A 57671-nucleotide genomic window follows, 5' to 3' on the forward strand; every position below is an offset into this window, starting at 1 on the left:
TTTAAAGCCTTCTTTTTAATATAAGAAGTAGCCAGATTATGTGCGTTTTTAACTGTTCCCTGAGCTTCCAGGTCAAAACTGACACTGATAAATTCTCTGATGGACTTCACCAGACGCATCGTTACCGACATCTCCTGGCGGTTGGCCAGCTGATTGATGCTTGGTTTACCCGGATCGCCTATCGTACGACAAACATGTTGTCCGTTTAGCACATAAAATACCAGGTTGTGTAATTTTCCGTTTAAGGTCCCTAATGGACCATTTGCTGCTTTCGCCATATTTAAAGAGTTAATTGTTTAATCACAAAAGTTAACAACCTTATACTCAACAACACTAATATAAGTAATAAATTTTATTAAAGTCAATACAACAGCCGTACACGGCCTTCATTTACTTCTAATTTAGAATTAATTTTCATCAGACAACAATAGGGCTTGACAGGGCTCCAGGCCCTACAGGGCCCTACCAACCTCCTCGCAAGAAAGCAGCAAACCAGCAGCAACTGAAGACCTGGTACGAAGGCTTATGCTGCAATAATGCCTGTTACCCCATCGAAAGCACAATCCAGCTATAAAGCTCAATTGATTCTCTTAACTTTACATCATCAAAAAAATATAGACATGATGAGGAAATACGGATTTTTAAGCATACTGACGCTCTTTTCTCTCTTCTGCAATGCTCAGTTCAATTTGCAGCCAGGAAAATGGAAAGGAACTTTACAACGAGAAGACGGGCATCACATCCCTTTTGAATTGGCCATTGAAAAACAAGGTAAAAAGCCTGTTTTTTACATTGTCAATGATACGGAACGAATGAAAACAGAAGACATCGTAATGTCTAAAGATTCCATTTTGATTAAAATGCCGGTATTTGAATCTTATTTCAGGGTTAAAATCATCACCAAAGACAGCTTAAATGGGGTCTGGATCAAAGGTGGATCTGCAAAAGACCTTGTGATGCCTTTTTATGCAGTAAGCGGGGTTAGCCGTTTTCCTAAAAAAGCTCCGGGCAACCTTCAACAGGTAGCCGGGAAATGGAAAATGGAATTTACACGGGTCGATCAGACGAAAAGACCTGCTATTGGCGAGTTTAGTCAGCAGGGACAACAGATCAGAGGATCTGTATTGACCCCTGCAGGAGACTATCGTTATCTTGTCGGAACCCTTGCCGCTGACTCTATGTTTCTTTCTACATTTGATGGCGTGCATGCCCTCTTCTTTGCCGCAAAAATCACGAATGGAGCGCTACGGGGAAATTATTACAGCAGCGCATCTAAACCTGAACCATGGGTAGCAGTGAAAGATGCAAACGTGACCTTAGACCCTCCTGTTACCGCAGTCAAGGAAGGTTCAGATGGCCTTCTGGATTTCAGTTTTAAAGATCTCGATGGGAATGCAGTATCACTAAAAGACAAAAGATTCAAAGACAAGGTGGTTGTTCTGCAACTGATGGGATCATGGTGCCCCAACTGTATGGACGAGATGGCTTTTCTAAGCGATTACTACCGTAAAAATAAAAACAGAGGGATTGAGATCATTGCACTGGCTTATGAGTTGAGTACAGATAAGGCTCGCTCCAGGAAGAGCCTGAAGAAGTTCCAGCAACAATTCAAGGTGGAGTATCCGATGCTCAATACCGGGGTAACAGTAGGAGATCCACAGCGTACTGAAAAGACATTACCTCAGTTGACACAGATTAAAGTCTTCCCAACCACGATTTTCTTAGATAAGAAGGGAAAGGTAAACAAAATCAATACTTCATTTTATGGTCCGGGAACGGGGAAATACCATACGGAATATAAACTGGAGTTTGAAAAGACCATCACTAAACTTTTAGAGTAGATTCCAGGATCCTATCACAAAAAAAAGCGACGGGGATCACCCCGCCGCTTTTTACTTCACTGCAATTCTTCCTTCCTATTTCACCAATACCGTTTTCGTGTTTGCAGCAATTCCTGTATCCGAGTTGGTCATTTCTGTTCTCAAAGCAGCGAACTTCTCTGTATCCAACATGGAATTTCTATTTTTAACAATGATGTGCTCGTTGGCAGTACCTGCTAATTTCAGGTCTGAAATATCTTTGGTCACTGTATACAAGCTATTGATGGTCGCTTTTACATTTGCAGTAGCGTTATCCTCAAGGAACACCTGTAATACTTCCAGGTTAAACTTCCCTGAAGTAGTTACCTGTGCACCTTTAGAAGCATCTATTCTTTGTAAGTCTGTTACCGCTATCGTCACTTCCAATGGTTCTGAATCTGTAGAATTCACAAACAAAGTATACCCTTTTTGCTTGAATGAAATTTTAGTTCTATCAAATTCACCATTTACTGAGATGTCTTGTCTTGATCGCTGAACAAGTGTCAGTTTTACATTTCCGCTGACCACGATCTTGTTAAAAGTTGACAAGGGAGCAAAAACTCCTGATGGGTTTTTATCTGCTGCTACAGCATTGCTGGTAAATACAGATGTAGATAAAACAAGGGCTGTTAATGTTAGTGCGAGTAATGATTTGAATGAGGTTTTCATAATATTTTGTTTTTAAATGATTTCTTAAGGTTTTGTAGATAAGACGCGTCCCTTTCAGAAACGTTTCACTCATTTTCAGCGTTTTAGACCACAATGTTTGAATACCCGACCAAACGGTATTTTTTTTCGACGAACGGGCAGAAAAAAAATTGGTTAATTCTGCGATTTTATTTGAAAGAAGCTCAATTTGCTGTATGTTTAAAGATTTTTAAATGCTTACCCTCCCTTTGTTTTAACTTTTTAGCTAATGTTACGAGTAGATAGTTCTAAACCCTGCAAAATTGTATACTCTTTATGTAAGCATGAGTTTTTCGGCTATTTGATCGAACCCCATATTGTTCAGTTGAACCCACAAGGTGATTTTTCATTGACCTATCAGCGGATATTCTCGCATACGGCAAATGAATTCGCCAGACATTTAACCGAGAAAGACCTAAAGCTTATCAAAATCCTTGACGAGACCGAACAAGATTTCATCATCAAGAAATACCATAAGAAGCCAATCCGCCCTGTTGAGTTCTTCAGTAAGTTTTTCAATGAGAAATTTTATGAAAGTGTGCGCCCGAAAATTGAGAAGAAACTTTCCGAGGTGTTAGAACTGATCAGAATAGATGGCGAGCTTTACCTGATGGACAGCGACGGCTGGCCTGCAGAGCGCAAAATCGAGCTTGCTGCCGAAGCCGCAACGGTCCTGTTTCATTTCAGACGCAATGCCATGGAAACCCGGTATTTTCCGACCATAAAATATCAGGGAATGCGAATAGATTTCATGTTTAAGGAAGCACAGGTGGTGAGCAACCAACCGGCCTGGCTCCTGCTAAATGACATGCTCTATTTCTTTGAGCAGGACATTGAAGGCAAAAAACTGATGCCTTTCCTGAATAAGCGATACATCACCATTCCCAAAGCAACCGAAGGCGCTTATTTCGAGAAGTTTGTAGCCCCATTGATCGAAAAATACCATGTTTATGCAGAAGGTTTCGAGATTAAAACGGAGAAACATGACCCTACACCGGTGATCAAAGTGATATATGTAGATTCAGGGATTTCACAACTGCAATTGTACTTCAAATATGACACTCATGCCTTTGCCATGGGAAATGAGAAGAAAATAACGGTTCATTTAGAAAAAGAAGAAGACAATTACATTTTCACCAGGATCAAAAGAGATGCGGCATGGGAAAAACAAAAATTTGCGGTATTGACCAATCTGGGCTTAAAGAAAACCAGTCCGCTTTACCATAACCTCGAAGTACCACCAAATAAGGACGAAGATCAGTCTTATGCCATCATCAATTGGGTAAATGAGCACATTGAACAATTAGAAGCAGAAGGCTTCGAGATTGAACAGCATCAGGGTACTAAAAAATTCCTCTTTGCCACCAATAAAATAGATTTTGAGATCAAGGAAGATAACGATTGGTTTGACATCAATGCCATTGTTTATTTTGGCTCACATCCCATTCCTTTCATCTCCTTAAAACAACATATCCTTCATAAAAAGAGGGAATTTACCTTGCCTGATGGTTCCATTGCCATCATTCCGGAAAAGTGGTTTACCCAATACGGCAGTTTATTCAGTCTCTCTGACGGAGGAAAAGCGCTAAAGTTAAAGAAACACCATATCGGCCTGATCAATGAGCTGGCAGAAGACGGAATTGCCAATGTTACCCTCAGCCGGAAACTGGAAAGGCTCAACGATTTTGAAAACATTGCCGACACTCAAATGCCGGTACACTTTAAAGGAGACCTGCGCAGTTACCAGAAAGCAGGTTACAACTGGTTCAGCTTCCTCAGGGAGTACAACTTTGGCGGATGTCTGGCTGATGACATGGGTTTGGGTAAAACCATTCAAACCCTGGCTATGCTTCAGAAAATCAAGGAAGAAGATGAGCAGAATTCCACAAAAAGCACTTCGCTGATTGTGATGCCCACCTCTTTGATTTACAACTGGCTAAATGAGGCCAAAAAGTTTACCCCAAAACTGAAGATTCATGCCCATACCGGAAGCTCCAGGAATAAAGATGTGAGTCAGTTTGCAAAATACGACATCGTCATTACCACCTATGGCATTACGCGGGTAGACATCGACCTGCTTAAAGAATACTATTTCAATTATATCATTCTGGATGAGAGTCAGAACATCAAGAACCCTTCTTCCAAATCATTTAAAGCAGTAAGGGCACTTAAATCCAGACATAAACTGGTACTCAGCGGTACGCCGGTAGAGAACTCGGTGAGCGATCTATGGACGCAACTGACCTTCTTAAACCCGGGTTTATTAGGCACACAGGCCTTTTTCAACGAAGAGTATGTGCAAGCCATAGAGAAAAGGAAAGACGAAGAGAAAGCACGTAAACTACAGGCCATCATCAAACCTTTTGTATTGCGCAGAACCAAGGAACAGGTGGCCTCAGAACTTCCGGCAAAAACAGAACAGATCTTTTATTGCGATATGAGTGAAGATCAGGCTGCGTACTACGAAAAGACAAAATCTGCTTACAGGAATGACCTGCTGAGCAGTATGGACGATGGAACGTATGCTAAAAAGCAAGTGCAACTTTTACAGGGGCTAACGGCATTGAGACAACTGGCGAATCATCCGGTGATGATCGACGAGCAGTATACTTCTGATTCCGGAAAGTTTGAAAACGTGATCCATACGCTCGACAATGTGCTGAAAGGCGGTCACAAGGTTTTGATCTTTTCTCAGTTTGTAAAACACCTGAACATCTTTAAACAGTATTTTGAGCAGGAATCCATCCCTTTTTCCTACCTCGATGGCGCCACAAAAAACCGTGGAGAGATCGTGGCAGAGTTTCAGGAAAATACGGATCTTAAAGTTTTCCTGATTTCAATTAAAGCGGGCGGTGTTGGTTTGAACCTGACACAGGCGGATTATGTATTCATTCTTGATCCATGGTGGAATCCGGCAGTAGAACAACAAGCCATTGACCGGACCCATAGAATCGGGCAGGAAAAGAAAGTTTTCATCTATAAATTTATCGCAAAAGATACGGTGGAAGAAAAAATCCTTGCTTTGCAGAACAGAAAGAAAAGACTGGCAAGCTCCTTAATTACTACGGAGGAAAGCTTCTTTAAGTCGCTCAGCAAAGAAGACATCAGGGAAATCCTGAACTAAGTAGTGAGCATGGTATAATATTCTTCCCGGCTGATCATTAAAGCCCCCAGGCTCATCAAATGATCATTGGGCAGCTGACAGTCGATCAGTTTAAAGGCATTGGTCTGGCAAAGCCAGATCAATGCTGTTTTAGAAGCATTGCTCAGCAGGCTAAACATACTTTCCCCGCAAAAGACATCTCCGATCTGAACCCCGTAAAGTCCGCCACAAAGTTCTCCATCCTTCCAGACCTCTACACTTTTCGCATAACCGTATTCGTGTAAGGCAATATAGGCTTCCTGCATTTCTGTAGTAATCCAGGTTCCGGGATTATCTTTTCTGCCCACCATTGCACAATTTCTGATGATTTCAGGAAAAGCCTGGTTATAGGTCACTTTAAAAACCTCATCCTTCAATACCTTTGCCATACTCTTGCTGATCTTTACCTGATCGGGATAGATTACACAGCGCTCATGAGGGGAATACCAGCAAATAGGATCCTCTTCACTAAACCAGGGAAAAATGCCATGATGATAAGCTAAAAGCAACCTGTTGATGCTCAGATCACCACCTATTGCCAATAATCCATCCTCCTCAGCCAGTGCCGGATCGGGAAAACTGATCTCCTTTTCATCTAGTCTAAAAACCATATGCAATAATAAAACAATACCTTTAATGTAACTAATCCTTCTTTATTTCATCTCAATTAAAAGCACATCATGAATTTTATAGGCAATATTATCTGGATCATTTTTGGGGGTATATTTATCTTTTTCGAATATATTATCGGAGGTCTGATCCTTTGCCTGACCATCATCGGCATCCCTTTTGGACTACAGTGCTTTAAATTTGCAATTGTCGGATTGGCTCCATTTGGCGTAAAAATCACGGATACCTCTTCCAATACCGGATGTCTTTCTACCATTATGAACATCATCTGGATTGTTTTTGGTGGTTTCTGGATTGCCTTAACCCATTTGTTTTTTGGCCTTCTTTTCTGCATTACCATTATCGGGATTCCTTTTGGCAGGCAACATTTCAAGCTGATGAACCTGGCCTTTACTCCTTTTGGAAAATCCATCAGTTAAAAACCGATCAATCCGATCTTTTTGGAATGTGCGATGGCTTCTTTGCTGTGGCTAAACAGGCAGGTTTTAATCCCTTTAGCTTCAATTTTAGCCAGGAGTTCCAGGGTCATTCCTGCCCTTGATTTACGGATATTTCTGATATAAACGGCTTCAATATTCTGAGGATACTTTTCTGCAATGGTCGCATAAATAAAAGGGTCTTTTTGAGAATTGTCTCCGAAAAAGACGAACTTCTGATTTGGAAAAGCATCCAGGATCCGCCTCACCCGCAGCAGTTTCCCCTCATGACCTGTTTTGCCGGTCTTGAGTAAGTCAGTCCATCGCTTGATCTGGTTCAGCAGAAATGCGCCTTCCGGTAATCCGTTAAACCTGAAGGTTTCTACCAGATAGTCGTACAGGTTCCATTCGCTGCTGGATACATAAAAAAAAGGATTGGGTTGTTCTGCATCCGTATGTGATAAGGCCAGTAAGCCATAATGCTTCTTTGCATCGACAAAAGTTTTCCTCGTTCTTGGGTTCTTAATGAAAAGCTCTCTGAGCCTCCTTCCGATCTTTGCGGAATAGGAAATCATTACGGTATCGTCGATGTCTGAAATGAAAGCATATTGGGTAATATGAGGCACATAGACCTTTCCTTCTGTCCTTGCCAGTACAGTATCTCCTTCTCCCAGGGCTTCGACTTTTACCTCATGCCATCCGGCAGCCACATTTTCCAGTGCTTTCCACTCAAATTTAAAAAAGCCATCATAGGCCGTTTTCTGATGGACGATCTGCCCTTTAAAATCCAGACGAACCTTCACATAAGGTGCTGGTTTAACACTGAATAACCTGAGTAGGTGGACAATGTTCACAAATAAATTGTCGCTGTATACTTGTGTGGTCTTTGCCTTGAAATCAAACACATGCCCATAGAGCACCAGATTGTGCGTATGTCCATAGCCATGATATACCTTAACACTGGTAGAATTATTCATTGCTATTTAAAACAGAGTTAGGCTAAAGTTGTTTGTGATATTAAAGATTATCAATGGGAAAAAGCAATTCAAGCCCGAAATTACTGTTTATTGTAAACCCGGGTTCTGGAAATAACGAGATAGATTTTGCAGAAGCAATACGTACCTACTTTGAATCCGGAAACACGGACTTTGAGATTTATGAACTGTTTAAAGGCTGTAGCTTAGATAAATTACGATCAGTCATTACACAATCAAAGGCTGACCGGGTAGTGGCTGTTGGAGGAGATGGAACCTTAAAACTGGTGGCCGAATGTCTGGAAGGCATGGATATCCCTATCGGCATTATTCCTGCGGGATCAGCCAATGGCATGGCCAAAGAACTGGGGATTCCTCAGGAACTGGATGCTGCACTGGATCTGGTGGTAAATGGTCAGCCAAAAAAGATTCATGCAGTGAAAGTAAACGGAGAGCTGTGTATCCATCTTGCCGACATAGGTTTTAACGCCTATATTGTGAAGAAGTTCGATGACTTGCCTCAACGCGGAATGTGGGGTTATACCAAAGCGGCCTGGAAAGTACTCTGGAACCATAGTAAAATGGAGGTAGAAGTTAAGATCAAGGATAAAACCATCCGCAGTCAGGCGGCAATGGTGGTGATTGCCAATGCCACTATGTATGGCACAGGGGTGAAGATCAATCCCGAAGGAGACCTTACTGACGATCTTTTTGAAGTGATTCTGGTGAAAGAATATTCGGTGATGGAAATCTTAAAAATCAGGTTTACCGACCTCCCTTTTAATCCTGAAAAGATCGAACTTTTTCAAACAAGAGACCTGAAGATCAAAACAAAGCGCAAAGTACATTTCCAGGTAGACGGGGAATATATGGGAAAAGTAAACCGTGTGGAAGCTTATATTCTTCCTGCAGCGATCACGATCATTGTTTAATGGCAGTATTGAGCAATCAGCTCATCTGCCAGCTTTGAGCCCATATTTCTCACAAACATAAAGTCTTCGCAGGCGCCCTGAAGGTCTTTCTGTTTCAGTTTGCGCTTGCCATCGCTGATGCGTTCCTTTAAATAGGCTTCATCATAACCGAGATCAGCTTTCAGGCGCAGGATTCTGGCTTCTTCTTCCGGCTTATATTTAACCGAATCTTTGTTTTTATAGAAATTGAGAACGGCATTTGTCATGCCTTCATTGGATTTATAATTGGTGATGGCCAGCTGAATCTCTTGTTTGCTTTTCACATCACAACCATATCCGGATAAGTTAAAAATCATCGGTGCAATCATGACAAGGGTGGAATCGTGTCCAGAAGGGACCTCCCATTTGCCACTACTCAGCCGGATCAGTCTTAAAGCCTCATCGTCCAGGTCAGTTCCGATTCCTTTACGAACCACAGAATGGTATACCTCCCCTTTTTTATTGAGCTTAAATCCGACCGTTACCACACCCTGAATGCAATTTTGCAATGAATATGGGGGATAGACCTTATTGGTCATGACAAATGCCTCCAGGCCTCCTTTTAATTGAGGTTGTGCCTGAACGATAAGTCCCGCGAGAAGAAATAGTGCTAAAATAATTCTGCCCATGTACTAATTTACGCATTTTTAAATCAATGCGGATTTAAATGTATGTTTTAATAACGGAGCAGGGTCAGGAGAATTGCCCAGAAAAGCTTCTTTTTTGGAATATTGACATACTCCAGGGTAATCTCCTTTAAAAGCATACATATTGAATATCAGCTGAAAATGCAGATGTGGCGGCCAGAACCCATTTTCTTCAGCAATGCCAAAACGGGCAAAAGCCTTCCCCATAGGGATCTGTTGCCCTTCTTCCAGTCCGGCCAGGGAATCCAGGCTCAGGTGTCCGTATAAAGCATGAAAAGTTTGTCCCTTGAGGGTATATTTCAGGATGATGGTTGCTCCATAATCTCCATACTGATCATTGAATTTGAAACTATGGACTACAGCATCCTGGAAGTTATAAACCGGGGTCCCTGCAGGTCCCCAGATATCGATGCCCAGGTGTAAGCGACGAGGTTCTTCGGCAGTGTCAAAATGATGACTCCGGGCATAGATCGTCCGGTGTTCATCATACCCACCGATACCGTAACGGGCATGATGAGCATGGAGCTCATCTGCTACCCAGGCACTAAAAGTAGTGGTATCTTCCAGGATTTCCGTTGTGATGGCCTTGTTATTTGCAGTCAGGTCAAAGGTATAAAGCCGATCTGTTTCCGGATCAAAATCTACCACTTTTCCTATGGTTATGCCTTCCAGATTTAACGTTGTTTCTGTTTGTCCTGCTAACTGCATCGTATAAAAGGTTATTCCGCTTCTTCGTCTGTTTCTTTACGTTCCTTAGAAATTTTGTCGAACAATTTATCCATGTGTTCTACATATTCATTGGTATCATCAAGGAAGAAGGTTAAGGTAGGTACAACCCTTGCCTGATGGCGGATTCTTGCCCCTAATTTATACCTGATCTCACTGGAATGAGAGTTGACTTCCGCCACAGATAAAGTGGTATTGTTGGTATTTAAAAAGCTTAAATAAACCTTTGCTACTGCCAGATCCGGAGAAACACGGACTTTGGTAATGGTAACCAGGGTATTTGGTAAATATGCTGCTCCTTCACGTTGAAATATAGCTGCTAATTCCTCTTGCAGGACTCCGGCAAATTTCTGCTGACGTTTACTTTCCATAATTATTCCAATCTTAAATATTAATATAACAGCTTATCATAAGGATAGCGCTCGGTATGTAAAGCGACAACTTTATCGTACAATAATTGCTTAAATTCTTCTAAATTCTCTTTGTGTAATGCAGAGATGAATAAGGCTGGCGCATTGTCATTGGCCATCCAGCTGCGCTCAAACTCTTCGAGCGTAAGCGTCGTTTTTTCTCCATTTTCTGTATCTATTTCCGGGCTCACATAAGCATCAATCTTATTGAAGATCATGAAAGTAGGCTTATCTCTCGCCCCTAAGTCTTTCAATGTTTCGTTCACCACATTGATCTGATCTTCGAAATTGGGATGGGAAACATCAACTACATGGAGTAGTACATCCGCTTCACGAACCTCATCCAGTGTAGATTTAAAGCACTCTACCAGATGGTGAGGCAATTTTCTGATGAACCCTACCGTATCTGATAGAAGAAAAGGCAGGTTATCGATCACCACTTTACGTACGGTTGTGTCCAGTGTTGCAAAAAGTTTATTCTCTGCAAACACTTCAGATTTCGCCAGCATGTTCATGATCGTCGACTTACCCACGTTGGTATAGCCTACCAATGCCACGCGGATCAGTTCCGTGCGGTTTTTACGCTGTGTTTCGTTCTGCTTATCGATCAGTTTCAGACGGCCTTTTAGTAAAGAGATTTTTTCCAGAATCATCCTTCTGTCACTCTCAATCTGGGTTTCCCCGGGACCTCTCATCCCGATACCCCCTTTCTGGCGCTCCAGGTGGGTCCATAAACGGGTCAATCGTGGTAGTAAGTATTGCAGCTGAGCCAGCTCCACCTGCGTTTTTGCCTGTGCAGTTTGTGCCCTTCCGGCGAAAATATCAAGGATCAGGTTGCTCCTGTCCAGGATCTTTACCTGAAGTTCACGCTCAATATTTCTCAGTTGTGATGGCGACAATTCATCATCAAACACCACCATATCTATCTCTTCCGACTTGACGTAAGCCGCTATTTCTTCTAATTTCCCGGTACCTACGAAGGTAGCACGGTCTGGTTTCAGCATTTTCTGCGTAAACGAACGGTCTACCACACCACCGGCAGTATCTACCAGGAATGCCAGTTCATCCAAAAACTCTTTGGTTTCTTCCTGGGTTTCTCCTGGTCTAATTACGCCAACAAGAACAGCACGTTCAGGTTTAAGCGCGGTATCATAATATTTCTGTTTTCCCATGTAAAGTACAAAGATACAAAAGTTATACCGAGATCAGCTGACTGACAAAGTCGGTCATAGATGCGCCCGGGTTTTCGGTTTTCATAAAGTTCTCCCCAATCAGGAAACCATCGAATCCTGCGGCACGCAGCTCATTGATCGTTTGCGGATTGCTGATGGCACTTTCAGAGATTTTCAGGAAGTCGTCCGGAATCTCATCTACCAGGTCAAAAGAGGTTTGAATGTTCACGGAGAAATCAGCAAGGTTGCGGTTGTTTACCCCAATGGCATCCAGTTCCGGAATCACACTTCTTTGTAGTTCTTCCAGGTTATGAACCTCCAACAACACATTTAAACCAAGACTTTTAGCAAATACGGCCAGGTCTTCGATCTCATCCGGTGTCAGGATTGCGGCGATCAGCAAAATGATATCTGCCCCTAAAGCTTTCGCTTCCAGGATCTGATACTCATCGATCATGAAATCTTTTCTTAAGATAGGGATCTGATTTACTGCTCTGGCAGCCAGCAGGTCATTGGTATGCCCACCGAAAAAATCTACATCCGTCAGCACTGATAGCGCAGAAGCTCCCGCAGCTGCGTATGCCGTAGTTACCTCTTCAACAGTCACTTTGTCATTAATGATCCCTTTTGAAGGGGAACGGCGCTTAAATTCGGCGATGATGCCACTGCGTTGATCGTCCAGTAAAAAATCTTCAAAAGAATAAGGGACGCGGTTGAAATGCAATGCAGCTTCCAGTTCTTTGATGGAAACATTCGCTTTGGCGAATTCCACTTCTTCTCTTTTGCGCAGTACGATTTTATCTAAAATATTCATAATTAATGCTCTAACCAGTTTTTCATCATTTGTTTACCATGTTCCGTAAGGACACTTTCCGGGTGAAACTGAACACCTCTGACATTGAATTCGTTGTGTCTCAGGGCCATGATCTCGTTGTCCTTATCGGTTGCCGTTACGGTAAGGCAATCCGGTAATCCTTCATTACTCACTACCCAGGAGTGGTAACGCCCTACATTGATCACTTCAGGGCAATCCTTAAACATCACTTCCTCTTTATCCAATACCGAAATTGGTGTCGCAATTCCATGCATCGGACGACCTAAATTTAGTAAAGTTCCGCCAAATGCTTCTGCAATTGCCTGTTGCCCTAAACAAACGCCAAAGATACTTTTAGTTGGTGCATATTTTTTAATGACTTCCAGGAGCAAACCCGCTTCTTCGGGGATTCCAGGGCCAGGCGACAGGATGATCTGGTCATATTGGTCTACATCTGCAAGGTCAAACTTATCATTACGCCATACCTCCACATCTCTTCCCAGTTCATTGATTAAATGCACTAAATTATAGGTGAATGAATCGTAATTGTCTATTACCAGTACTTTCTTCTGCATGTTCGTATGATTTGTCATGTTATATTCCTGTGGCCATTTCTATTGCCCGGCGAAGGGCTGCAATTTTGTTATTTACTTCGTTCATCTCATTCTCAGGGATGGAATCGGCCACAATGCCCGCCCCTGCCCTGTAATGCAAATGGTTATTTTTACTCATAAAAGTCCGGATCATGATGGCATGGTTGAACTTATCGTCAAAGCCCATATAACCAATGGCACCGGCATAAAAGTTACGCCCTAATCCTTCATATTCATCGATCAGCTGCATGGCCCTGTATTTAGGTGCACCGCTTAATGTTCCGGCAGGGTAAGTATCTGCGACGACCTTAAATGCAGAAGTGTTTTTCTGCAGGTTTCCGCTTACTTTGGACACCAGATGAATCAAATGAGAATAGTATTGCACCTCTTTGAAGGATTTTACTTCTACCCCTGTGCAATGTCTGCTCAGGTCATTTCTTGCCAGATCTACCAGCATCACATGTTCTGCGCTTTCTTTAGGATCCTGTTCTAATTTTCTGGCCAGCTCTGCATCCTCCTCATCATTTCCTGTCCGTTTAAAAGTTCCGGCAATAGGGAAAATATTGGCTACATTATTTTTGATCGTAATTTGTGCTTCCGGTGAAGAACCAAACAGTTTGAAACTTCCATAATCGAAGTAAAACAAATATGGAGAAGGATTGATGGAACGCAGGCAACGGTACACGTTAAACTCATCTCCTAAAAAACCCTGTTTAAATGCCCTGGATGGTACGATCTGAAACACATCTCCCCTAAGGATATGTGTTTTCATCTTGTCTACGATATCCATGAATCCCTGATCGGTCAGGTTTGAATGTTCTTCACCTGTAGTTTTAAAGCTATACTCCGGAAAGTTTTTATTCTGAACCAGGTATTCCATCTTCGTCAGGTCCTCATCCTCATCTCCGTTAAACGTGTTTTTGAACAGCGTCACTTCATTTTTAAAGTGATCGATGGCAATGATGTACCTGTAAATATGGTACTGCATTACCGGAATCTCTTCGTCTGAAGGGCATTCTGCTTTGAAAGTGATGTCTTCAAAGTTGGGAATGGCATTCCAGGTAAAATATCCGAACAGACCATTGGAGATATACCGGGTATCTTCCACTACTCCCGGCTGAAACTGCTGCTTAAACGCATCAATTTCTTCTGTGAGTACAAAATTCTCTTTTTCCGTTTTCTTTCCATCGGGAAAATAAGAAGATAAGATGCCGTTGTTCAGGGTGATCCCCGCAACAGGTTCTGCACAAACATAACTTACCGAGTTTTCGCGACTGTGGTAGTCGGAGCTTTCCAATAAAATGGTATTTGGGAATACGTCTCTTAACCTTAGGTAAATGCTTACCGGCGTTGTGGTGTCGGCAAGGCGTTTCTTGTAAGTGGTGTTAATGATATAGTTCTTCATCTTAATTCCTGGGTTTCATTAGTATGTATTTTCTTTTTACCGGCTGTTCAGAGATCATGATCTTATTTCTTTGCAGCCCTGCTGGTTTTATTCTTTTTTGTCTGGTTTTTGTATCGTCGTATAAAAAAAATCACAACAAAAAACCCGACGTGTGGTTACGTCGGGTTAAAGTGTGGTTTGGTTTAGGTTGATAAACTATAAGGTACACGAAGCTACGACGAAACTCTTTTCAGAATTACTGCGCCATTGCCAAGTATGTATATTGTTAATCATGAGCAACAAAAATATAAATAAATCTTACAACACCAAATTAAATTGTGAAATTTTATGAGACTCCCCAGAATGTCCTTGCAGGATCGGCCTTAATCATGGCAATAATTGCCGCCACAATAACGACCAATCCAAGACCAAAATATAGGGCAATAGTGCGGTGTTTGCCTGCTGGATCATCAATTCGCTTCGATCTTGCGTTTCCAACGGTAATTAAAACCGCCGCAAAAATCATCATTCCGATGTGCTCCATTTTCCAGTATCTGATTCCTGCTTCTACCAATGGGCTCAGGAAATATAATATCAAGCCAAATAAAATTTGGACGTGGGTAAAGATCAATGTAAAAACATTCAATTTCCTGTTTCCTTCTGTATATGGTTTTTTACCTAACCATCCTGCCAATGCCTGAATGATGGCCAGTACCAATAAAATTAAAACCAAGTAACGCCATCCTGAATGCGCACTTCTCAAAATCTGATAGAAATTCATAACTGTGTTTTTCTTTCAAACTTAACTAATAAATTACTTGATTATAAAAAAGAGAAAATAGTAATGCTTATTTAAAACCATTCTAAATGATACAAAGCGCTTGTTTTCAGTAAAAAACATGTTATAAAGCCGTGTAACAGATTTTTTATGATAGATTTAGGGAACTAATCTAAATTTTTATGAAGAAAATTCTACTCTCGCTTGCGTTGGTCTTTTCTGGTACTTTCTTATTTGCACAGCAAACTTACCCTGTAAATGGTTCATACGACATCAGGCAGGGAATGTATGCGTTTACCAATGCAAATATTGTAGTTAATGCCAACCAGACCATCTCTAACGGAACTTTACTAATCAAAGGACAGACCATCCAATCTGTTGGCTCAGGAACAGCCATACCAAAAGGCTATGTGGTGATTGACCTGAAAGGCAAATACATTTACCCTTCGCTCGTAGATGCTTTTACTTCCTATGGGGTAACAGAGGCGAGCCGTCAGGGCGCCGGTGGCCCCCGTCAATCTATTTTTATCTCTACCAAAAAAGGAGCTTACGGATGGAATGAAGCGATTCGTCCGGAAACTCATGTCAACACGATCTTCGCCATAGACACTAAAAAAGCGGATGATTTGCGTAAAGCAGGTTTTGGCAGTGTGAATGTGATCAACAGAGATGGCATTTCCCGCGGAACCTCATCCGCAGTGACCTTAAGTGATGAACGTGAAAACAGCATTATCTTAAAACCTGAGGCTTCGGCCAATTATTCCTTTAATAAAGGCACCTCTCAGAATGATTATCCAACTTCTCTGATGGGTTCCATTGCCCTTTTGCGTCAGACTTATTACGATGCACAATGGTATGGCAAACAGAAAGAAGAATACAACATCTCGCTGGAAGAATTCAACAAACAACAAAACCTGCCTCAGATTTTTGAGGCCGATGGCTGGCAGAACATCCTGCGTGCCGATAAAATTGCCAAAGAGTTTGGCAAGCAGTATATCATTAAGTCTACCGGAGATGAATATCAGCGGATTGATGCCGTAAAAGCGACTGGCGCAAGTCTGATCATTCCCATCAATTTCGTTAAAGCTTATGACGTGGAGGATCCGGCAGATGCAAGAGCAGTAACGCTTACGCAGATGAAAGGCTGGGAAATGGCCCCAACCAATCCTGGTGTACTGGAAAAGGCAGGAATCAGGTTTTCTCTAACAGCATACGGCCTGGATAAACCGGGCGATTTCTGGACCAATATCCGCACTGCGATAGATAACGGTTTAAGTCAGAAGCAGGCATTACTTGCGGTTACAGAAGTTCCTGCAGCTATGATTGGGATTTCTGATAAAGTAGGGACGATTGAAAAAGGTAAACTCGCCAATTTCATCATTACTTCCGACAGCCTGTTTAAAAAGAACAATCTTGTTTTGGAAAACTGGGTACAGGGAAAACGTTTCATTACCTATCAAAAAAATGAAAAGGATACCGTCTCAAAAACGGCTGCCAAAAAGGAGGAATCCAAATCAAACTTATCTACAGGTAGCCTGATCTATCCATTTACCGCATTTGGCAATGCCAGTCCGCTAAAACAAGAGTCAGTATTGTTGAAAAATGCAACGGTGTGGACGAACGAAAAAGAAGGGATTTTGCAAAATGCAGATGTTTTACTGGAAAACGGAAAGATTAAATCGGTAGGTAAAAACCTGAGTGCAGGCAATGCAAAGGTAATTGACGCGACAGGAAAGCACATTACACCAGGCTTAATAGATGAGCATTCTCATATCGCCGGAACGGGTGGGATCAATGAAGGTGCTCAGTCATCATCTGCTGAAGTGCGGATTGCAGATATCATCAATTCGGAAGATGTGAACATTTACCGTCAGCTGGCCGGTGGGGTCACCACTTCCCAGATCCTCCATGGTTCTGCCAATCCGGTAGGCGGACAGGCGCAACTGATCAAACTTCGCTGGGGTAAGCTTCCGGAAGAGTTAAAGTTTGCCGGTTCGGATGGTTTCATCAAGTTTGCACTCGGTGAAAATGTAAAACAAAGTAATTTCGGTACAGGAGCACGTTTTCCGGTTACAAGAATGGGTGTAGAACAGTCTTTCGTAGACCAGTTTACCCGTGCAAAAGAATATAAAGCAGCAATGGCAGCAAAAGGAAGCACTGCGCGTCGTGACCTTGAGCTGGATGCGATTGTAGAGATTCTGGACAACAAACGTTTCATTACCTGTCACTCTTACGTACAGTCTGAAATCAATATGCTGATGAATGTGGCAGATAGCCTTGGCTTTAAGATCAATACTTTTACCCATATCCTGGAAGGTTATAAAGTGGCCGATAAAATGAAGGCACGTGGCATTAGTGCTTCTACTTTCTCAGATTGGTGGGCTTATAAAATGGAGGTTGCAGAAGCGATTCCTTATAATGGAAAGATCATGCACAACGTTGGGATCACCACTGCTTTCAACTCAGATGATGCAGAAATGGCCCGCAGGTTAAATCAGGAAGCAGGAAAAGCCGTATTATATGGTGGCGTTCCTGAAGAAGATGCCTTGAAGTTCGTTACGCTGAACCCGGCAAAAATGCTGCACATAGACAATAAGGTAGGTAGTATTAAAGCGGGCAAAGATGCAGATGTGGTGATCTGGTCCGCGCACCCCCTATCTATTTATGCGAAAGCAGAAAAAACATTTGTAGATGGCATCTCTTACTGGGACATCAGTCGTGATGAACAGGTAAGAAAAGAACAAAATACAGAACGCGCCAGGCTCATCAAAAAAATGCAGGACAGCAAAAGCAAAGGTGGTAAAACACAACGTCCTGTTGCAGAAAGCCCACGCATGTACCATTGCGAAACGGTGGAAGATTATTCTTTGGAACTAAACGAATCAGAAAGGACACATACTCATGAATAGATATTTTTTAACCCTGTTCCTTGCCGCAGCAACTGCCGTTTCTGGTTTTGCACAGGCCAACATCTCTCCTGCCCCGGCACAAAGCAAGCAGACCTGTATCCTTGGCGCTAAATTACACCTGGGCAATGGATCCGTAATCGAGAATGGCTACCTGATCTTTGATAAAGGCAAAATCACCGCAATCGGAGATGCTACTGTTGTCCGTTTAGACTTCACAAAAAACGAAGTGATTCAGGCCAATGGCAAACATGTTTATCCTGGATTTATTGCTCCGGTAACGAATTTAGGTCTGGCAGAATTTGAATCGGTAAAAGCGTCTCTGGATTTTTCTGAGATTGGCAACCTGAATCCTCATATCCGCTCTATCGTAGCTTATAACACCGACTCTAAGGTTCCCGCCACATTAAGAAGTAATGGCGTCCTGATGGCTCAGGTTACCCCACAGGGTGGCACTGTTTCCGGAAGCTCATCGGTAGTACAGCTGGATGCCTGGAACTGGGAAGATGCTGCGATTAAGAAAGACGATGCGATGCACCTGAACTGGCCGGTAACCCCAAAGATCAGACCTGGTTTTGGAAACCGTGGCCCTGCACTTTCACCAGAGTTACTAAAAGAAAGAACACAAAATTCCATCAATGAGCTGGAACAATTGTTTGCTGAAGCCAAAGCCTATTCCGAAACTGCTAAACCAGCGGTTACCAATGCCCGTCTGGCGGCGATGAAAAACCTGTTTAATGGTACTCAGCGTTTGTTTATTCATGTCGATGAGCAGAAAGACATTCTTGCTGCTGTAAATTTCGCGAAGAAACACCAGATCACTCCGGTAGTCGTTGGTGGAGATGAGGCCTATCTGGTGACAGATTTTTTAAAGCAGAACAATGTTTCTGTGGTGGTAAAGCAACCGCATGCGCTTCCTAATGCGACGGATGATGATGTGAACATGCCTTATAAAAATGCTGCAGTACTGGTGAACGCCGGGCTGAATGTAGTAGTGAGTATAGATGGTTACTGGCAACAAAGGAACCTTCCTTTTATGGCCGGAACCGTTGCGGCATGGGGCCTTGATCCTGAAAAAGCATTACAAACCATTACCCTGAATACCGCTAAAGTTCTTGGAATTGACAAGCGCACAGGCAGCCTGGAAATGGGTAAGGATGCGACTTTCTTTATCTCCTCCGGAGATGCATTAGACATGAGAACGAACCATGTGGAAAAAGCATTTATTCAGGGAAGAGACATCAATCTGGATAACCTGCATAAACAACTGGACAAGAAGTTCAGCGATAAATACAACGCACAAAAACCATAATTTTTTAGGTTTTTAACCGGCAAAACAAAGAGGCCCCCTTAGAAAAGGGGGCCTCTTTGTTTTGATCCATAACCGATCATATGATTGAGCCGGTTCAATTCATGACTACTTATTCTGGTTAAGAAATTCTTTGGTTGTCATGATCGTTGAATAATAAAAGCCCAATGCGCCCATCAATGCCGTTTGTACATTTTCTGCGGTTACTGTTGCCCCTTTAACTTCCAGGTCTCTTGTTGCACAGGCATCAGCAATCACCGTACATTCAAAACCAAAGTCTTTGGCAGCTTTTACTGTCGCGTCAATACAGACATGTGTCATCATACCCACTATCGTTAAATGCGTAATTCCATTGTCTTTCAGGTATTTTAACAAATCTGTTTCCCTAAAACTATTCGGATAATGTTTGATGATCAGCTTTTCAGCAGGAAAAGGCTTTACCCGGTCATTTATTTCGACGCCTTTGCTATCTGGCAGAAAAAAGGATGCAGCGGGATCTGTAGCAATGTGCTGGATGTGGATCACCGGAACTTTTTTCTCTCTGCTCTTCGCTAAAATTTGCTGAACATGGTCAGCAGCCTGTTCAGCACCTACCAGTTCCATTTTTCCTCCCTGAAAATAATCGTTTTGGACATCGATAATAATTAATGCTTGTTTCATCTTTTTGGTTTGTTTTGCTGGTGGCATTGCAAATGCCCCAAATGTGAATAGAAAATTTAACCCGAGTAATCCTAAATACTTCATTTTAAATACGTTTAATTTGGAAGTAAAAGTAGGTTTCAGCGCTCAGGGGCTAAATGTCCCAGATCAAGAGGAATGTCAGCACATCGTCAATCTATGGCTATTTCAATTTTCTCTTTTTTAACATCCGGCTAAAGAAGGAAGGGGTAACATCAATGTAGGACGCAATTTGTTGGTGGCTGAGCTGATGAAGGAGTGCAGGATATTGATGGATAAACTTTTCGAATCGCTCCTCCGCGCTCAGGCTCATACGCTCGACAATCCTTTGCTGACTGACTGCGAAGCCGCGCTCTGTAAGAATCCTGAAATAGCGTTCAAAATCCGGGTGTTTTCTGAACAGGATTTCCTGGTTATGCCTGGATAAAACAATGGCCTTTGTATTTTCGATGGCTTCAATCCAAAGGTTTCCGGGCGTTCCGGTGACATAACTTCTGATGTCTGCGATCCACCAGTCTCTGACCGCAATTGTCAGGATATGCTCAAAACCTTTTTCATCAATCAAATAGCTTTTTACACAGCCTTTATCCACAAAAGCAAAGTTTGTACAAGTCTCTCCTGCCCTCAACAACAGCTGTCCTTTATGGTAAATCCTTTCAAAGACTAAGGATTGAAAGTCTGTTTTTTGCTCATCTGTAAGGGAGATATGCCTTTCTATATTACTGATGATCAAATTAAAATTCTCCATGGCACCTTATAAATCTAAAACAGCTGATCAATATTATTAATTAATCAGCTGTTATGCGAAAATGTATTTAATTATTTTCTTAAAAACGGCTCATTTTGTTGGAAAACGCTTTAGCACAGGCTCCTGAGATGACTTATTCAAGTATCATTTCTTAATACAAAGGACCTTTTCTGCTAACATCCCTGCTTTACTTTAGCCGCGGAAAAATTAATCTAAAAATCTATTTAATGATGAGACATCTACTGTGCACCGTCCTGTTGTTTTTCTGTTTTTTTGTATTTAAAAACGAATTAGCAGCCCAAACAACGCTAGCCTCCATCTCCGGAGTCATCACGGACAATCAAAACAAACCCATTCCCGGCGTATCTGTTAAGGTAAGGAATGAGTCTACTGGTTTTACGACCAATACCACGACTAACAACCAGGGGAACTATACTTTTAAGGAGCTTCCTTTAGGGTCACCCTATACCATCACAGCCACTTATGTGGGTTTTGGACAACAACAAAGAACAGGTTATTCCCTAAATCAGGGCGATGTACTGAAGGTAAATATTGCGATGCAGGATGCCGTTGAAAGTCTTTCTGTAGTAGAGATCGTAGGATCAGGAATGAAAAACAAAACTGAAAACCTGGGTGCCTCCACGACCATTTCAGCCAGGGACATCACCAAACTTCCTGTGAATGGCCGTAACTTCACCTCATTAACAGATCTTTCTCCATTGGCAAGAGGTGGAAATATCTCCGGACAGCTTGCTTCTTCCACAAACTTCACTATTGATGGGATGAATGCCAAAAACCCAACCTCTGCAGGTGCAACCACAAGCCGAAGTGGCGCACCATATTCCCTTTCTATCGAAGCAGTTAGAGAGTTTAAAGTGGTGACCAACCAATATGATGTAACTTTTGGTCGCAGCGGAGGAGGAACCATCAGTGCGGTTACCAAATCAGGAACAAATACCCTTACCGGAAGTGCCTTCACTTATGGACGTACCGACTGGTTGGCCAGTCCTTACGCCATTAATGGAAATAAACGTCAAAATGATTTCTCTACTTATCAATATGGATTTTCCCTGGGCGGCCCGATCATCAAAGATAAACTACACTTCTTCGTGGTATGGGATCATCAACGGGATGCACGTCCGCTTCAGGTGGCAGATATACAATCCGCAGCTGATGAAACCCGCTTAAACCTTACTCAGCCTACGCTGGATCAGTATGTCAGTATTGCGCGCAACAAATATGGTGTAGCCAGCAGCCCACAGTTTGGATCATTTAATAAGAAACGAGGTTCTGATGCAGGTTTCGCCCGATTGGATTGGCAGATTAATGATAAAAACCTTTTGTCGATCCGCGATAACTATACCAATGACCGGAATAAACAGGGTTTGGAAGATAATACAGCTGTCAATCTTTATGAATCATACGGAAATGATAAGAATGTTGACAATAGTCTCCTGGCGAGCTTGAGAACATCCATTAACTCCCGTCTGACGAATGAATTGAAAGCACAACATCTTTATACTTATCAGTTGAGTAGCCCCGGAGATCAGCTGCCTTCACAAAATATCCCAAGAGCTGTTGTGGAAGGTGTAGCTTCTGTAATCGGTGGAAAATCCAAAACCACCAATATACAAATGGGGGGACATCGTTTCGCTCAGGAGGGCTTTACCAATAATGTATTTCAACTGGTAGATAATCTTTATTATAACACCGATAAAATCAAATATACTTTTGGTACGGACTTAATGTACACCCGGGCGCATTCTACTTATGGAAGTGAGCTGAATGGCCGTTTTTATTTTGCCGCTGATGCCAAAAACAACCTGACTGCTCTGGATAACTTTAACAATTTAAAGCCTTATCGTTACACACGTGAAGTTCCACTTGTTGCAGACCCTAGTGTAACTCAGGGCATATTTAGTGCCGCTCTATACGCACAAATGCAAACAAAATTAGCTTTGGGTCTTGATATGATCGCTGGTATACGCGGAGACTATACCAATTATCCGAAAGCAGCTTTCAATCAACTGGTATTTGATGAATTAGGCCTACGTACGGACAATTCGCTTTCGACTTTTCAAATCCAGCCAAGAATTCAATTGAACTGGGATATCAATGAAAACCATACCGACTATCTACGCTTCGGAGCTGGTATTTTCTCTTCAGACATCAATAATTACGCGACCATCAACAATATGGTATTTGACGGAAACCACCTTGCTTCCTTAGATGTAAGAGGCGCAAGCGTTCCTACACCAAACTTTCCCGGTTACCGCGAAAATCCGGCCAGTGCCCCTGGTTTAGACTTATTTAACCTTCCGGGTGTAAGTAAACTGATGACGATCAATACCAATGCTAGCGATGCCAGAGTACCGGTAGTTTATAAAGCAAATATATCTTACAGTCGTTTCATTACAGACCGTTTAAAAGTAGGAATCACTGGTTATGCTACTTTAGGCAGAAACAACTATATGTATGTGGATAGAAATATGGCAACTACCCCGTTTTTCCGCTTATCTAATGAAGACAATCGTGGGGTTTATGTGCCCGTAGCCGGTATTAATGCGGATAATGGCTCCGCAGACTGGCTACAAGGACGAATCAGCACCAAACTTGGCCGTGTGCTGGAGATGAACAGTAAGGGAAAAGTAAATCAGTTTGCCGCAGTAATTGACGCTACCTATCAATATTTTAAGGATGGCGAGATTACGGTTAGTTACACCCTTAATGATGCCCGGGACAATACCTCTTATAATGGTAATGTGGCAAACAGTGCCACGCTATCGCTGCCAGTAAGGGAAGATCCACGTGATCTGAGTAAAATGACCTATTCTGATAATCAATTCCGCCATAAAATTGTTTTTTATGGAACACTACCAACTTTCTATGGATTTAGTGTCGGTGTACGTTATTCGGGAATTGGTGGTACACGTTACAGCTTATTGTCTGGAGTAAACAGCAATGGCGATTTTGTAGCGACGAATGACCTGGCCTATATTTTTGACAGAAACAACACTGCTGTTCCACAAAACGTCAGAGATGGCTTACAGGCGATCCTGGATAATCCCAATGCCAGCCAGAGTATGAAAGATTATATCTTAAAATATTCAGGTAAAATTGCAGAAAGAAATGGTGGTAAAAACAATTTCTATGGTGTCTTTGATCTTAGAGTGACGAAAAAACTAAAGCTCTACAAAACCCATACCCTTGAATTTTCAGCCGATCTTTTCAATGTTGCGAACCTGCTCAATAAGAAATGGGGCGTGAATGAATCTCTTGGAAATCAGGCACTATATGCCGGTGGGATACCGAAAACAGATACTAAGCCTGGCACCCCGGCTTTTAATCCGACCACAAACAATTTTGTATATACAGTCAATTCAGCAGGTGTAGTTAACCCTTCCGGAAATCCTTATCAGGGACAATTGGGGATTCGCTACGCGTTCTAATTCATCACTTAACTAAAGTAGTAAAAGTTTAAACTACTAAAATTAAAAAAGCCGTTAATCAATGATTAACGGCTTTTTATTTGCGTTGCATGAAGGTTGTAAAATTTTTGTTTTCCTGAATACAAAAGGCGTTAAAAAGAGAGTGACCTCATCCAAGGTCACTCTTTTTTAACTAACTTATTATTCATAAAAAAACTGGCTGTTGGGGAAGGAGTCGAACCTTCAAGGGGTAGTTAGCTATAGTTCAAAAAATCAATTTGTGGTCAACCCATAAACTACGTTTATCCATTTATCCCCGCCACCGAGACAAGGAGGTGTGTCTGCCAATTTCACCACCCAACATTATGTTAAAGTACTAGTCTGAGTTTTAAGCTTTAAGTTGTTTATTTCTAAATGCACCTTAACTTAGAGCTGAAAAACTTATCACTCAAAAACTCATTGCTGTAGGGGAAGGAGTCGAACCTTCAAGGAGTAGTTAGCCCTTACGGGTTTTCCATATTCTCCACCACCGAGACAAGGAGGTGCGTCTGCCAATTCCACCACCCTACAGAGTATAAGCAAATGTTTAAAGAACTATTTTTTGTTACTTGCTTGATACAAATGTAACAACAACCCCAATACGTTGCAAATATTTTAATCATATTATTTTATTTTTACCATATTTATAATTATATTTGAATATCGTTAACAAATATCAAAATCATGCTTAAAAAAGAAAGCCAAAATTTAGAAATTGATAACCTGGATATTGACATTTTAAAACAGTTGATGCAGGATGCTACGAAACCCTATACAGAAATCGCTAAAGATCTGATCGTTTCGGGCGGAACTATCCATGTAAGGATGAAGAAACTTCAGGAAATGGGCATTATCAAAGGTTCTCATTTGATCATAGATGCGCAAAAGGCGGGTTATGACATCTGCGCTTTCCTGGGAATTTACCTGGAGAAAGGAATTCAATATAAAGATGCGGTAGCGCAGCTGAGTAAAATTAAAGAGGTCGTAGAACTACATTATACAACGGGCTCCTATAGTATGTTTGCCAAAATCATTTGCAGGGACACCAACCACTTAAGGCATGTCCTGAATGAAGAGATCCAGGCCGTTGAGGGTATCCAACGTACAGAGACTTTGATTTCACTGGAAGAAAGCATCAGAAGACAGATTGAATTGTAATTCAATCTGTTTTTCTATAAAAATTTGCTTTCTATTTAAATTTAATGATACCTTTGCAGCAATTCCTTACTATTCATCGTTTTAAATCAAAGGAATCATGACTGAACGTTTCAACATATCGCCCCTTTCGCAAGCTGCCTGATCCAGGCGGACGCATCACATTTACTTCTTTAGTATCGTGTAATTAGCTATATGGCTTTATAAGTCAGTATTGCGCATTCGTCTGCCACATTTTCCAGGTCCTGCTGCGAACTCAATAAGGGTATATCCCCCATCGGAGGATGAATTGATCCAATTCAACTACTATTATATTTTTTTGAGTACAGTCCAATGGACAATTATGAACAATCGTTCGATGTCTTGCAGTACAGATTAAAATCTGCAAGAAGAAAGAAACGATTACAAAAAAAGGATTTCGATAAGCAATTAATTCAAATCATTAAAAAGGAAAAACTGCTTTGGCAAAAGAGACGTGAGTTACCGATGATTCCGCTTGAAACGCCCTATCAGAAAGGATGGAAACGTCATTTTGTGGTTCGGGAAGACATCAAAAGATCGCCTTCAGCCGGATTTTTCACTACGCTTTTAGAAAAGATCAACACGGTGCAACACCATCCGGATAAGTCTTTCAAAATAAAGAAGAGAAGAAAAGGCTCCCGCAAAAGAAGCAAAGGACATGAGGTTAGAAGACAGTTTCTGCAAGAGTTTTCTGAATGGTACTGGAACCACCATAGCTTAAAGCTGACGGAACTGGAGAAAGCGCATTTTCATTTATACGATAAGATGAGCAAAGATGGAAAATCAAAATGTTTTGTTTACCGGTTTAATGAGCCCTGGCGGTATGTATTGCAAGTAAAGCCCCACATGATCACTGAAGTGAAAATGGTGGACAGTCTTCTGGAACAGGAAATTCAACTGCTGAAAAATTATATTACAAACCATGATTTGCAGCGCAGAATGAACAAGATCACCGGAAGAGGATACAGCGTATATGGCTGGGGAGAAGAAGTAAAACCCCGTTATCGGATTCCAAAACGAAACCGCACATTATCCGCCCTAATGGAGGAATGTGCAAATGATGAACAACAACAATATTAAACGCGATGAGCATTTTAAAAACAAAAGAACTAAGTAAAATAGGTTATATCAATGATAAAGCAAGAAGCCTGGTGATCAATACGATTGCTAAAAATTTCAAGCATCATACTAAAAACCAGATCATAGAATTATTAATCAATATTAAAAACACACCAGAGAATTATGTAGAAGACGAACAGCTCGGCAAAATTGCCGAAACATTTATGGATAAAGTAAAGGAGGTTGATTTCCAATCCTACCACCTGTTACAGGAAAGCGGAATGCTGAAGACGTATGGCAGCAAAGAGATAGAACATGGTGCAAAGAAACAAATGGAACTGGCCATGTCGCTTCCTGTTGTCACTCAGGGTGCTTTAATGCCGGATGCCCATAGTGGCTATGGATTACCAATTGGAGGTGTTTTGGCTACAGATAACGCGGTTATTCCTTACGCAGTTGGGGTAGATATCGGTTGCAGAATGGCCCTGAGCATTATAGATGAAGGTGATAGCTTTTTTAAGCGTTATAGTCACCAGATGAAAGTGGCATTAAGAGAACTTACGCATTTTGGAATGGAAGGTTCATTAGACATCCAGCCACATCATGATCTGCTCGACAGCCCTGTTTTTAAAGAAACAGAACTGCTGAAGAAACTGCATGCCAAGGCTTTCAGGCAACTGGGGACCTCTGGCAGTGGCAATCACTTTGTAGAGTTTGGCGAAATAGAATTGTATGACAACAATACACTGGGCTTGCCACCAAAGAAGTACATGGCCTTGCTGACGCATTCCGGAAGCCGGGGCTTAGGGGCTAATGTAGCGATGCATTATACCAAAATAGCCATGGATACCTGTAGGTTGCCAAAAGAAGCAAAGAGTCTGGCCTGGCTGGACATGAATACAGAGGCCGGTCAGGAATACTGGTTAAGCATGAACCTTGCAGGTGATTATGCCAGAGCTTGTCATGATGTGATCCATTCCAGTCTATTGAAATCTTTAGGCCTGCAATCATTGGCAAAAGTAGAAAACCACCATAATTTTGCCTGGAAAGACAAGCTCGCTGATGGAAGAGAAGTGATTGTGCACAGGAAAGGAGCTACACCTGCACACCAGGGAGAACTGGGAATTATTCCCGGAAGCATGGCTACCGCAGCTTATCTGGTAATGGGTAAAGGGGTTGAAAATTCTTTACACTCTGCTGCACATGGGGCCGGAAGGGCAATGAGCCGCCAAAAAGCGAAGAACAACACCACGGCCTCCGCTTTGAAGAAAATGCTGGCCACTGCCGGCGTGACCTTAATTGGGGGAAGTGTAGAGGAAAATCCTTTGGCTTATAAAGACATCGAAAGGGTGATGTATGCCCAGAAAGACCTGATCGAAGTACATGGGAAGTTCTTTCCTAAGATTGTACGGATGAACAGAGATTAAAGGTTGAGTATCATTTAATGCAAAGCCGTCTTCTTTTTAGAGGGCGGCTTTTTATGGTTTAAAGAATTCTTCTTTTTGATGTTCTTCCTTTTGATATCGCGCAGCAGCATCTTCCAGTCTTTTCCTGATCCTGGAAGCCAGGTTTCTTGGCCCCAGTACTTTCATGCATTCTCCAAAACCCAATATCTCCCGTTCCAGTTCAAAGTTCAGGACCACATCAATCCTGATGACAATGCCATCCTGATCCTCCTTTAACAGGACCTGACTATGGTGTAGTGGCTTTGTCAACACATAGGGCGCATTTCGCCTGTCTACTTTGAGGATCACTTTATGAGCCCGGTCCCGTTCCGATTTCGTTACGCCCAGTAAATCTTCAAAATAGCGGTCAAAATCAACGCCTTTGTATTCTACGAATGGTTCTTTAGTTAATTCCTGGAACTCCAGAATGCGATCGAGCGCCAAAGTAATCAGCGCCATACCTTTTCTTGGTTTTGCAATCAGAAACCATCGGTTCCTGTATTCTTTTAAGAGGTAAGGAAAATAAATACTCTGCTGTGCCTTTAGTGCCTTGAAGGACTTATACTCAATCAGCAGTGGCACTTTATTCAGGATTGCACTATACAAAGGGGTAATAAATTTCAAGCCCCGGAGCTGTTTATTACTTTCAAACTGAATGCAGTTTTTGCTTTGATTGGTAGACTTATAGAGGTTGTTTTCCAGTTTAGCGATCATATCACTCATCTCATCAAAGTAACTAAAGCCGTTAAACTGCTTTAAAACGCCAACGATTTCCTTCATCTTCTCGATATCATTGTTATTGATCGGGGCCTTTGTAATGCTGTAATTAGGATCACTATACGCATAATACTTCCGGTCTGTAACGACAATAGGTGCATTATAGCCCAGCTTATCGCTCCTCATGATTTGAATATCTGATTGAACGGTCCGCTTACTTACTCCTGAGCTGATTCCTTGATATTCGAACAGCACTGCAGCAACCTTTTCGATCAGGTCGTCGAGGCTCCATTTCCGGAACCTGTTTTTTAAACATTCATCAATGGTTTTGTAACGGATGAGGGCTAGTTTATTGATTGACATCTGAAATTTCCTTTGTATAAAAGTAACAAAAGCAATTGACTACGCAATGGAACTGCGCATTTTAAACAATCTTGTTGTTAATTCAGAATAAAATTAAAATTATCTACCTGATAATAAGCACAATGAAACAAATTCACATTATAAAAATCAACTGCGCAATTGTGCTGCGTTATAGCCCCTGCATCTTTGTAATGTCGATCACAACGACAAGTTCTTTGAATCATATCAGTACGTAAGTACTTAAAAATATTCCCGAAAGGGAATGGCAATACTACATCATTAACGCCCGCAGTTGTGTGGTTTCTGTATGGCCCCAAAGTATGAGACAATTATGTTTTCATATCCTGGCGAATTAAGGATGATAGATTGTCCACATGTTGTGTAACGCGGGTTCGAATCCCGCTCCCGGTTTCCGGGATAGCTTAGTCCGGTCAAAGCAACAACCAATATGCAGGTTCGAATCCTGCTTCCAACCAAAACTGGAATAGCAAAATGGTAATGCAATGGATTTAGGATCCACTTAGAAGAAGAGGAACTTCACAAACCCTCGCTGTTAAGCATTGGAGAAAAACATTCGGCTTAAAATCTGATCATCAGGAGATCAGGAATAAAGCAATCCAAAAGAGACTTTGAAAGTCCGAAACGGAAAAGAAGAATGTTGATTTGTCAAATATGCCATCCCCCCTGAGAACCGCTTCTGAAAAGGACGGATTGAAAGCAGGTAAAGCATCTTTAAAGATCAAAATATTCCTACCAGACGGAACTTCCGTATCCTTTGGAGGAATGTTTTTCAAAAATGCTTGTTAAAAAATAAAGAGAAAAGCTGCCGGAAGAATGGTCAAAGAGCGCACCGTTCTTCCTGATGTCAGGAATAATAAATATTAAACCAACCAAAATTAAAATATATGAAAAGAGTAACCATTAATACCAACTCTGTGGGGTTGGTTTACAAAAACAGAGAATTTAAAAGAGTATTAACTGCCGGAAACTACTGGTTAGGATTTGGAGAAACTGTAGAAGTTTATGATCAGTCTAAAACTTTTATCGCTTCTACGGAGCTGGATGTACTGTTACAAAATAAAGATTTTTCAAACCTGGTACACCTGATAGAAGTAAAAGACAACACTTTGGTCTTGGTTTATCAAAATGAGAACTTCAAGCAGGTATTGACTGCCGGAAGGTATGCGTTCTGGATCGGGTTAAACAAATACTCCTTCCTGAATGCCGACCTGAACAAGTATGAGATCACCGAAAACATCGATAAAAGCACTTTATTAAAGCCCTTGATGCAGCCTTATGTCAGATCTTTCAGAATTGAAAGCTATGAAGCCGCTTTGATGATGGTTGACGGGAAGTTTGAGCAGGTCCTGGAAGTAGGAAACTACATCTGGTGGAACAACAGTACGTTGATCCAGGTGTTGAAAACTGACTTGAGACAACTGAACATGGAAATCGCAGGGCAGGAAATTTTAACCAAGGATAAAGCGCAGTTGAGAATCAACTTCAGTGTTCAGTACAAAGTAACAGATGCCATTAAAGCCCTGTTGGAAAACAAGGAATTTGAGAAACAACTGTATGTATTGATTCAGTTATCTTTAAGAGAATTCATTGGAAGGTTAACTTTTGATGAGTTGATGGAGAGCAAGGAAAAGATTGCAAATCATGTCTTGACCAGCTCCGCAGCGAATGCCGCGCTTCTGGGGATTGAATTAATCAACTGCGGATTGAAAGACATTATACTACCAGGTGATATCAAAGAAATCATGAATCAGGTTTTGATTGCTGAAAAAAGAGCACAAGCCAACCTGATCACGAGAAGAGAGGAAACAGCCTCTACCAGAAGTTTGTTAAATACGGCAAAACTGATGGAAGATAATGCCATGTTGTATAAATTGAAAGAAATGGAATATGTAGAGAAGATTGCAGAAAAGATCAACACGATCAGCTTATCCGGAAGCGGACAAATGATCGATCAATTGAAGCAAATCTTTGTTAAATAACCAGAAGGATGAAAACATCATAAGCAGACAAATAAAACAATATGCTTATGATGGTTTCATGACTAATGAAAATCAAATTATATACTAATGAAAACAACAATCGTAAATAAACTAAGTGCAATAGAGCAGGAGTACGATCTTAAAATACTCTTCTCTTGCGAATCAGGCAGTCGGGGCTGGCAATTCCCTTCGATGGACAGTGATTTTGATGTGCGGTTTATTTATATAAAACCGCTTAACCACTATCTTTCGATATTGGAAAGAACGGATCATCTGAGTTTTCCTATAAACGATGAGCTTGACATCTATGGATGGGACCTTCGTAAAGTGTTGAATCTATTGAGAAAATCTAACACGACTCCATTTGAATGGCTTCAATCTCCTGTTGTTTATGGAGAAGAAGCGGGATTCAAATCCAGGTTATGGCATTTATGTCAGGGTTATTTTAGTCAGCGGACTAATGCACACCATTACCTCGGCATCGCGAAAGGTGCAATGGATACGATCGTCAATGAGGATGAAATAAAAATAAAGAAGTTGTTTTATGTGCTTCGCCCTCTGCTTGCTGCCAAGTGGTGTTTAGAAAAGAATCAAATCGCTCCCATGGAGATAGGTCCTTTAATGGACCTGCTTCCAGATCATTTACATACAATGGTCAGCGAATTGATCGTCTTTAAATCCACCGGAAAAGAAGGCACGATGATCAAAATACCAGTGCTACTGAAAGATTACATAGATCATGAATTTATAAACTGTACTGAAGCCGCCAAGGACCTGCCTAAAAATCAGTTTGATCTCGCAGGTCTGGATGATTTCTTCCTAAAAACAATAAATGAATATGACTATAAAAGACATAAAGGATAAAGGTTTGCTGCTCTTTGAGTGCGTCAGCGGAAGCCGGTCCTATGGACTCGAAACGGAAACCTCTGACACCGATCTGAAAGGCGTTTATTATCTTCCCAAATCGGTTTTTTATGGGTTGACATATACACCACAGATCAGCAGCGAAAGCAACGATGAAGTATATTATGAGCTGGGCAGATATGTAGAGTTGTTGATAAAGAACAACCCCAACATGCTGGAAATGTTGGCTTCTCCTGAGGAAATGATCTTATACAAACATCCGGTAATGGACAAACTGAAGAGCAGTATGTTTTTATCGAAACTATGTAAGGATACTTTTGCCGGTTATGCGATCACTCAAATCAGGAAAGCGAAAGGATTGAAGAAAAAGATCGTCAATCCGCTACCCAAAGAGCGGGCAACGGTGCTGGACTTCTGCTTTATACTGGAAAGTTACCACAGTCTTAGCCTGAAAGACTGGTTAAAAAAGCAGGGATATCAGCAGGAACAATGTGGTTTGATCAACATCCCGCATTCCAGAGGCGTTTTTGCCATGTTTTACGATCCGGAAGGAAAGTTTGGTTATAAAGGAATCGCAACGAATGCGTTTGCAAACGAACTGTCTTTATCGTCGGTACCTTCCGGAGAAAAAGAAGTTGCTTACCTGCAGTTTAACCAGGACAGCTATTCTTCTTACTGCAAGGAATACCGGGAGTACTGGGATTGGGTGGACAAGAGAAACGAAGAACGGTACCTGAATAACCTGGAACACGGAAAGGACTATGATGCGAAGAATATGATGCATACAATACGCCTGTTGCAGGTTGCTGAAGAAGTGCTGCGATGCGGAGAACTCAGGATAAAAAGACCAAACAGAGCGGAATTGCTCGCTATAAAATCGGGGCATTATTCCTATGCTGAGCTGCAAAAAATGGCAGAAGAACTGATTGGACAAATAGAGCAGGCCTACCTGGGAAGCAGTCTTCCCGATCAGCCTGATTACGATAAATTGGAAAATGTGCTCATAGAAATGAGAACGGAGTTATATCATTAAGCGAACGAATGAAACCATCATCATAGTTTTATAGCCGCTGAAAAAACAAATAAATACATGAAAACTATATTAAATGGAAATGACCTCATTGAAAATGGTTATATCCCTGGAAAAATACTCGGGCTTGCATTAAGTCTGGTTGAAAATAAATTTGAAGAATTAAACAAAGAACAGCTGATCGCATTACTACAGGAAGTAAAAGCAAAACCGGAACAGTTTATGGACCATGAGATCCTGGAAGAACTGGCAACAGCCATCATTGAAGAAGCTTCGGCACCAGCAGATGAAACCATTTCCTTATCAAAACAAGCGATAGCTTATCGCATATATGGTGGAGACCAAATAGAAAATAGTCCAAGAATGCAAATGGATATTGCGATGAGACTACCCATAAGTGTTGCCGGAGCATTAATGCCGGATGCACATCATGGATATGGCTTGCCAATAGGAGGTGTTTTAGCGACGCGTAATGCGATTATACCTTACGGTGTAGGTGTAGACATTGGTTGTCGAATGGCGCTGTCTGTATTTGATATTTCGGAAAGTCATTTCCATGAGCATGAAGCACAATTCAAGAAAGAACTGATTGCACATACCAGGTTTGGCGCAGGACGTGGTTTTATTGGTCGATACAGAGCAGATCATGAAGTACTGGAACGGGATGAGTTTAACCTTACTCCGATGATCAAAAACCTGCACGATAAAGCTTATGATCAATTAGGAAGCTCGGGAGGTGGAAATCACTTTGTAGAATGGGGGATCATTGAATTTGAAAAAGACGATGTAGTTTTAAATATTTCCAGGGGAAAATACGTTGCTCTACTGACACATTCAGGTTCAAGGGGTCTTGGAGCGACAATCGCCGGACATTATACCAAATTGGCTAAAGATTTATGTAAACTTCCAAAAGAAGCAGCAAATCTTGCCTATCTGGACATGAATTCCGAAGCTGGACAAGAATACTGGCTGGCCATGAACCTTGCAGGAGACTATGCTTCTGCCTGTCATGAAGTAATTCATAAAAGACTGACTAAAGCGATCGGTGCAGAGGTACTGGCCCGGGTAGAGAACCACCATAATTTTGCCTGGAAAGAAATCTGGAACGGGGAAGAAGTGATTGTTCACCGTAAGGGGGCTACTCCTGCCGGCAAAGGGGTGATGGGAATTATTCCAGGCTCTATGACTGCACCCGGTTTCCTTGTCCGCGGAAAAGGAGAAACTGCCGCGATCAACTCTGCTTCTCATGGGGCAGGAAGATTGATGAGCCGAACAAAAGCCATTCAAAACATCTCTAAAAAGCGGATGAGCGATAGCTTAAGGGAACATGGAGTTACCTTGATCGGTGCAGGATTAGATGAAGCTCCTATGGCTTATAAAGACATCAACCTGGTGATGGACGCTCAAAAAGAACTCGTTGATGTAGTGGCCAGGTTCAGTCCGAAGATTGTCCGTATGGCCGATGACGGAAGCCGTGAAGACTAAATGAAAAAGGTTCGGATATGTTATCCGAACCTTTTCTGTTTATCTGAGAACTGTTACTTGAACATATTTTTCAATGCTTCCAGTTTCAGTTGTAAATCACCTTCCGGCTGTGCTTTTCCTTTTTGTTCCGGTTTATGTGCCGGCTTTGGTTTAGCATTGGCTGGCTTATTGAACGTTTTTGCTTTATCAGCCGGTTTCCCGGTGTTTTTCGATTTAGGTCTTGCCTCTCCTGTTTTCATCGATAAGGAAATGCGTTTACGCGCAACATCCACTTCCATAACCGTCACTTCTACTTTCTGATGCACTTTTACCACATCATTTGGGTTCGCGATGAAACGGTCTGACATCTGGCTGGTATGTACCAATCCATCCTGATGAACTCCGATATCCACAAAAGCACCGAAATTGGTAATGTTCGTTACAATTCCAGGAAGCTTCATGCCAATCTTAAGGTCTGAAACTTCATTCACCCCATCGGTAAAGCTAAATGCCTCGAATTGCTCACGGGGATCTCTCCCTGGTTTAGCCAGCTCATTCATGATGTCGTTTAGGGTAGGCAATCCGATCTCGTCACTTACATATTGTTGTAATTTGATTTGCTTTCTCAGCTCTGAATCCTTCACCAGCTGTGCAACAGTACAGTTTAAATCTCTGGCCATTTTATTCACCAGGGCATAACGTTCCGGGTGAACACCGCTGGCATCAAGCACATGTTCTGCATTTCTGATCCTCAGGAATCCCGCAGCCTGTTCAAATGCTTTATCGCCCAGACGGGGAACCTTTTTCAGACTTTCTCTGTTTTTAAATGCACCATTCTCATTTCTATAGCTCACGATGTTTTGTGCCAGCTGAGGGCCAAGTCCGGAAACATAGGCCAATACCTGTTTCGAAGCAGTATTTAACTCTACTCCTACCGCATTTACACAGCTCATTACGGTATCATCTAAAGACTGTTGCAATTTAGTTTGATCTACATCATGCTGATATTGACCGACACCAATAGATTTAGGATCGATTTTTACCAGTTCAGCCAATGGATCCATTAACCTTCTGCCAATAGAAACGGCGCCACGAACGGTAATGTCCTGGGTTGGGAATTCTTCCCTTGCCACATCAGAAGCAGAATAGATAGAAGCCCCGTTTTCATTCACCATCACCACTGTGATTTCCGGCAACTGAAGTCCACGGATAAATACTTCTGTTTCTCTTCCTGCAGTGCCGTTGCCAATGGCTATGGCTTCTACTTCATGCTTTTTACAAAGCTCAATAATTTTATCTGCTGCGTTCTTCACATTGCCTTGTCCGGTATGCGGGTAGATCGCTGTATTTTCTAATAATTTCCCTTGTCTGTCCAAACAAACCACTTTACATCCGGTACGGAATCCAGGGTCGATAGCGAGGACGTTTTTCTGTCCCATTGGGGCGGCCAATAAGAGTTGTCTTGCATTTTCGGCAAAGACACGAATGGCTTCTTCGTCCGCTTTATCTTTCGAGAAAGATCGGATTTCGGTTTCCATTGCCGGGCCTAACAGCCTTTTGTAGCAGTCCTGAATAGCCAGTTTCACCTGTTTGCTCCCCGGAGAATTCCCTTTCACAAACTGCTCTTCCAGAATAGAAATTGCGCCTTCTTCTTCCGGCATGGTCTCCAGCTTCAGGATGGATTCGTTTTCTCCTCTTCTCATGGCAAGCACGCGGTGCGATGGAGCCGCTTTCAGGGGTTCTTCCCATTCAAAGTAATCTTTATACTTGATTCCTTCTTCCTCTTTACCTTTCAGTACTGACGATTTGAAGGAAGCTTTTTGCTGGAAATATTTACGCATAGAAGTTCTCACTTCCACGCTTTCATTGACGATCTCTGCGATGATATCTCTGGCACCTGCAAGTGCTTCATTAATAGAATTCACTCCGAGTTCGGTATTCAGGAAGGCTGTTGCTTCTGAGTCAGGGTCAACTTTTCCTTGTTCCAGGATCATCAAAGCCAAAGGCTCAAGGCCTTTTTTTCTTGCTTCCGAGGCTCTGGTTTTACGTTTAGGCTTGTAAGGAAGGTAAATATCCTCGATCGTGGCAATGTTCGTTGCCTCGTTGATCTGACTTTCCAGTTCAGGAGTCAGCTTATCGAGTGCTGCCAAAGCTTTCAGGATTGCTTCTCTGCGTTTATCGAGTTCGCGAAGCTGTTGAAACCTGTCGCGGACCGCCGCCACCTGTACTTCATCCAGGCTACCCGTCATTTCTTTACGGTAACGGGAGATAAAAGGAACGGTTGCTCCTTCATCTAACAATTCAATAGTCGCATTAACCTGCTTTTCAGCTACCGCAAGTTCGGCAGCAATTATTTTAGAATGGTGACTCATTTAAAGATCTTTTGGTATTCTAACTTACAATTGGGGTCAAAATTAATTCTAACAATCGACATCCTCAAATAAATAAAATGTTAATGAATTGTTGTGCCCTGGTTAGGATGGATAAAAAAAAATCCCGCTGGGTTTTTGCCAACGGGATAATATCATAGAATATATTAAATAGCTTATTTTGCTACGTACATTACTTCTTTAACTGCTTTAATCACTTTTTCAGCATTAGGTAAGCTGGCTGCGATCAGCGTTGGTGCATACGGAAGTGGAACATCCGCACAAGTGATGCGCAATACCGGAGCATCTAAGTAATCAAAAGCATTCTTTTGAACGTTAAATGCAATCTCAGAAGAGATAGAAGCCAATGGCCATGCCTCTTCAACGATCACTAAACGGTTTGTTTTCTTCACAGACTCAATGATGGTTGCATAATCAATAGGACGTACTGTACGTAAATCGATTACTTCAACATTGATTCCGTCTTTAGTTAACTCTTCTACTGCCGGGTTTACCACACGGGTTAACATTTTACCGAAAGTAACGATGGTTACATCAGAACCTTCTTTAACCACATTTGCTTTACCGATTGGCAGGTAATATTCTTCTTCAGGAACTTCTCCTTTATCGCCATACATCACTTCAGACTCCATGAAAATAACCGGATCCGGATCAAGGATAGCTTGTTTTAATAAACCTTTAGCTTCGTAAGGAGTAGATGGAACCACTACTTTTAAGCCCGGGCAGTTTGCATACCAGTTCTCAAAATTCTGAGAGTGCTGAGCACCTAGCTGACCTGCATTTCCGGTTGGGCCACGAAATACGATCGGAATAGGGAACTGTCCGCCACTCATTGATAACATTTTGGCTGCACCGTTAATAATCTGATCAATAGCAACCAACGAGAAATTGAAAGTCATAAATTCTATGACCGGAATCAATCCATTCATTGCTGCGCCAATACCAATACCGGTAAAGCCCAATTCAGCAATTGGAGTATCAATTACGCGTTTGTCGCCAAACTCGTCTAACATACCCTGACTTACCTTATAAGCACCATTGTATTGCGCTACTTCTTCACCCATCAGAAATACGTTCTCATTTTTACGCATTTCTTCACTTAGGGCTTCACGTAACGCTTCTCTAAATTGAATTTCTCTCATTGTATATTCAAATATTAACTGTGGGCAAATATAACTATTGTAACTTAATTATAAAGTAGTGTTTTAATTACACTTTGTTTTCTATGGATTCTCCGAAATGAATGATGTTTCCATTGTTGTCTAAAATCGAGAACTGACGCATTCCCCAGGGCATTTCTGCCAGCTTACCATTGGGATGAACCACTCCCAGAGGCTCATATTGTTGATACAATTGCTCAACTTTATTTACATTGATATAACAACCGGTATGCTTTGGAATCTCCGGATCTGTGGTTGGCCAGAAGTGCAAAGAGATGTCATCTTTACTAAAAATCAGGTATCCATCCCATTCAGAATGGAAGGTAAAGTCTAATTTTCCGGTGTAAAAAGCGATGGTTTCCGTTGTATTTACCGAAGCGAGAATGGGTACTGCAGAGACAAGCATAGGCATAGTTTTTTATTTTCCACAAAGGGTGAGGTAAGGACAATACATGCAATTATCGGCTACTGTTGTGTGTACAAAAGGGACATCAGGATTGAACAATTCTTCCAGCTTTTGGCGGAGCAGATTGGTAAAATTTCCTTTCATATCGTCGAGTTGTTCGGCCTGGAGCAATACTTTTTTCCGGTTTTCCCTCAAATAGAACAAGGTTCCTTCTTCCCGCATTTTACGAATGATGTAAAGGTTGGGTTCTACCCCTGTGATTCCTTTAGCCTGTTCGTAAACGTATGTATAGAACAAGGTTTGCACGAGTGCCTTGTTTTGTTTATTACTTTCTGTGTCAAAAAGCTCTTCAATGGAAGAGAATCCGATTTCGTCCCTACCTGTTTTATAATCCACGATTCTCGTAACTCCGTTGCGCTGATCTACACGGTCGATGATTCCGAACAGGGTCAGCTGCCGCTCCTCTCCTTTCACCTTTATAGGAAAAGGGATGACATAATCTTCATCATTTTCCAGTTCTACCAGGGTAAAAGGGGCTTGATTTTCATCATGATCGAGGATGACATTTGCATATTCGGCTACGATGGCCAGCATGACCTGCTGCATTCCATTATGTTCCAGGATCTTTTCTTCCTCTTTGAACATCACGAAAGCAAAAGCACGTTTACACAGCTCAGTCAGATTTTTCCTGTTCTCTACAATTCTTTCTTTAGTGATATAAGGGCTTTCGGCCTGAAGTTTCTGGTAAAAACGCTCCAATACCAGGTGGAGTGTAGATCCAATGCTGTTCGCTTCCAGGTTTTCTGCCAGTTCTTCCGGCTCTTCTACTTTTGCAATGTATTTATAGAAAAACTGTACCGGGCAATTCAGGTAAGTGGTGAGGCGGGTTGCTGAAAGTTTAGCTGAAGGTCCCTCCTGTCCATCCAGATAAAGGTTTAATCTTCGGAGTGTCTCCCCTTCCTTTTTAATATCCACATTCGATTTTGACTCAATGGCAACGGATTGCGACTGGTCAAAATATTTAAAGGTATAACCGCTTTCGAATTCCAGCTGACGGAGAAAACGGCTGGGTTCACCTGTATTGTTATCATCCCCCTGGCCATTATAAACCAGGCTGACTTTCTTTGAACGCTGCAGCAAACGGTAAAACATATACGCAGAAATGGCATCCTGGTTTTCGATAACAGGCAGGCCGTAAGCCCTGCGGATGCTATCCGGAATAAAGCTTGGCGAAACATTGATCTGTGGGAGAATCCCTTCATTTACACCCAGCACATATACATGCTCAAAATCCAGGCTCCTGCTTTCCAATAATCCCATTACCTGCACACCTTGCAAAGGCTCTCCGCTTAAAGGAACTGAAATCCCCTGCACTGCTTTTTGCACGAGGGAAAGCACAAAGGAAAGGGGCAGCTGAGCGGCATAATCCTCCAGCGTATCGTGTAACCTGTTCAGCTCTTTTAAAGTAGCGCCAAACAAATCAGCCTCTGTTTGTTTTAAGGTTTTATCTTCCAGCTGGCGCTCCAGAATCAACTTAAATACCTTTTGCAGGTTATTTATAGCCGCTAATCCTTTATGCACTTTTGTAAAAAAGAGACTGGACAGTTCGTCATGATGCAAACTGAGCAGGGGAACCTCTATCAGTTGTTCTTTTAAAATTTCCTGTTGTACCAGATCTCTTTGTACCGCAGACACGCCGGTTAAAGGGTGAGACAAAAAAGCCTCCACTTCTCTGTAATAAACGGTATCTTTTTTACCATCAATCAATTGTGCCTGCACACTCAGCCAAAGGTCTGCAAGGCCAAAAATGGAAGTCGCCAGTAAAGGATACCCCATCGTGACGTTGAGGTCAATATTAGAGATCCTATCGGCATGCTGGTATTGCGTAGGAATGGTCTGTAAAACAGGGAGCAACAAACTCTCGTCGGCCAGGATCAATGCAATTTTCCCTGCATTATCTGCAGCATCCAGTAAGGGATAATCCTGTAGCAATTCCTGCTGAAGGATTTTTGCCTGTGCCGTTTGCCCCTGAGTTTTGTAAACGTTAATTTCTTTCTGATGGCTCCTGATCAGGTCTTTGCTTGCACCCAATGCATTTGGGAGTCCTAACTTTTGGATATTTTTCCTCAGGAACAAGCCCGCTTCCTGGGTATCATCCTGGAGGTAGTAATTATCAGTATCAAAATAAAACAAGGCCTTTTCGTCTTTGTTCCAGCGCTTAAAGATGACCGCTTCTGCATTGCTCAGGGCATTGAATCCGGCAAAGACCAGTTTCCCTTCCTTGAAATCATCAATAAAAGAAGGCCTGTCGGCTTTGCCTTCTGCCAGCTGACGATAAATGTAGGCCATCGTCGTATACCCTTTTTCCCTTAAGGCCTGATGAAAACCACGGTACAGCTTTGGCATACGCCTCCACATGCGGATAAACTGTTCCTGATGATTCTGTTGTTTGCCTGAGGAGAAAGAAGACCAGAATTGCTCTAAAAACTGTTGTTGTTCTGGTGTGAGGTGCTGAAATTCCTTTTCGATCACGGCAATATCTTCCAGCTCCTGAAACAGCTGATCCGCATTGACAAGGTCATTGTCAATTTGCGAAAAATCACTCAGGATAATCCTTGCAATGGGATAAAACACATCCGGGTTTAAGGCTTTTCCTCCTTCCTCTGCCAGGAGTTTATTGTACTCTTTTAGCAGGGTAAAAAACTGGGTAAAGCCATCGGCAACCTGTAAATGGGTAGACAGAGCAAAAAATTCCTGAATGGTAAAAAATGAGGGACTCCAGAAAGGTTTCCCAATGGTATCCGCCAGGTGATTCTGCAAATAAGGAACCGGCCTTTTGTTGTTAAAGACAACCGCAGCATGGTGTAAATCTTTACCTAAGCGCTGTACTAAATCCTCTGCTACTTCTTTTAAAAACGCAGTCATCTCTACACTAATTTTAATTCGGCACTGTGTGCATAAAACAAATAGGTTTGCACCTTCTGATAACCCATGGCCAGTAACAGATCACGGTAACCATAAACCTGCTTAATATGTGCTTCACTCTCTTTAAGGGTGAACTTATAGTCGATAATGACCACTTCATTTCCAGAAATAAGAACCTTATCCGGCCGGTAAGTTTTCCCTCTGATGTCTATGATACTTTTTTCATTAATGGTCTCTTTGCTCGTTCCGAGTAAGGCTTGCAAGTCTTTATGTTCCAAAACATTTACGGCCTGTTTTCTCAGATCAGGAAGTTCTTCTGCTTTAAAAACCCCCTCATTGAGCATCGTTTTCAGCACTTCATCCACCTCCGAAGCATTGGCAGAAAGGGCCAGCACTTCATGTAAAATGCTTCCTTCTCTTCCGGCATTTGTCCCGGTAAGCATTTCCAGTTCTCTCCTTTTTAACTTATTATTGAACACTTCACTAAGCCGGCCAGAAGTAGGATATTCCTGCAGGTTAATGAACTGCGGACGTTCTTCTTTAGGGCTTGATGAACCTGACTTTTTTACCACAGGTTCATCCACGATAAAGTTGCCCTCTTCGTTTAGCTGTTCTTGCAGTGTCATCGCCATCAGGTCACCAATGGTGCTGATGGTATCTGTTTTTTTCCCAAGACAGGTGATGTACAGGTATTCTTTTGTCCTGGTTGTGGCCACATATAACATGTTCAGGGCATCCATGTTATTGTATAACAATTCCTCATAATAAGGAATTGCTACTGCCGACTGACCAAGCTCTTTGCTGTATTTTAAAGGGATACTTTGCAGCTGGTGATAAGGGGTGTTTGCTGTAGGCACCCAAAAGATGCTGTTGGGTTTTCCATTGATTTCCCAGTTACAAAATGGCACCATGACCACTTTAAAGGCAAGTCCTTTAGATTTATGAATGGTGATCACCTGCACCGCATCGGTGTTTTCTGAAGAGGGTAATGTTTTTCTACGGCCTTCTTCCTCCCAATAAGTAAGAAAAGAGGTGATTCCTTTTTCTCCCTGCCTGGCGAAATTTCCAGCCAAATCTCTGAGTGCAAACAAATACGGTAAATGCGCCGCCTGATTGGACTGGCTTAGTCCATATGCACGGATCAGCTTTTCCAGTAATTCCGGCAGCGGCTGTTGCATCCAGCTTTTCCAGTTTTCACAGAGTTCAGCAGGTAAAATATCCGACAATTCTTCCAGCCCTTTGATTTTCAGGTTAAATAAGGTTTCGGGTTTCAGTTTCTCGTTTTTCAACTGTGCATAGAGGCTGATGCAATTGGCTTTATATAAAGCGGTATTGTTAGGGAGGCCGGCCATCACCATTAAGGTATTGATCAGGATCTTCACCGCAGTGTTGTTTTCGATCAGTAAGGCTTCTCCGGAAATCACATTGATGTTGTTCTCCATTAAAGCATCCACAACAGCGATTGCTTCCGAATTAGAGCGGACCAAAACACAGGCATCACCTGCTTTATACCGCCGTTCTTCTACGATAAGACGTGTTAAAGTGACGACCATCCTCCTAAGGGCCTCAAGTTTAAATCCTGTTCTTCCCAGACTTCCGCCATCTGCATCTGTTTTTAAAACAGAAAAATCAATACTTCCACCGGAAGCAGTCCTGGGGGTAAGCTTTTGGGCCACTTCAGCATATACATCGGTGATGATATGACCAAGGCCTTTTTCCGCCCACCAGTTGGCGAGTTTTTGATTGGCCGACTGCTCTTCTATCGTATCATTTAACCTCCCCTGCATCAATATAGGCAAAGCCTTAAAGAGCATATTGTTAAAGAGGATGATATTTTCGGTGCTTCTATAGTTTTCTTCCAGATTGGCTGCCGTGACATAACTTTCTCCGATGTCTTTTTTTGCTTGCTGATGAAGGATGTTCCAATCCCCATTTCGCCAGCGATAGATGGATTGTTTTACATCACCAACAATCAAATGATCGATAAGCCTGCCATTGGCTTCCGCCATTGCATTCTTTAAGAGAGGTTTAAAATTTCCCCATTGATTGGCGGAGGTATCCTGGAATTCATCAAACAGGAAATGTCGGTACCGGCTTCCTGTCTTTTCCCAGATAAAAGCCGGGTTATCATCATCTTCTCCGGTAATCCCTTTTAATAAATTTTGGGCATCGCTAATTAACAGGTTACCACTTTCCTGCCGGTATGTTTTCAGCAAGACAGCCATTTCCTGCATTAAACGCAGGTAGTATAAGTTTTTATTGAAGGCCTGCGCCAGAATATATTCAGGTAAACCAGAAATATAACGCTGGTACAACTGGTCAAGCAAAGGGTTCAGTTCCGGATATAAAGAATCGTCTGCTCCTGCTTTAAACCATTCTTCAGGTTCATTTACCAATTTTGCTATGCTTTCAATTTTGGAGAAATCACCATCTGCTATTTTTGAAATGGCCAGCAAAGGGGAACGCGATTTTCCTTTGAGCTGATCGGTACTGATATTCGCCGATTCAAATAAGGTAAAGGCACGTAAGGCTTTTTCTTTAAGGTCGCTTTCAAATAAAGTAATTTGTTGACGGGTAGATTTGCTGTACTCCGCAAACATGACGTTTAGGTCATTGTGCTGAATGAGTTCCTGTATGGCATTGTCAAAAGGCTGATAACGTTCTTTAAAGATCTCCCCGGCAAGGTCTATGAGTTCGTTTCTGTAATTCCAGCTGATGTTATTACTAATCCTGTCCATCGCGAGGTCAATGATCCATTGAAGCAGGTTGGGATTGCTGTCCATCTGCTCATCCAGCTTATCGGCAAGTTCATTTTTTACTTTATCAAAGTTCATCTCCAGTGCATAACCAGAATCTAAACCCAACTCAAAAGCAAAGCCCCTGATTACCTTTTGTACAAATCCATCAATGGTGCTAACAGAAAAACGGCTGTAATCGTGTAATATCTTTTTATAAATCCTTTCTGATTTTTCCTGTAAAAGGGTTCTGTTTAAATCAGGATGGGCTTTTAACACTAAGACTCTGTAATCTTCGACCTCTTCCTGCCCCAATGCAAAACCTTTGAGCACTTCCATGATCCTGGTTTTCATCTCTTCAGTAGCCTTATTGGTAAAGGTTACGGCAAGAATCTCCCGGTATTTAGTTTCACCAGACAACAGCAAGGTTAAATAATGCGCTGTAAGACTGAATGTTTTACCGGATCCTGCGGAAGCTTGTAGTATTTTTAGAGGCTGTTGCGGCATTAGGTAAAGCTAAAATATTCTATTGAGGTTTTCATAAAATAGTAGACTACTTAATTAGTAGACAATTTTATATTCTGATTACAGAAAGATATCAATAGTTTCTTACTTTTGATTTTAGCGATGTAATCTGATGCCGCATGGATTATGGTTTAGCTTTTCAGACTACGAAAAGTTCTCCTAAAATACCAGAAGGCTGAAGGCGCTGCTAGTAAACGATAAAACAAATAACAATGAAAAGAATAGCTTTAATCCTTGTTGCTTTTGTGGCCATTTCAACAAGTGGCTTTGCTCAGGCGGCAAAAGAAACCGTAAAGATTTACAATCCTTCTGCGAATGCGCAGGCAGATATTGATGCCGCAGTAGCCAAGGCAAAAAAAGAAGGCAAACATGTATTTATACAGGTAGGTGGCAACTGGTGTTCCTGGTGTATTGCTTTCCATAACCTGGTAAACAGCACTCCAGAGCTTAAAACTGTGCTTAATGACAATTACGAAACGGTGTTGGTTAATTACAGTAAAGAGAATAAAAATGAAGCGGTATTGGCGAAATTAAACTATCCGGGACGTTTTGGTTTTCCGGTATTCCTGGTGCTTGATGGAGACGGGAAATTACTGCACACGCAAAATTCAGCTTATCTGGAAGAAGGTAAAGGTCATAGTGTTAAAAAAGTAACGGAATTCCTTAAAAACTGGAATGTTGCTGCACTAAAACCTGAGAACAATAAATAGATATTTTCGAAAGATCCTGCTGATTTGATCTCTTTATGGATCAAATCAGCAGGATTTTTTATTCCCCGTCGCCGTATTTAAATGTTCCGTTTACGGTTACTGGTAATTTTCCGGTAGGGACCAATTGGTTTTTAATCACCGAAGATGCTGCACGCTGCATAAAATCTTCCTTCTGATAAGCTACAATTAAGCCTTTACTGTTTTCAAGCCCTGGCAATGCGCTGATGTTATATGGGTTGGCAAACAAGGCGAATACGGCATTTTTACCTGACATGTCTTTGATGAACATTTTTAGATCTGCACTCAGGACCATTCCATTTCCAGGACGGTTCCTCATGTCATGAATTCCCACGATCACCTGATCAAAATCAGCAATGTCCCTCAACACTTTTGCAATGGCATTGGCGTTGGCGTCTTTATCAAGGGTATAAAAAGCGGAATTCTTATAATAGGTCCCAAGGTCTTTCTGGAAAGTAGTAATATTGGGAGTACCTATACTGATAATGATCGTTCTTTTTTCTGCTGACAATGTTTTTAAGTACTGCTTTCCTTTCAAAACAGTCATGGAGGCATCAGCCAATTGTTGTAACAGGGTTAAACTTTCTGCTCTGTTGACTTCAGCAGCAACATGATGTTCATTTATGGTATCCTTTACATTTAAACCAGCCCAGTATTTTGCCGTAAGGATTTTCTTAACGCTTTCATCGATCCTTTCCATGCTGATCCTATCTTCTCTTACTGCTTTTCTAACCAGCTTAATTGCACGTGCACTATTTTCAGAAAGTTCAAGAATATCGTTTCCTGCAATGATGCCCATTACATCGGCTTCTCCGTCCTTAAAGTATTTAACCACACCTTTCATGCCCATTGCATCAGAAATAATGATCCCCTTAAAGCCAAGCTCTTCTTTCAAAATCCCTGTCACGATTGGTTTGGACAACGTAGATGGCATATTAGGTGTATTGTCTAATGCCGGAATGTTCATGTGTGCAATCATTACCCCCGCAGCCCCTTCTTTAATCAATTCCCGGAAAGGATAGATTTCCAGGCTGTCCAGGCGGGCTTTAGTAAAAGGAAGTTTTGGAAGGTCATAATGTGAATCCACATCAGTATCCCCATGACCGGGGAAATGTTTCAGACTCACCAAAAGTCCACCGTCCTGCATCCCTTTCATATAAGCCGAAGCTTTGGCGGTAACATTGTATTTATTCTCTCCGAATGACCTGAAGTTAATGACCGGGTTTTTGGGATTGTTATTGACATCTACATCCGGGGCAAGATTCATGTGCATGCCGATACGTCTGTAATCTTTTGCGACTTCTAAACCCATTTTATAGAGGAGTCCTTTATCCTGTACAGCGCCCAATGCCATCTGGTAAGGATAGGAAATGGTGCTGTCCAGACGCATCCCTAAGCCCCATTCTCCATCTGAAGTGATGAGTAAAGGAACACGCGCCAGTGATTGATACTGATTTGTTAATACGGCTTGCCGGCCGGGTCCACCCTGGAAGAATACCAGGCCACCAATTTTCTCCTTTTTAACCACCCTTCCAATAGAATCTTCGTAAGCTTTTCCCATATCGGTATGGGCCCTTACAAAAAACATCTGGGCGATCTTCTGGCGTTTATTGAGTTTTTTAAAAACAGAGTCTACCCAATGGTTTGGGCTCGCTAAAGTTTCCAGGTATGTTTTTTTCTGGGCCTGAACGGAAGACAGGCCAGTCAACAAAATAAGAATAAGGGCTATAGGATACTTAAATTTCATTTAGTTCTGATCGGTTAAATCTCAAAGTTAAACAAAAAGCGTTCAGATAAAAGGAGGCAAGATGTAACAAAAGAAAAGAGAAAAAACGTTAAAAAAAGAAACCCGGTCCTGTTTAAAGGAACCGGGATCTGCTTTCCATAGGTAAATGGAATTAAAAAGTATAACCTAATGACAAGGCAAAGCCTTTATTTTTCAGTTTATCCTGATTAATGTCGTCATTAAATGTTTTCTGGAAGTCCATGGTATATCTTCCGTTCACGTTGATGTTAGGGGTAATGGCATAACCCAATCCTACTACACCACCTGCAATTGATTTTTTATAGTCTTTTTTATTGGTAAAGCTATCTCCTACCTGTTGACCATTCACTTTAAATGAAGACTCCTGAGACAGTAAGAATGATGCCTGAGGGCCAACAAAAACGGTTAGTTCAGGGGTAGGTCTATATCCGATCAGAATCGGTACATCCAGGTATCCAACTTTAGAATCGAACTCAGAAGTCGTATTTCCAACTGTTTCTTTCACCTTACCTCCTTTTTGGGAGTAGATCACTTCCGGAAGGAAGGCAAAGCCTCCGCCCATTGGCAAATCTGCATAAACACCAGCCTGGAATCCAACTTTAGAATCTGTCGAATAGCTTTGGTTACCGATAGAGATCTTACCCATGTTCATTAAATTTGCACCTGCCTTAATACCAAATCTCATTTGATCGTTTGCAGCAGATTGTGATTGTTGTGCTTTTGCCTGGAAGGCCAGACTACTCATGGTCAGACCCAATCCTATAATGAATAATTTTTTCATAGTTGTCGATTTTAATGTATTTAAAATTCGGGGTGGGTATTGTAATAACCATGCCAAAAAAGGCAATTAATCGGCTACACCCAATGAAACCATCAAAACAAAAGCGCTGACTTACAGACAATTAAAGTCAAATGTAAAGTTTAAAAAAGTTTTTCAATCCCTGTTTTCAGATTGTCCCAAATCCAACACATAATGAGATATTAATCAGGAAAGTAAGGGCTTGAAAAGAGAAATTCAGAAACAAAAAGAGGGGCCCATTTGAAGGGGCCCCTCTTTAATCTATTCTTTTCTAAAGTTAGAATTTTACACCCACACCTACAGAGAATACCTGGTTTTTGTATTCCGGAGTACGTTTTGTTCCGTCTTCATTGTTTTTCTGGAAATCAAGTGCATAACGTCCATGGAGATCAAATTTATCATTGATATCATATCTGAATCCAATCACCCCACCTACAAGACTCTTTTTAAATTTATCAGAATCTTCTTTGTATTCGTTTTCTACCACAGTACCAAAACGACTATCGAATTTATTTTTAGTCGAGGTCAAAAACGAGACCTGAGGTCCTACAACCAGATTCAATCCGCTACCTCCAACATTGATACTTGCCAGAATTGGAATATCAATGAAATGAGTAGTTTGAGTATACTCCCCAAGAGGAGTTTCTGCTTTATACCCTTTTGTAGAATACAATAGCTCCGGAGTAAACGCCAGTCCTTTGATCAGGTTGATGTCCAAGGTCACACCGGCATTAAATCCAGGATTTACTTTTGTTTTGTAATCGTTGTTTCCATCTCCCTTAATGACATTAGGAAGGTTCAAACCCGCTTTAACCCCTAACCTGATGGGGCTTTGTGCATTTGCTGCACCAGCGATGAATAGGCCGAAGGCCAAAATAATGATCTTTTTCATGTTGTGTTGTTTTATCCGAGGGTCTTAGAAAGAAATGTGCCAAGATTAAATTTTCAACTTAGTATCAACCTGAAAATTCCAGTTAAACCTTCTCTTAAAGCGAATTAGCGTTCATAAATGTATTGTCTTTCTTCTTTATGATTTCAGTCCTGTCCCGGCAGTAATTGTATCGAATTTGATACAAACATTTTCTGTATGCCAGAAAACAAAGTCAGAAAGCCTGAAAAATTAATAATTAACATTTTCGGTTTAGCTTCTTTTAGTTTCAGTAACGATTGTTTATACTTACGTATAATTACGATTAGTGTTATAAATCATTAAATCTATTCAGATGTCGGAATTTTCAGCCGAAATAATCGGTACCATGGTCATGATCCTTTTAGGAAACGGCGTTGTGGCCAATGTGGTGTTAACAGGAACAAAAGGGAATAATGGAGGCTGGATTGTGATTACAACTGCCTGGGCATTAGCCGTATTTGTGGGTGTAGTGATTGCGGGCCCTTATAGCGGAGCCCATCTTAATCCTGCCGTCTCGATCAGCCTCGCCCTGATAGGCAAACTGAGCTGGGCAAAAGTACCTGTTTATATCCTGGCCCAGTTTATTGGCGCATTTTTAGGGGCTTTCCTGGTTTGGCTGACTTACAAAGACCATTACAAGCTAACCGAAGATCAGGGCGCCAAACGCGCCACATTCTGTACCGCTCCTGCCATCAGGAATACCTGGTCTAACCTGACCAGCGAAATCATCGGTACATTCGTGTTGATCTTTGTGATTTATCATTTCAGTGATGCCTCAATGGGCGTAAGCAAAACACCTATAGGCCTGGGTTCATTAGGGGCCTTACCTGTCGCTTTCCTGGTTTGGGTAATCGGTTTATCACTTGGAGGAACGACGGGGTATGCCATCAATCCGGCAAGAGACCTCGGGCCACGAATCATGCATGCCATTTTACCCGTTCACGGAAAAGGAGATAACGACTGGGGTTATGCATGGATTCCGGTTGCCGGTCCGCTGATTGGCGCTTCCCTTGCTTTTACCCTCGATTATCTGATCAAAATATAAAAACCAACAAAGGGCTGCTGAACATATTTTCAACAGCCCTTTGTTGGTTTGAAACTTCTATATTTTTAAGGAGTTTTCGCCAAAGGAGTGGCCAATAGCTCCTCCAGCTTTTTATCTAAATCTTCCCCTCTCAGGTTTCTGCCAATGATCACTCCGTTAGGGTCGATCAGCACATTAGCCGGAATTGCACGCACACCATATAATCTGGCAGGAGCACTATTCCAGAACGCAAGATCAGAAACATGTGTCCAGCTTAACTGATCATCTTTAATCCCTTTTAGCCAGGCTTCTTTATTTTTATCCAGTGATACTGCAAAAATATCAAAACCTTTGTCATGGTATTTCTGGTAGGCTTTTACCAGATTTGGGTTCTCCCTTCTGCAGGGTCCGCACCAGGATGCCCAGAAATCAAGCAATAGATATTTTCCAAAGGAAGCAGATAGTTTAATCGATTTTCCCTCCGGTGTTGTTCCTTCAAAATCAGGTGCTTTTTTCCCGATCCCCACACTCGTTAAGGTATTTACCAGGTCTTTCAGTACTGCTACGTATGGTGTATTGGACAATTTTGGATCCAATAACTGTAAATTCTGCCTGATTTCCTCCGGGCTAAGCCGGTAAGAAAAATCTCTATAAAGCACATAAGCCGGAACTAAAGAACCTGGATTTTCTTTAATAAACGTTTCTATTTTAACGTCCTTTTGTTTTTTATAACTTGTAAATAAATCATTGGAAGCAGATCCGGTCACTACTGAATTTTTGTAGTATCCCTCCGCATCCAGTGACACATTTACTTTCCCTTTTTCTAAAAAGATATATAGGGGACTTTCGTCCTTATTTATGGCCAGGCCATACAGCTCCGGTAATTTCAGTGTTTTATTAAATTTGAAGGCCCCATCCTTTACCTCTGCAGAATCCAATGTAAAAAACATTTTGTTATCAAATTTCTGAAGGTATACCTTACCTGAGTTCTGTCCTTTAACTGTTCCGGCGATTTCTACATTACCTTTATCTTGTGCATACCCTGCTACATTGGCAAAGAGCAATGATAGTGCAGCTATTGTTAATATTCTCCTCATATATCCGTTGATTTATTTCGATCCTTTATCCGCCTTAAATGCTAAGGTAAAACAAAGGTAAATAAATAAACTACTAATTCCATAGACTTTAATGAATTGAAGTAGAAATAGATTTAAGCGGCTTAAAATTGTTTTCGGGAAATGGCAAGAGGGTCAGCTTGAATTGAAAGCTTACGAAGTTGTTCATTGGTAAGCAGCTCCAGCTGCATCAACATCGGCATTGAAGGATTAAGTTTCCGGATTTCGTTACGGTGTTGTTTCATCCAATCCACTATGATTTTCAGGTATCTGGAATTGGCTTTTCCATGATTTGTTTCATCGTTTAACCCGGACCCCAGGATACTTCCGGTTAAAGCCAATTTTGGATTAGAAGAGAAGATCACCTCCGATAATTTCGCCCTCAGTTCTCTTTCATCATCAGACATCTTAGCAAATTCCTCTTTAAAATAAAGTTGATCTATGGCATGCCTACCTTCATGGGCAAAGATGGTGGATTCCACACTCAGGCGCATGTTTTCAGCGATAAAGGCCAGATATAATTGCGTATGATCTAATCCTGTTTTTTTGAGGCTATCCATTATTTCTGTCGCCTCCTTAAATTTTATCTTCAAGGCTAGACCTGAAGGCTCCAGATATTCGTCCTGCGCACACCTCAGACTATCTTTTCTTTCGGTTTCCTGAATTCGTTTCATCATTTTTTGCTTTTCGCCTACATTGATCAGCCAGTTCAACCTTTGATAGGGATCACTCAGATAAGCCTTTCTGATTTGTACGATGGTAGAGTCGTTCCCCCAGCCCCCGACATTGGTTGCTCCATACCATGAGGTATAATCCTGTGAAATTAACCGGTCAATAGCTACGTATCTAAAATTAGCCTCATAGCCATACTGTTTGATCGTCTTCATTTCATCATGAACAATATGACCGAATAACATACTATAATAATTGACCGTTGTGCCGATATAACCATCTGCACCGAACCTCTGCTTAATCTCCTTAAAAAAAGCTGCTTCTATATATTTTTCCCGATGACCCAATTGCACCCAGAGTTGTTTTGCTGCTGTATTAATAGTTTTATGATAAGCAGAATCATAATTGATCCTACCCTTTGCGATTTCCGGATAGAAACGATTGTTTATAGCTGTAATCTTATTTACAAAACTGTTATAATGGAGAATCGGGCTTAATAACGGGTCCGAATACAACTGTCCGTTAGCATAATTTGACAAATGCAGGGCATAAAGAGATGCATATTCAAAAAATTTAGCTTCAGAAAGGGCGATGATCAGGTTGCGTTCATCAGATAAATTTAGTTCCCCTCCCGACCCTTTTTTTACCACTTGATCCATTTTTTCATAGGCCCTCCCTAACGCTGGGTTGATGTATCTTTCATCAGTGATAAAATAGTAAGACTTTATTCCACTCATCAGGTCTGGCCATTTTCTAAGCATCAGGGAAATCCCAATTAGCAGTTCCGTGGCATGCTGCTTTCCCGGCTGCTGCTCTAAAACTTTTTTTAATGTAGCAGACGCTGAATTTAAATCAGCATTATTTAATTGAAGTCCCTTCTTTATCCGCACAACATTTTTATGGTAAACGATGTCTGCATATAATATCCGGGCGTTGAGAAGGTCAATATCTGCCGTTGCCACTTTCCCCGCACTATCCGCATCAATTAATGCCGATTCATATTTTCCTTCTTCCATTCTGATTTGTCCCGATATCTGGTAGGAAACACTGGAGCTTAATTTTAGGTCCACTGCCTCGGACAAAAGCTTTAAAGCATGATGGCTATTTTGATAAATCTTCCAGTCCTGACTAGCCAGATTCTGCAAGGCGGTTACCCGCTCCTCCACCGGAAATGATTTATTGTACACGATCAGATGATAAATATCTCTACTCTCCTTAAGTTTAAACTGTTGATAGGCTTTCTTCGCAGCGAAAACAGAAATTTCTTTACTTTGGGCATTGCTGCCACCGGAGTATAAGAAATAGAATATCAGAATAAAACCAACTGAACGCTTAAGACTTTTCATTGTACAGGAATGCTTATTCTAAAAATACAATTCTATTTAGTTATTGCCAAGGAACAATGGCATCCAACAGAAAAGAGCTTTGACATTTGATACTGATTTACAAACACTTACCATTAATTAGAACTACCTTCACCAGATAAGGGCGATGATGCCCGAAATCGTGATGATCATTCCATTGGAACAAATCTTTAATCAACTCATTGATAGCTTTATAGAAAACAAAGTTGGTATAGCAGAACACTTTCTAAACGCAGACCTTGCTGCCCATTTAAAAGGCAATTTAACGCAACTTTACAAAGAAAACCTTCTTTTATCCGCCGGAACAGGAAACGACACACTGGTAGTACATGATAAATTATTTAGAAGTGACCGGATTTACTGGCTTGACCGGAAGCACAATAACCAGCATGAAAATGATTTTTTCGATTTGATGGACCGTTTCGTGAGTCACCTGAACAGCACCTGTTATACCGGAATCACAGGGTATGAATTTCACTATACCTTATATGAAAAAGGTAGTTTTTACAAAAAGCACCTGGATCAGTTTCGCAGCAATGGAAGCAGACAATATTCCATGATCATGTATCTGAATCCTGATTGGAAGATCAATGATGGGGGAGAACTGTGTATCCATCACCTGGATACCCTACAAAATATCTCTCCATTAAACGGTAAGAGTGTCTTTTTCAAAAGCAGTGAGCTCGCACATGAAGTTTTATTGACCCATAAGCCCAGAATGAGCATCACAGGATGGTTGAAGGTCATGCCATAGGAATTTTATAATTGTAACCGGGAGGTTTTAGGATGGAGAGATGATTAAGGTTATTATAACATTTGATTTTAAAGGATCATAAATTAGCATAACTTTAATAGAAATTCGCTCCAGGTTATGATTAAAAGAAAGCTCTCTCTAATTGAAGGTACGATGTATGCAGACGGCTGTACGGCTGTTAACGTAGTATCCGGTGTCAGAATCAAGGGAAATATTCCAGAAAAGGACTTACATGATGCCCTTTTGAAAATTCAGAAAAGACATCCTTTACTTAGGGCATGTATTGTAGAAGAGGAGAATGGCATTTCTTATTTTATGGAGCGAAAAAGCATCTCGCCAATTCCGGTCCGTCTGGTTACACGATATGGCGATGAGGATTGGGAAAAAGAGTCGATGGCAGAATGTCTTAGCCCTTTTACTTCAAAGGATCAGCCGCTGGCCAGACTGGTATGGATTCATTCAGAACAGATTTCAGATTTAATTTTCGTTTGCCACCATTGCATTTGTGATGGCAGATCAGTTTTAAATATGATGGACGAAACGCTTCGCCTGCTAGCTCAGCCGCGATTGGAGATAGGCGCTTATAGCACCTTTTCATCAGTTGAAGAATTTATCCCAGATGCAATAAAATTCAATAAAGCAAACATGATTAAAGTCCGGCTTTTTGCGAAAGTGGTAAACTTCAGTTTAAAGATTTTGTGTTTGAAAAAAGCGATCAAAAGAGACCAACCTTATTTCTTACATTGGAAGATAACCAGGGCAGAATCCTCCATGATTCTGGAAAGCTGTAAAGCGGCAGACATTTCCGTTAATGCGGCCTTATCTGTGGCTTTTTTAAAAGCACATCAGCAGATCAAACAGCTTAAATCATACTCCAGGTTATATTGTGCTGTAGATATGCGAAGATTTCTTCCTGAGGTAAAAGACGATATGTTTTTTGCCTTTCCGGCAATGATAGGTCTTAATCTAAAAAGTAACCTGAGCAGTAACTTATGGCCTCAGGCAAGGCTTTTTAAAGAAAAACTGCAAAAGGAGATCAGCAAGATAGACGTTAGCAAACTATTTATGTATAGCAATGGCCTCCTACGGACTGTTCCAAAAATGAGTAAATATGCCAAAGCAGAAAGGGGAGCTCATGATTTTACATTTTCCAATATGGGGAAAGTAACCATCAAAGAAAACTATGGGAAATTTGAAGTGCAGGCACTTCATACTCCTTCAACTGTGTTTCCCTTTGGAAATCCGACTACGCTGTCAAGTACCACATTCAGAGGAGAAATAGACTTTATACTTGCCTCTGATGAGGCCTTTTTAAGGAAGGAAGATTCCATGGCTTTAAAAAGGAATGCCATGGAATTACTAATAAACCAGGCCAGGCTCACACCGTGTTAAATAGTAATGTTAATTTTTTCAATGTCGTAAATTCCCCTTCATTTTGTCGTTTCTACCTATCACAAGGGGGAAAAACTTCCGCTAATTTTACATTATTCAATCATTAACCAGAATCATTCAAATAAAATTAAGCAAAATGGAAACAACAAATCAGGTCAACATCACAATTGAGACAATCGTAAATGCTCCTGTAGAAATCGTTTGGAAAGCATGGACTGCACCGGAACATATCGTACAGTGGAACAATGCCTCCGAAGACTGGCATACCCCAAAAGTAGAGAATGACTTGCGTGCAGGCGGAAAATTCCTTTCAAGGATGGAAGCTAAAGATGGCAGTTTCGGATTTGACTTTGCAGGAATCTATGACGAAGTAAAAACCAATGAACTCATTTCTTATACACTTGGAGATGATAGAAAGGTGAGCATTTCATTTAGTGGAAATGGAAACACCACAAAAATAACAGAAACCTTTGAGGCGGAAAACACAAATCCTGTTGAGATGCAAAAAGGTGGCTGGCAGGCTATCCTGGATAATTTCAAAAAATACACGGAATCAATAACCGGCTAGTTCTATATTACATAAAAAGGAAAAGCCTTTCGAATATTTGAATGGCTTTTTACTTTTATTATATATACCCAAAGTAATAGAGGTACCTTCCTACAACTTTTTTCATTTCCTCATCAAAAAGAGAATTGTCTAAAAACGCAGAAGCCTCTTCAACAAAGCCCTCTTCATTTCCATCGACAAGATCTCCAAACATACGCAGGTAACTGTCGAAGGCCCTGTAACGGGGATCATAAGGTGCCAAATGGTCAAAATTAAGTGTTCTTAATGGTTCAATAAATAATTTTATCCAGGAAACGGCAACTACTTTTTCTGTCTTGAACCGTGAAACGAGGCGGGCAAGCATTTCAGTTATCACCTGAATAAAGAATAAATACTGTGTATTTTCCACAAGTACCATCACCGGAACATTATGGATACTCCGGTTAATGTCCCAATTGCCTGCTTTATCATAAATATCGAGTACACATTGCGTGTGTATTTTTACTGTTTTTTCAATATCCCCCGTAGCCCAGGAAATCCGTCCCAGATTTTGTTGTTGTTGTATTTTACAGAAGAACAAATACTCATGATTTGCACTTTCAAGCTCGGTTACTTTTGCAATTATAAAATTGGACTTATCTATTGCCGATTTATAATCCTTGATCTTGTAATAATAATAACTGATAAAAGGCAAACAAAACACATTGACCAACTTTTTCACCATCGAAGCTGACTGTTCCAGTAAAGCATTTCCCTGCTCTAAATTCTGACTGGCCAAAACAGGATCCTTTGTTTTTATTAAGCTAAAACAGGCCGCATAATGCGCGTTGATCTGATCAAATATTTTATGTTCTTCTTCATTTAGAAGATCCTTTACCGTAAAATCCACATAAAATTGATAGGGACTCCCTACGATATCATAAGTACTATTTTCGACTAATAATTCCATAAAATTTAACCCGTTAAGACCTGTAAAATTTAAAGTAGAATATTTTTGACTTTTCTATACACAATATCATCTTTGACCTTTTGATCAAAATCGAAAACACAGTAGTCCTCTCCATTTGCCTCTATTGCAGCCTGAGAACAACCACCGTTACATAGAGGAAGTATATTACAGGTATGACAAGGCTTGTTTTTTAATTTTATACTCATTCTGTCATGATATTTATGATTCCAGACAATTTCCCCATCTTCATTGATTACACCTTCGCTATTTGTATCGGAAAAATCACGGGCAGTACATTTAAATACCTTACCATCATAATTTACTGTAGCATGGTTACTACGATCGGCATAACAGGAGTTTTGTAAAGTATCAGGAACATAGGCATTCCCCCCTTTCAGGCCTTTGGTACGAAAGAAACTGACCACTTCATCAGCCCGGTCATTCAATGTCTGGTCTTCTTCCTGCCATACCTTATGAAGGTTGAAGGTTAAAAATCTTTTATCCGCATCTGTAAGGTCTTGAAAATCTTCGTAAATCTCTTCAATGTCGGGCAAGTTTGTCTTAGTATAGTTTATCCTGACTATAACCCTAAATTCATTTCTAGCCAGTAATTTCATATTGTGCACAATGTCGTCATATGAGCCCCTGCTTTTTGATACAAACCTGACGGTATCGTGCAAAAAACGATTGCCATCTAAGGTGATTTGAAAATCGTTGAGGTCATATTTTTTGAACTCAGCGATCATATTTTCCTTAATCAAAAAGCCATTGGTTGTGATATTTGAACTTACCGTTACCTTGTACTTCTCTTTAAGGAGATCAATTTCCTTATAGATAGGCAACATGACCTTCTCAAAATAGAGTAAAGGTTCACCACCAAACCAGGAGATAATAACTTCATTAATCTTGCTATTTGCTGACAATACCTGATCCAGATGTTTAACAATATTATTGATGGTAGAGAGATCCATTTTAGAGTCCTTAATATGGGACTCATAACAATACCAACATTTAAAATTACAGTTCATTGTAGGATTAATCACCAGGTGATATCTGAATTCATCTGCATCAACCCGGTTCATAATTTCTCTGACCTCTTCAAT

The 57671-nt window shown here is 41.3% G+C and carries 45 protein-coding genes, 3 tRNA genes and 1 pseudogene (1 of these 49 running past the window's edge); 20 read left to right on the forward strand and 29 right to left on the reverse strand.

The window, feature by feature from the left end:
- Nucleotides 1-278: pseudogene (locus BUC20_RS28900) on the reverse strand (DUF6266 family protein); the annotation flags it as partial.
- A 342-nt stretch (nucleotides 279-620) separates the two neighbouring features.
- On the opposite strand from BUC20_RS28900, the gene BUC20_RS28905 reads away from it, so the two are divergent.
- Complete coding sequence (locus BUC20_RS28905) at nucleotides 621-1841, forward strand: peroxiredoxin family protein (protein ID WP_200801095.1); 1221 nt, start codon at nucleotides 621-623, stop codon at nucleotides 1839-1841.
- A gap of 75 nt (nucleotides 1842-1916) precedes the next feature.
- Here the strand turns inward: BUC20_RS28905 and BUC20_RS28910 are convergent, their stop codons facing one another.
- Nucleotides 1917-2528: a GIN domain-containing protein gene (locus BUC20_RS28910; protein WP_073236771.1), complete on the reverse strand. Its 612-nt coding sequence runs from the start codon at nucleotides 2526-2528 to the stop codon at nucleotides 1917-1919.
- A 247-nt stretch (nucleotides 2529-2775) separates the two neighbouring features.
- On the opposite strand from BUC20_RS28910, the gene BUC20_RS28915 reads away from it, so the two are divergent.
- Nucleotides 2776-5670 (forward strand): DEAD/DEAH box helicase, encoded by a 2895-nt coding sequence (locus tag BUC20_RS28915; RefSeq protein ID WP_073236774.1) that lies wholly within the window; start codon nucleotides 2776-2778, stop codon nucleotides 5668-5670.
- Here BUC20_RS28915 and aat read toward each other — a convergent pair.
- Nucleotides 5667-6299 (reverse strand): leucyl/phenylalanyl-tRNA--protein transferase, encoded by a 633-nt coding sequence (gene aat / locus BUC20_RS28920; RefSeq protein WP_073236777.1) that lies wholly within the window; start codon nucleotides 6297-6299, stop codon nucleotides 5667-5669. The genes BUC20_RS28915 and aat overlap by 4 nt on opposite strands.
- A gap of 69 nt (nucleotides 6300-6368) precedes the next feature.
- Here aat and BUC20_RS28925 point away from each other — a divergent pair, with 69 nt between their 5' ends.
- The gene (locus BUC20_RS28925; protein WP_073236780.1) at nucleotides 6369-6737 is read left to right on the forward strand and encodes a YccF domain-containing protein; all 369 of its coding nucleotides are present in this window, start codon (nucleotides 6369-6371) and stop codon (nucleotides 6735-6737) included.
- Here BUC20_RS28925 and BUC20_RS28930 read toward each other — a convergent pair.
- Nucleotides 6734-7711, reverse strand: a complete 978-nt coding sequence (locus BUC20_RS28930; protein WP_073236783.1) for an App1 family protein — start codon at nucleotides 7709-7711, stop codon at nucleotides 6734-6736. The genes BUC20_RS28925 and BUC20_RS28930 overlap by 4 nt on opposite strands.
- A gap of 53 nt (nucleotides 7712-7764) precedes the next feature.
- On the opposite strand from BUC20_RS28930, the gene BUC20_RS28935 reads away from it, so the two are divergent.
- Nucleotides 7765-8640, forward strand: a complete 876-nt coding sequence (locus tag BUC20_RS28935) for a diacylglycerol/lipid kinase family protein (protein WP_073236786.1) — start codon at nucleotides 7765-7767, stop codon at nucleotides 8638-8640.
- Here BUC20_RS28935 and BUC20_RS28940 read toward each other — a convergent pair.
- The 8 genes from BUC20_RS28940 to BUC20_RS28975 form a co-directional block, all read right to left on the reverse strand.
- Nucleotides 8637-9287: an energy transducer TonB gene (locus BUC20_RS28940; protein WP_073236789.1), complete on the reverse strand. Its 651-nt coding sequence runs from the start codon at nucleotides 9285-9287 to the stop codon at nucleotides 8637-8639. The two genes, BUC20_RS28935 and BUC20_RS28940, sit on opposite strands and share 4 nt — an antisense overlap.
- An 18-nt stretch (nucleotides 9288-9305) precedes the next feature.
- Complete coding sequence (locus tag BUC20_RS28945) at nucleotides 9306-10013, reverse strand: peptidoglycan DD-metalloendopeptidase family protein (protein WP_073236792.1); 708 nt, start codon at nucleotides 10011-10013, stop codon at nucleotides 9306-9308.
- Nucleotides 10014-10024: 11 nt separating this feature from the next.
- On the reverse strand, nucleotides 10025-10402 hold the full coding sequence (gene rbfA, locus BUC20_RS28950; protein WP_073236796.1) for a 30S ribosome-binding factor RbfA: 378 nt from the start codon (nucleotides 10400-10402) through the stop codon (nucleotides 10025-10027).
- A 20-nt stretch (nucleotides 10403-10422) separates the two neighbouring features.
- Entirely contained in the window at nucleotides 10423-11613 is a 1191-nt protein-coding gene (gene hflX, locus BUC20_RS28955) for a GTPase HflX (RefSeq protein WP_073236799.1), read from the reverse strand.
- Between the two features lie 22 nt (nucleotides 11614-11635).
- The gene (trpC, locus tag BUC20_RS28960; protein WP_073236802.1) at nucleotides 11636-12427 is read right to left on the reverse strand and encodes an indole-3-glycerol phosphate synthase TrpC; all 792 of its coding nucleotides are present in this window, start codon (nucleotides 12425-12427) and stop codon (nucleotides 11636-11638) included.
- A 2-nt stretch (nucleotides 12428-12429) separates the two neighbouring features.
- A complete protein-coding gene (locus BUC20_RS28965) occupies nucleotides 12430-13002 on the reverse strand; it encodes an anthranilate synthase component II (protein ID WP_073237607.1) in 573 nt (190 codons plus the stop codon).
- Nucleotides 13003-13021: 19 nt separating this feature from the next.
- Entirely contained in the window at nucleotides 13022-14425 is a 1404-nt protein-coding gene (locus BUC20_RS28970) for an anthranilate synthase component I family protein (RefSeq protein ID WP_073236805.1), read from the reverse strand.
- A 325-nt stretch (nucleotides 14426-14750) separates the two neighbouring features.
- Nucleotides 14751-15185 carry a cytochrome B gene (locus BUC20_RS28975; protein ID WP_073236808.1) on the reverse strand — a complete coding sequence of 145 codons (435 nt, stop codon included), beginning with the start codon at nucleotides 15183-15185 and terminating at the stop codon, nucleotides 14751-14753.
- Between the two features lie 179 nt (nucleotides 15186-15364).
- Between BUC20_RS28975 and BUC20_RS28980 the strand changes: the two genes are divergently transcribed.
- Complete coding sequence (locus BUC20_RS28980; protein ID WP_073236811.1) at nucleotides 15365-18091, forward strand: amidohydrolase family protein; 2727 nt, start codon at nucleotides 15365-15367, stop codon at nucleotides 18089-18091.
- Nucleotides 18084-19400 (forward strand): amidohydrolase family protein, encoded by a 1317-nt coding sequence (locus BUC20_RS28985; RefSeq protein WP_073236813.1) that lies wholly within the window; start codon nucleotides 18084-18086, stop codon nucleotides 19398-19400. The genes BUC20_RS28980 and BUC20_RS28985 overlap by 8 nt, the downstream gene beginning before the upstream one ends.
- A gap of 105 nt (nucleotides 19401-19505) precedes the next feature.
- On the opposite strand, the gene BUC20_RS28990 is transcribed toward BUC20_RS28985, so the two are convergent.
- Together BUC20_RS28990 and BUC20_RS28995 are read right to left on the reverse strand one after the other, a co-directional pair.
- The gene (locus BUC20_RS28990; protein WP_073237610.1) at nucleotides 19506-20057 is read right to left on the reverse strand and encodes a cysteine hydrolase family protein; all 552 of its coding nucleotides are present in this window, start codon (nucleotides 20055-20057) and stop codon (nucleotides 19506-19508) included.
- Between the two features lie 181 nt (nucleotides 20058-20238).
- On the reverse strand, nucleotides 20239-20823 hold the full coding sequence (locus tag BUC20_RS28995) for a Crp/Fnr family transcriptional regulator (RefSeq protein WP_073236816.1): 585 nt from the start codon (nucleotides 20821-20823) through the stop codon (nucleotides 20239-20241).
- 227 nt (nucleotides 20824-21050) lie between these two features.
- Here BUC20_RS28995 and BUC20_RS29000 point away from each other — a divergent pair, with 227 nt between their 5' ends.
- Nucleotides 21051-24272 (forward strand): TonB-dependent receptor, encoded by a 3222-nt coding sequence (locus BUC20_RS29000; protein WP_073236818.1) that lies wholly within the window; start codon nucleotides 21051-21053, stop codon nucleotides 24270-24272.
- A 196-nt stretch (nucleotides 24273-24468) separates the two neighbouring features.
- On the opposite strand, the gene BUC20_RS34010 is transcribed toward BUC20_RS29000, so the two are convergent.
- Together BUC20_RS34010 and BUC20_RS34015 are read right to left on the reverse strand one after the other, a co-directional pair.
- A tRNA-Asp gene (locus BUC20_RS34010) sits at nucleotides 24469-24614 on the reverse strand.
- A gap of 99 nt (nucleotides 24615-24713) precedes the next feature.
- Nucleotides 24714-24821: transfer RNA gene (locus BUC20_RS34015), tRNA-Asp, on the reverse strand.
- A gap of 153 nt (nucleotides 24822-24974) precedes the next feature.
- On the opposite strand from BUC20_RS34015, the gene BUC20_RS29005 reads away from it, so the two are divergent.
- The 3 genes from BUC20_RS29005 (at nucleotide 24975) to BUC20_RS29015 (ending at nucleotide 27952) form a co-directional block, all read left to right on the forward strand.
- Nucleotides 24975-25448 (forward strand): Lrp/AsnC ligand binding domain-containing protein, encoded by a 474-nt coding sequence (locus BUC20_RS29005; RefSeq protein ID WP_073236821.1) that lies wholly within the window; start codon nucleotides 24975-24977, stop codon nucleotides 25446-25448.
- Between the two features lie 330 nt (nucleotides 25449-25778).
- Nucleotides 25779-26546 (forward strand): hypothetical protein, encoded by a 768-nt coding sequence (locus BUC20_RS29010; protein ID WP_073236824.1) that lies wholly within the window; start codon nucleotides 25779-25781, stop codon nucleotides 26544-26546.
- Nucleotides 26547-26551: 5 nt separating this feature from the next.
- Nucleotides 26552-27952 (forward strand): RtcB family protein, encoded by a 1401-nt coding sequence (locus BUC20_RS29015; protein WP_073236827.1) that lies wholly within the window; start codon nucleotides 26552-26554, stop codon nucleotides 27950-27952.
- Between the two features lie 51 nt (nucleotides 27953-28003).
- Here BUC20_RS29015 and BUC20_RS29020 read toward each other — a convergent pair whose 3' ends face one another.
- Nucleotides 28004-29050, reverse strand: coding sequence for a helix-turn-helix transcriptional regulator (locus BUC20_RS29020; RefSeq protein ID WP_073236830.1), 1047 nt, complete (start codon nucleotides 29048-29050; stop codon nucleotides 28004-28006).
- A 413-nt stretch (nucleotides 29051-29463) separates the two neighbouring features.
- On the opposite strand from BUC20_RS29020, the gene BUC20_RS34020 reads away from it, so the two are divergent.
- The 5 genes from BUC20_RS34020 (at nucleotide 29464) to BUC20_RS29040 (ending at nucleotide 34429) form a co-directional block, all read left to right on the forward strand.
- Nucleotides 29464-29526 (forward strand) — tRNA-OTHER (locus BUC20_RS34020).
- Nucleotides 29527-29955: 429 nt separating this feature from the next.
- The gene (locus BUC20_RS29025; RefSeq protein ID WP_073236833.1) at nucleotides 29956-31050 is read left to right on the forward strand and encodes a slipin family protein; all 1095 of its coding nucleotides are present in this window, start codon (nucleotides 29956-29958) and stop codon (nucleotides 31048-31050) included.
- A gap of 87 nt (nucleotides 31051-31137) precedes the next feature.
- Nucleotides 31138-31914 carry a nucleotidyltransferase domain-containing protein gene (locus BUC20_RS29030; RefSeq protein WP_073236836.1) on the forward strand — a complete coding sequence of 259 codons (777 nt, stop codon included), beginning with the start codon at nucleotides 31138-31140 and terminating at the stop codon, nucleotides 31912-31914.
- Nucleotides 31883-32947, forward strand: a complete 1065-nt coding sequence (locus tag BUC20_RS29035; protein ID WP_234994619.1) for a DNA polymerase beta superfamily protein — start codon at nucleotides 31883-31885, stop codon at nucleotides 32945-32947. The genes BUC20_RS29030 and BUC20_RS29035 overlap by 32 nt, the downstream gene beginning before the upstream one ends.
- A 57-nt stretch (nucleotides 32948-33004) precedes the next feature.
- Nucleotides 33005-34429, forward strand: a complete 1425-nt coding sequence (locus tag BUC20_RS29040; RefSeq protein ID WP_073236843.1) for an RtcB family protein — start codon at nucleotides 33005-33007, stop codon at nucleotides 34427-34429.
- 53 nt (nucleotides 34430-34482) lie between these two features.
- Here BUC20_RS29040 and BUC20_RS29045 read toward each other — a convergent pair whose 3' ends face one another.
- The 5 genes from BUC20_RS29045 to BUC20_RS29065 all read right to left on the reverse strand — a co-directional run bounded on the left by BUC20_RS29045 (nucleotide 34483) and on the right by BUC20_RS29065 (nucleotide 44531).
- Nucleotides 34483-36780, reverse strand: coding sequence for a Tex family protein (locus tag BUC20_RS29045; protein WP_073236846.1), 2298 nt, complete (start codon nucleotides 36778-36780; stop codon nucleotides 34483-34485).
- Between the two features lie 173 nt (nucleotides 36781-36953).
- Entirely contained in the window at nucleotides 36954-37940 is a 987-nt protein-coding gene (locus tag BUC20_RS29050; RefSeq protein WP_073236849.1) for a pyruvate dehydrogenase complex E1 component subunit beta, read from the reverse strand.
- A gap of 67 nt (nucleotides 37941-38007) precedes the next feature.
- The gene (locus BUC20_RS29055) at nucleotides 38008-38364 is read right to left on the reverse strand and encodes a bleomycin resistance protein (RefSeq protein ID WP_084529412.1); all 357 of its coding nucleotides are present in this window, start codon (nucleotides 38362-38364) and stop codon (nucleotides 38008-38010) included.
- Between the two features lie 12 nt (nucleotides 38365-38376).
- Nucleotides 38377-41289 (reverse strand): PD-(D/E)XK nuclease family protein, encoded by a 2913-nt coding sequence (locus tag BUC20_RS29060; RefSeq protein ID WP_073236855.1) that lies wholly within the window; start codon nucleotides 41287-41289, stop codon nucleotides 38377-38379.
- Nucleotides 41290-41291: 2 nt separating this feature from the next.
- Entirely contained in the window at nucleotides 41292-44531 is a 3240-nt protein-coding gene (locus tag BUC20_RS29065) for a UvrD-helicase domain-containing protein (protein ID WP_073236859.1), read from the reverse strand.
- A 230-nt stretch (nucleotides 44532-44761) separates the two neighbouring features.
- On the opposite strand from BUC20_RS29065, the gene BUC20_RS29070 reads away from it, so the two are divergent.
- Complete coding sequence (locus BUC20_RS29070) at nucleotides 44762-45259, forward strand: thioredoxin family protein (RefSeq protein ID WP_073236862.1); 498 nt, start codon at nucleotides 44762-44764, stop codon at nucleotides 45257-45259.
- Between the two features lie 58 nt (nucleotides 45260-45317).
- On the opposite strand, the gene BUC20_RS29075 is transcribed toward BUC20_RS29070, so the two are convergent.
- From BUC20_RS29075 to BUC20_RS29085, 3 genes are all read right to left on the reverse strand, one after another.
- A complete protein-coding gene (locus BUC20_RS29075) occupies nucleotides 45318-47024 on the reverse strand; it encodes a glycoside hydrolase family 3 protein (RefSeq protein WP_073236865.1) in 1707 nt (568 codons plus the stop codon).
- Between the two features lie 151 nt (nucleotides 47025-47175).
- Nucleotides 47176-47823, reverse strand: coding sequence for a porin family protein (locus BUC20_RS29080; RefSeq protein ID WP_073236868.1), 648 nt, complete (start codon nucleotides 47821-47823; stop codon nucleotides 47176-47178).
- Nucleotides 47824-48118: 295 nt separating this feature from the next.
- Nucleotides 48119-48733: a porin family protein gene (locus BUC20_RS29085; RefSeq protein ID WP_073236871.1), complete on the reverse strand. Its 615-nt coding sequence runs from the start codon at nucleotides 48731-48733 to the stop codon at nucleotides 48119-48121.
- Nucleotides 48734-49064: 331 nt separating this feature from the next.
- Between BUC20_RS29085 and BUC20_RS29090 the strand changes: the two genes are divergently transcribed.
- The gene (locus tag BUC20_RS29090) at nucleotides 49065-49796 is read left to right on the forward strand and encodes an MIP/aquaporin family protein (protein ID WP_073236874.1); all 732 of its coding nucleotides are present in this window, start codon (nucleotides 49065-49067) and stop codon (nucleotides 49794-49796) included.
- A 65-nt stretch (nucleotides 49797-49861) separates the two neighbouring features.
- Here BUC20_RS29090 and BUC20_RS29095 read toward each other — a convergent pair whose 3' ends face one another.
- Together BUC20_RS29095 and BUC20_RS29100 are read right to left on the reverse strand one after the other, a co-directional pair.
- Nucleotides 49862-50872, reverse strand: coding sequence for a TlpA disulfide reductase family protein (locus tag BUC20_RS29095; RefSeq protein WP_073236877.1), 1011 nt, complete (start codon nucleotides 50870-50872; stop codon nucleotides 49862-49864).
- 122 nt (nucleotides 50873-50994) lie between these two features.
- Nucleotides 50995-52908 carry a hypothetical protein gene (locus tag BUC20_RS29100; protein WP_073236881.1) on the reverse strand — a complete coding sequence of 638 codons (1914 nt, stop codon included), beginning with the start codon at nucleotides 52906-52908 and terminating at the stop codon, nucleotides 50995-50997.
- 145 nt (nucleotides 52909-53053) lie between these two features.
- On the opposite strand from BUC20_RS29100, the gene BUC20_RS29105 reads away from it, so the two are divergent.
- From BUC20_RS29105 to BUC20_RS29115, 3 genes are all read left to right on the forward strand, one after another.
- On the forward strand, nucleotides 53054-53680 hold the full coding sequence (locus BUC20_RS29105) for a 2OG-Fe(II) oxygenase (RefSeq protein ID WP_234994620.1): 627 nt from the start codon (nucleotides 53054-53056) through the stop codon (nucleotides 53678-53680).
- Between the two features lie 117 nt (nucleotides 53681-53797).
- Nucleotides 53798-55072 carry a condensation domain-containing protein gene (locus BUC20_RS29110; RefSeq protein WP_143166966.1) on the forward strand — a complete coding sequence of 425 codons (1275 nt, stop codon included), beginning with the start codon at nucleotides 53798-53800 and terminating at the stop codon, nucleotides 55070-55072.
- Nucleotides 55073-55208: 136 nt separating this feature from the next.
- On the forward strand, nucleotides 55209-55640 hold the full coding sequence (locus BUC20_RS29115) for an SRPBCC family protein (protein WP_073236887.1): 432 nt from the start codon (nucleotides 55209-55211) through the stop codon (nucleotides 55638-55640).
- A gap of 58 nt (nucleotides 55641-55698) precedes the next feature.
- Here the strand turns inward: BUC20_RS29115 and BUC20_RS29120 are convergent, their stop codons facing one another.
- Nucleotides 55699-56568: a hypothetical protein gene (locus tag BUC20_RS29120; RefSeq protein ID WP_073236891.1), complete on the reverse strand. Its 870-nt coding sequence runs from the start codon at nucleotides 56566-56568 to the stop codon at nucleotides 55699-55701.
- A 29-nt stretch (nucleotides 56569-56597) separates the two neighbouring features.
- A protein-coding gene (locus BUC20_RS29125) for a radical SAM/SPASM domain-containing protein (protein ID WP_073236894.1) crosses the window boundary here: on the reverse strand, nucleotides 56598-57671 show its 3' portion. It continues 219 nt past the right edge of the window; only the last 1074 of its 1293 coding nucleotides appear in the window; its start codon lies beyond the right edge, outside the window — the gene reads right to left on this strand; the stop codon is at nucleotides 56598-56600.

Source organism: Pedobacter caeni, from assembly GCF_900129215.1.
Taxonomy (GTDB): domain Bacteria; phylum Bacteroidota; class Bacteroidia; order Sphingobacteriales; family Sphingobacteriaceae; genus Pedobacter; species Pedobacter caeni.

Coding starts and splice junctions, on each gene's coding strand:
- BUC20_RS29030 (WP_073236836.1), top strand. CDS start 31,138: ATGAAAACAACAATCGTAAATAAACTAAGTGCAATAGAGCAGGAGTAC.
- BUC20_RS28910 (WP_073236771.1), bottom strand. CDS start 2,528: ATGAAAACCTCATTCAAATCATTACTCGCACTAACATTAACAGCCCTT.
- BUC20_RS29105 (WP_234994620.1), top strand. CDS start 53,054: ATGATGCCCGAAATCGTGATGATCATTCCATTGGAACAAATCTTTAAT.
- BUC20_RS28985 (WP_073236813.1), top strand. CDS start 18,084: ATGAATAGATATTTTTTAACCCTGTTCCTTGCCGCAGCAACTGCCGTT.
- BUC20_RS29095 (WP_073236877.1), bottom strand. CDS start 50,872: ATGAGGAGAATATTAACAATAGCTGCACTATCATTGCTCTTTGCCAAT.
- BUC20_RS28905 (WP_200801095.1), top strand. CDS start 621: ATGATGAGGAAATACGGATTTTTAAGCATACTGACGCTCTTTTCTCTC.
- rbfA (WP_073236796.1), bottom strand. CDS start 10,402: ATGGAAAGTAAACGTCAGCAGAAATTTGCCGGAGTCCTGCAAGAGGAA.
- BUC20_RS29000 (WP_073236818.1), top strand. CDS start 21,051: ATGATGAGACATCTACTGTGCACCGTCCTGTTGTTTTTCTGTTTTTTT.
- BUC20_RS29090 (WP_073236874.1), top strand. CDS start 49,065: ATGTCGGAATTTTCAGCCGAAATAATCGGTACCATGGTCATGATCCTT.
- BUC20_RS28915 (WP_073236774.1), top strand. CDS start 2,776: ATGTTACGAGTAGATAGTTCTAAACCCTGCAAAATTGTATACTCTTTA.
- BUC20_RS29065 (WP_073236859.1), bottom strand. CDS start 44,531: ATGCCGCAACAGCCTCTAAAAATACTACAAGCTTCCGCAGGATCCGGT.
- BUC20_RS29120 (WP_073236891.1), bottom strand. CDS start 56,568: ATGGAATTATTAGTCGAAAATAGTACTTATGATATCGTAGGGAGTCCC.
- BUC20_RS29045 (WP_073236846.1), bottom strand. CDS start 36,780: ATGAGTCACCATTCTAAAATAATTGCTGCCGAACTTGCGGTAGCTGAA.
- BUC20_RS29010 (WP_073236824.1), top strand. CDS start 25,779: ATGGACAATTATGAACAATCGTTCGATGTCTTGCAGTACAGATTAAAA.
- BUC20_RS29035 (WP_234994619.1), top strand. CDS start 31,883: ATGAATATGACTATAAAAGACATAAAGGATAAAGGTTTGCTGCTCTTT.
- BUC20_RS29080 (WP_073236868.1), bottom strand. CDS start 47,823: ATGAAAAAATTATTCATTATAGGATTGGGTCTGACCATGAGTAGTCTG.
- BUC20_RS28980 (WP_073236811.1), top strand. CDS start 15,365: ATGAAGAAAATTCTACTCTCGCTTGCGTTGGTCTTTTCTGGTACTTTC.
- BUC20_RS28925 (WP_073236780.1), top strand. CDS start 6,369: ATGAATTTTATAGGCAATATTATCTGGATCATTTTTGGGGGTATATTT.
- BUC20_RS29050 (WP_073236849.1), bottom strand. CDS start 37,940: ATGAGAGAAATTCAATTTAGAGAAGCGTTACGTGAAGCCCTAAGTGAA.
- BUC20_RS29020 (WP_073236830.1), bottom strand. CDS start 29,050: ATGTCAATCAATAAACTAGCCCTCATCCGTTACAAAACCATTGATGAA.
- trpC (WP_073236802.1), bottom strand. CDS start 12,427: ATGAATATTTTAGATAAAATCGTACTGCGCAAAAGAGAAGAAGTGGAA.
- BUC20_RS28995 (WP_073236816.1), bottom strand. CDS start 20,823: ATGGAGAATTTTAATTTGATCATCAGTAATATAGAAAGGCATATCTCC.
- BUC20_RS28965 (WP_073237607.1), bottom strand. CDS start 13,002: ATGCAGAAGAAAGTACTGGTAATAGACAATTACGATTCATTCACCTAT.
- BUC20_RS28930 (WP_073236783.1), bottom strand. CDS start 7,711: ATGAATAATTCTACCAGTGTTAAGGTATATCATGGCTATGGACATACG.
- BUC20_RS29040 (WP_073236843.1), top strand. CDS start 33,005: ATGAAAACTATATTAAATGGAAATGACCTCATTGAAAATGGTTATATC.
- aat (WP_073236777.1), bottom strand. CDS start 6,299: ATGGTTTTTAGACTAGATGAAAAGGAGATCAGTTTTCCCGATCCGGCA.
- BUC20_RS29060 (WP_073236855.1), bottom strand. CDS start 41,289: ATGACTGCGTTTTTAAAAGAAGTAGCAGAGGATTTAGTACAGCGCTTA.
- BUC20_RS29085 (WP_073236871.1), bottom strand. CDS start 48,733: ATGAAAAAGATCATTATTTTGGCCTTCGGCCTATTCATCGCTGGTGCA.
- BUC20_RS28940 (WP_073236789.1), bottom strand. CDS start 9,287: ATGGGCAGAATTATTTTAGCACTATTTCTTCTCGCGGGACTTATCGTT.
- BUC20_RS28935 (WP_073236786.1), top strand. CDS start 7,765: ATGGGAAAAAGCAATTCAAGCCCGAAATTACTGTTTATTGTAAACCCG.
- BUC20_RS28945 (WP_073236792.1), bottom strand. CDS start 10,013: ATGCAGTTAGCAGGACAAACAGAAACAACGTTAAATCTGGAAGGCATA.
- BUC20_RS29015 (WP_073236827.1), top strand. CDS start 26,552: ATGAGCATTTTAAAAACAAAAGAACTAAGTAAAATAGGTTATATCAAT.
- BUC20_RS29055 (WP_084529412.1), bottom strand. CDS start 38,364: ATGCTTGTCTCTGCAGTACCCATTCTCGCTTCGGTAAATACAACGGAA.
- hflX (WP_073236799.1), bottom strand. CDS start 11,613: ATGGGAAAACAGAAATATTATGATACCGCGCTTAAACCTGAACGTGCT.
- BUC20_RS29100 (WP_073236881.1), bottom strand. CDS start 52,908: ATGAAAAGTCTTAAGCGTTCAGTTGGTTTTATTCTGATATTCTATTTC.
- BUC20_RS28970 (WP_073236805.1), bottom strand. CDS start 14,425: ATGAAGAACTATATCATTAACACCACTTACAAGAAACGCCTTGCCGAC.
- BUC20_RS29025 (WP_073236833.1), top strand. CDS start 29,956: ATGAAAAGAGTAACCATTAATACCAACTCTGTGGGGTTGGTTTACAAA.
- BUC20_RS29075 (WP_073236865.1), bottom strand. CDS start 47,024: ATGAAATTTAAGTATCCTATAGCCCTTATTCTTATTTTGTTGACTGGC.
- BUC20_RS28975 (WP_073236808.1), bottom strand. CDS start 15,185: ATGAATTTCTATCAGATTTTGAGAAGTGCGCATTCAGGATGGCGTTAC.
- BUC20_RS29070 (WP_073236862.1), top strand. CDS start 44,762: ATGAAAAGAATAGCTTTAATCCTTGTTGCTTTTGTGGCCATTTCAACA.
- BUC20_RS29110 (WP_143166966.1), top strand. CDS start 53,798: ATGATTAAAAGAAAGCTCTCTCTAATTGAAGGTACGATGTATGCAGAC.
- BUC20_RS28990 (WP_073237610.1), bottom strand. CDS start 20,057: ATGAAACAAGCATTAATTATTATCGATGTCCAAAACGATTATTTTCAG.
- BUC20_RS29005 (WP_073236821.1), top strand. CDS start 24,975: ATGCTTAAAAAAGAAAGCCAAAATTTAGAAATTGATAACCTGGATATT.
- BUC20_RS29115 (WP_073236887.1), top strand. CDS start 55,209: ATGGAAACAACAAATCAGGTCAACATCACAATTGAGACAATCGTAAAT.